Annotated in this window: 69 protein-coding genes and 2 other annotated features (1 of these 71 running past the window's edge); all 69 genes read left to right on the top strand. The window is 42.4% G+C overall.

Annotated features, from left to right (window positions below; genetic code table 11):
* The first annotated feature begins 590 nt into the window (after window positions 1–590).
* Window positions 591–1,058 carry a CtsR family transcriptional regulator gene (locus tag ACFW35_RS19005; RefSeq protein WP_379848156.1) on the top strand — a complete coding sequence of 156 codons (468 nt, stop codon included), beginning with the start codon at window positions 591–593 and terminating at the stop codon, window positions 1,056–1,058.
* 36 nt (window positions 1,059–1,094) lie between these two features.
* Complete coding sequence (locus ACFW35_RS19010; RefSeq protein ID WP_379848158.1) at window positions 1,095–1,628, top strand: UvrB/UvrC motif-containing protein; 534 nt, start codon at window positions 1,095–1,097, stop codon at window positions 1,626–1,628.
* Between the two features lie 4 nt (window positions 1,629–1,632).
* Window positions 1,633–2,703 carry a protein arginine kinase gene (locus ACFW35_RS19015; RefSeq protein ID WP_379848160.1) on the top strand — a complete coding sequence of 357 codons (1,071 nt, stop codon included), beginning with the start codon at window positions 1,633–1,635 and terminating at the stop codon, window positions 2,701–2,703.
* 14 nt (window positions 2,704–2,717) lie between these two features.
* Window positions 2,718–5,138 (top strand): ATP-dependent protease ATP-binding subunit ClpC, encoded by a 2,421-nt coding sequence (gene clpC, locus ACFW35_RS19020; protein WP_379837297.1) that lies wholly within the window; start codon window positions 2,718–2,720, stop codon window positions 5,136–5,138.
* Between the two features lie 284 nt (window positions 5,139–5,422).
* Complete coding sequence (gene radA / locus ACFW35_RS19025) at window positions 5,423–6,796, top strand: DNA repair protein RadA (RefSeq protein ID WP_379848162.1); 1,374 nt, start codon at window positions 5,423–5,425, stop codon at window positions 6,794–6,796.
* Window positions 6,797–6,804: 8 nt separating this feature from the next.
* Window positions 6,805–7,878 carry a DNA integrity scanning diadenylate cyclase DisA gene (disA, locus tag ACFW35_RS19030; RefSeq protein WP_379837293.1) on the top strand — a complete coding sequence of 358 codons (1,074 nt, stop codon included), beginning with the start codon at window positions 6,805–6,807 and terminating at the stop codon, window positions 7,876–7,878.
* 193 nt (window positions 7,879–8,071) lie between these two features.
* Window positions 8,072–9,163: a PIN/TRAM domain-containing protein gene (locus ACFW35_RS19035; protein WP_379837291.1), complete on the top strand. Its 1,092-nt coding sequence runs from the start codon at window positions 8,072–8,074 to the stop codon at window positions 9,161–9,163.
* A gap of 19 nt (window positions 9,164–9,182) precedes the next feature.
* Window positions 9,183–9,878, top strand: coding sequence for a 2-C-methyl-D-erythritol 4-phosphate cytidylyltransferase (gene ispD, locus ACFW35_RS19040; protein WP_379848163.1), 696 nt, complete (start codon window positions 9,183–9,185; stop codon window positions 9,876–9,878).
* Entirely contained in the window at window positions 9,875–10,348 is a 474-nt protein-coding gene (ispF, locus tag ACFW35_RS19045) for a 2-C-methyl-D-erythritol 2,4-cyclodiphosphate synthase (protein WP_379848165.1), read from the top strand. Before ispD ends, ispF begins: the two co-directional genes overlap by 4 nt.
* Window positions 10,349–10,382: 34 nt before the next feature.
* Window positions 10,383–11,852: a glutamate--tRNA ligase gene (gltX, locus tag ACFW35_RS19050; protein WP_379848167.1), complete on the top strand. Its 1,470-nt coding sequence runs from the start codon at window positions 10,383–10,385 to the stop codon at window positions 11,850–11,852.
* Between the two features lie 56 nt (window positions 11,853–11,908).
* Window positions 11,909–12,143 (top strand) — a binding site (T-box leader).
* A gap of 258 nt (window positions 12,144–12,401) precedes the next feature.
* Window positions 12,402–13,052 carry a serine O-acetyltransferase gene (gene cysE / locus ACFW35_RS19055; protein WP_379848169.1) on the top strand — a complete coding sequence of 217 codons (651 nt, stop codon included), beginning with the start codon at window positions 12,402–12,404 and terminating at the stop codon, window positions 13,050–13,052.
* Window positions 13,049–14,452, top strand: a complete 1,404-nt coding sequence (gene cysS / locus ACFW35_RS19060) for a cysteine--tRNA ligase (protein WP_379848171.1) — start codon at window positions 13,049–13,051, stop codon at window positions 14,450–14,452. The genes cysE and cysS overlap by 4 nt, the downstream gene beginning before the upstream one ends.
* A complete protein-coding gene (locus ACFW35_RS19065) occupies window positions 14,453–14,851 on the top strand; it encodes a Mini-ribonuclease 3 (RefSeq protein WP_379848173.1) in 399 nt (132 codons plus the stop codon). It abuts the gene before it with no gap.
* A gap of 17 nt (window positions 14,852–14,868) precedes the next feature.
* The gene (gene rlmB, locus ACFW35_RS19070; protein ID WP_379848175.1) at window positions 14,869–15,633 is read left to right on the top strand and encodes a 23S rRNA (guanosine(2251)-2'-O)-methyltransferase RlmB; all 765 of its coding nucleotides are present in this window, start codon (window positions 14,869–14,871) and stop codon (window positions 15,631–15,633) included.
* Window positions 15,630–16,148 (top strand): NYN domain-containing protein, encoded by a 519-nt coding sequence (locus ACFW35_RS19075; protein ID WP_379848177.1) that lies wholly within the window; start codon window positions 15,630–15,632, stop codon window positions 16,146–16,148. The genes rlmB and ACFW35_RS19075 overlap by 4 nt, the downstream gene beginning before the upstream one ends.
* 79 nt (window positions 16,149–16,227) lie before the next feature.
* Complete coding sequence (gene sigH / locus ACFW35_RS19080; RefSeq protein ID WP_066285495.1) at window positions 16,228–16,878, top strand: RNA polymerase sporulation sigma factor SigH; 651 nt, start codon at window positions 16,228–16,230, stop codon at window positions 16,876–16,878.
* Window positions 16,879–17,229: 351 nt separating this feature from the next.
* A complete protein-coding gene (gene rpmG, locus ACFW35_RS19085; RefSeq protein ID WP_077365486.1) occupies window positions 17,230–17,379 on the top strand; it encodes a 50S ribosomal protein L33 in 150 nt (49 codons plus the stop codon).
* A 56-nt stretch (window positions 17,380–17,435) separates the two neighbouring features.
* Window positions 17,436–17,642: a preprotein translocase subunit SecE gene (secE, locus tag ACFW35_RS19090; RefSeq protein WP_066285497.1), complete on the top strand. Its 207-nt coding sequence runs from the start codon at window positions 17,436–17,438 to the stop codon at window positions 17,640–17,642.
* A 76-nt stretch (window positions 17,643–17,718) separates the two neighbouring features.
* Complete coding sequence (gene nusG / locus ACFW35_RS19095) at window positions 17,719–18,255, top strand: transcription termination/antitermination protein NusG (RefSeq protein ID WP_066285499.1); 537 nt, start codon at window positions 17,719–17,721, stop codon at window positions 18,253–18,255.
* Window positions 18,256–18,421: 166 nt separating this feature from the next.
* Window positions 18,422–18,847 carry a 50S ribosomal protein L11 gene (gene rplK, locus ACFW35_RS19100; protein WP_066285502.1) on the top strand — a complete coding sequence of 142 codons (426 nt, stop codon included), beginning with the start codon at window positions 18,422–18,424 and terminating at the stop codon, window positions 18,845–18,847.
* A 158-nt stretch (window positions 18,848–19,005) separates the two neighbouring features.
* A complete protein-coding gene (gene rplA / locus ACFW35_RS19105) occupies window positions 19,006–19,707 on the top strand; it encodes a 50S ribosomal protein L1 (RefSeq protein ID WP_379837272.1) in 702 nt (233 codons plus the stop codon).
* Between the two features lie 45 nt (window positions 19,708–19,752).
* Window positions 19,753–19,906: a sequence feature (ribosomal protein L10 leader region), on the top strand.
* Window positions 19,907–19,946: 40 nt separating this feature from the next.
* Window positions 19,947–20,444 carry a 50S ribosomal protein L10 gene (gene rplJ, locus ACFW35_RS19110; RefSeq protein WP_379848179.1) on the top strand — a complete coding sequence of 166 codons (498 nt, stop codon included), beginning with the start codon at window positions 19,947–19,949 and terminating at the stop codon, window positions 20,442–20,444.
* Between the two features lie 47 nt (window positions 20,445–20,491).
* Window positions 20,492–20,857 carry a 50S ribosomal protein L7/L12 gene (rplL, locus tag ACFW35_RS19115; protein WP_289497530.1) on the top strand — a complete coding sequence of 122 codons (366 nt, stop codon included), beginning with the start codon at window positions 20,492–20,494 and terminating at the stop codon, window positions 20,855–20,857.
* Window positions 20,858–21,248: 391 nt separating this feature from the next.
* Window positions 21,249–21,851, top strand: coding sequence for a class I SAM-dependent methyltransferase (locus tag ACFW35_RS19120; protein WP_379848181.1), 603 nt, complete (start codon window positions 21,249–21,251; stop codon window positions 21,849–21,851).
* 291 nt (window positions 21,852–22,142) lie between these two features.
* The gene (gene rpoB, locus ACFW35_RS19125) at window positions 22,143–25,685 is read left to right on the top strand and encodes a DNA-directed RNA polymerase subunit beta (protein WP_379848183.1); all 3,543 of its coding nucleotides are present in this window, start codon (window positions 22,143–22,145) and stop codon (window positions 25,683–25,685) included.
* A gap of 29 nt (window positions 25,686–25,714) precedes the next feature.
* Window positions 25,715–29,338, top strand: a complete 3,624-nt coding sequence (gene rpoC / locus ACFW35_RS19130; protein WP_379848185.1) for a DNA-directed RNA polymerase subunit beta' — start codon at window positions 25,715–25,717, stop codon at window positions 29,336–29,338.
* Between the two features lie 84 nt (window positions 29,339–29,422).
* Window positions 29,423–29,671: a 50S ribosomal protein L7ae-like protein gene (locus tag ACFW35_RS19135; protein WP_077365502.1), complete on the top strand. Its 249-nt coding sequence runs from the start codon at window positions 29,423–29,425 to the stop codon at window positions 29,669–29,671.
* A gap of 116 nt (window positions 29,672–29,787) precedes the next feature.
* The gene (rpsL, locus tag ACFW35_RS19140; protein WP_251324206.1) at window positions 29,788–30,210 is read left to right on the top strand and encodes a 30S ribosomal protein S12; all 423 of its coding nucleotides are present in this window, start codon (window positions 29,788–29,790) and stop codon (window positions 30,208–30,210) included.
* A gap of 45 nt (window positions 30,211–30,255) precedes the next feature.
* The gene (rpsG, locus tag ACFW35_RS19145; RefSeq protein ID WP_197134190.1) at window positions 30,256–30,726 is read left to right on the top strand and encodes a 30S ribosomal protein S7; all 471 of its coding nucleotides are present in this window, start codon (window positions 30,256–30,258) and stop codon (window positions 30,724–30,726) included.
* 74 nt (window positions 30,727–30,800) lie between these two features.
* A complete protein-coding gene (gene fusA, locus ACFW35_RS19150) occupies window positions 30,801–32,879 on the top strand; it encodes an elongation factor G (protein WP_379848187.1) in 2,079 nt (692 codons plus the stop codon).
* 115 nt (window positions 32,880–32,994) lie between these two features.
* On the top strand, window positions 32,995–34,185 hold the full coding sequence (tuf, locus tag ACFW35_RS19155; RefSeq protein ID WP_379837258.1) for an elongation factor Tu: 1,191 nt from the start codon (window positions 32,995–32,997) through the stop codon (window positions 34,183–34,185).
* Window positions 34,186–35,227: 1,042 nt separating this feature from the next.
* Entirely contained in the window at window positions 35,228–35,536 is a 309-nt protein-coding gene (gene rpsJ, locus ACFW35_RS19160) for a 30S ribosomal protein S10 (protein ID WP_053356198.1), read from the top strand.
* A gap of 52 nt (window positions 35,537–35,588) precedes the next feature.
* Window positions 35,589–36,227, top strand: coding sequence for a 50S ribosomal protein L3 (gene rplC, locus ACFW35_RS19165; RefSeq protein WP_077365514.1), 639 nt, complete (start codon window positions 35,589–35,591; stop codon window positions 36,225–36,227).
* A 17-nt stretch (window positions 36,228–36,244) separates the two neighbouring features.
* Window positions 36,245–36,868 (top strand): 50S ribosomal protein L4, encoded by a 624-nt coding sequence (rplD, locus tag ACFW35_RS19170; protein WP_379837256.1) that lies wholly within the window; start codon window positions 36,245–36,247, stop codon window positions 36,866–36,868.
* Entirely contained in the window at window positions 36,868–37,155 is a 288-nt protein-coding gene (gene rplW, locus ACFW35_RS19175; protein ID WP_066237959.1) for a 50S ribosomal protein L23, read from the top strand. The genes rplD and rplW overlap by 1 nt, the downstream gene beginning before the upstream one ends.
* A gap of 28 nt (window positions 37,156–37,183) precedes the next feature.
* Complete coding sequence (rplB, locus tag ACFW35_RS19180; protein ID WP_379837254.1) at window positions 37,184–38,014, top strand: 50S ribosomal protein L2; 831 nt, start codon at window positions 37,184–37,186, stop codon at window positions 38,012–38,014.
* Between the two features lie 57 nt (window positions 38,015–38,071).
* Window positions 38,072–38,350, top strand: coding sequence for a 30S ribosomal protein S19 (gene rpsS / locus ACFW35_RS19185; protein ID WP_066285535.1), 279 nt, complete (start codon window positions 38,072–38,074; stop codon window positions 38,348–38,350).
* Window positions 38,351–38,369: 19 nt separating this feature from the next.
* Window positions 38,370–38,711, top strand: a complete 342-nt coding sequence (gene rplV / locus ACFW35_RS19190) for a 50S ribosomal protein L22 (protein WP_066237948.1) — start codon at window positions 38,370–38,372, stop codon at window positions 38,709–38,711.
* A gap of 3 nt (window positions 38,712–38,714) precedes the next feature.
* Complete coding sequence (rpsC, locus tag ACFW35_RS19195) at window positions 38,715–39,374, top strand: 30S ribosomal protein S3 (RefSeq protein WP_379837252.1); 660 nt, start codon at window positions 38,715–38,717, stop codon at window positions 39,372–39,374.
* Window positions 39,375–39,376: 2 nt separating this feature from the next.
* Complete coding sequence (gene rplP, locus ACFW35_RS19200) at window positions 39,377–39,811, top strand: 50S ribosomal protein L16 (RefSeq protein WP_066237943.1); 435 nt, start codon at window positions 39,377–39,379, stop codon at window positions 39,809–39,811.
* Window positions 39,801–40,004 (top strand): 50S ribosomal protein L29, encoded by a 204-nt coding sequence (rpmC, locus tag ACFW35_RS19205; RefSeq protein WP_066237940.1) that lies wholly within the window; start codon window positions 39,801–39,803, stop codon window positions 40,002–40,004. The genes rplP and rpmC overlap by 11 nt, the downstream gene beginning before the upstream one ends.
* Before the next feature lie 22 nt (window positions 40,005–40,026).
* Window positions 40,027–40,290, top strand: a complete 264-nt coding sequence (gene rpsQ, locus ACFW35_RS19210; RefSeq protein ID WP_077365520.1) for a 30S ribosomal protein S17 — start codon at window positions 40,027–40,029, stop codon at window positions 40,288–40,290.
* Between the two features lie 45 nt (window positions 40,291–40,335).
* Window positions 40,336–40,704 carry a 50S ribosomal protein L14 gene (gene rplN / locus ACFW35_RS19215; protein ID WP_066285543.1) on the top strand — a complete coding sequence of 123 codons (369 nt, stop codon included), beginning with the start codon at window positions 40,336–40,338 and terminating at the stop codon, window positions 40,702–40,704.
* A gap of 56 nt (window positions 40,705–40,760) precedes the next feature.
* On the top strand, window positions 40,761–41,072 hold the full coding sequence (rplX, locus tag ACFW35_RS19220; protein WP_066294477.1) for a 50S ribosomal protein L24: 312 nt from the start codon (window positions 40,761–40,763) through the stop codon (window positions 41,070–41,072).
* A gap of 26 nt (window positions 41,073–41,098) precedes the next feature.
* Window positions 41,099–41,638, top strand: coding sequence for a 50S ribosomal protein L5 (gene rplE / locus ACFW35_RS19225; RefSeq protein ID WP_066285545.1), 540 nt, complete (start codon window positions 41,099–41,101; stop codon window positions 41,636–41,638).
* A 24-nt stretch (window positions 41,639–41,662) separates the two neighbouring features.
* Window positions 41,663–41,848, top strand: a complete 186-nt coding sequence (locus ACFW35_RS19230) for a type Z 30S ribosomal protein S14 (RefSeq protein WP_066285547.1) — start codon at window positions 41,663–41,665, stop codon at window positions 41,846–41,848.
* A 32-nt stretch (window positions 41,849–41,880) separates the two neighbouring features.
* Window positions 41,881–42,279, top strand: a complete 399-nt coding sequence (rpsH, locus tag ACFW35_RS19235; protein WP_066285549.1) for a 30S ribosomal protein S8 — start codon at window positions 41,881–41,883, stop codon at window positions 42,277–42,279.
* A 24-nt stretch (window positions 42,280–42,303) separates the two neighbouring features.
* Window positions 42,304–42,843, top strand: coding sequence for a 50S ribosomal protein L6 (gene rplF / locus ACFW35_RS19240; protein ID WP_066285552.1), 540 nt, complete (start codon window positions 42,304–42,306; stop codon window positions 42,841–42,843).
* A gap of 31 nt (window positions 42,844–42,874) precedes the next feature.
* Window positions 42,875–43,237, top strand: a complete 363-nt coding sequence (rplR, locus tag ACFW35_RS19245) for a 50S ribosomal protein L18 (RefSeq protein ID WP_066285554.1) — start codon at window positions 42,875–42,877, stop codon at window positions 43,235–43,237.
* A gap of 14 nt (window positions 43,238–43,251) precedes the next feature.
* The gene (gene rpsE / locus ACFW35_RS19250; RefSeq protein WP_066285555.1) at window positions 43,252–43,752 is read left to right on the top strand and encodes a 30S ribosomal protein S5; all 501 of its coding nucleotides are present in this window, start codon (window positions 43,252–43,254) and stop codon (window positions 43,750–43,752) included.
* A 14-nt stretch (window positions 43,753–43,766) separates the two neighbouring features.
* Window positions 43,767–43,955: a 50S ribosomal protein L30 gene (gene rpmD, locus ACFW35_RS19255; protein ID WP_066285557.1), complete on the top strand. Its 189-nt coding sequence runs from the start codon at window positions 43,767–43,769 to the stop codon at window positions 43,953–43,955.
* A gap of 31 nt (window positions 43,956–43,986) precedes the next feature.
* A complete protein-coding gene (gene rplO / locus ACFW35_RS19260) occupies window positions 43,987–44,427 on the top strand; it encodes a 50S ribosomal protein L15 (protein WP_379837248.1) in 441 nt (146 codons plus the stop codon).
* The gene (gene secY, locus ACFW35_RS19265) at window positions 44,427–45,728 is read left to right on the top strand and encodes a preprotein translocase subunit SecY (RefSeq protein ID WP_379848190.1); all 1,302 of its coding nucleotides are present in this window, start codon (window positions 44,427–44,429) and stop codon (window positions 45,726–45,728) included. The genes rplO and secY overlap by 1 nt, the downstream gene beginning before the upstream one ends.
* A 71-nt stretch (window positions 45,729–45,799) precedes the next feature.
* Entirely contained in the window at window positions 45,800–46,453 is a 654-nt protein-coding gene (locus ACFW35_RS19270) for an adenylate kinase (protein WP_066285562.1), read from the top strand.
* Window positions 46,450–47,196, top strand: coding sequence for a type I methionyl aminopeptidase (gene map / locus ACFW35_RS19275; protein WP_066285564.1), 747 nt, complete (start codon window positions 46,450–46,452; stop codon window positions 47,194–47,196). Before ACFW35_RS19270 ends, map begins: the two co-directional genes overlap by 4 nt.
* 14 nt (window positions 47,197–47,210) lie before the next feature.
* Window positions 47,211–47,534, top strand: a complete 324-nt coding sequence (locus tag ACFW35_RS19280) for a KOW motif-containing protein (RefSeq protein ID WP_379848191.1) — start codon at window positions 47,211–47,213, stop codon at window positions 47,532–47,534.
* On the top strand, window positions 47,527–47,745 hold the full coding sequence (gene infA / locus ACFW35_RS19285) for a translation initiation factor IF-1 (protein WP_066237890.1): 219 nt from the start codon (window positions 47,527–47,529) through the stop codon (window positions 47,743–47,745). The genes ACFW35_RS19280 and infA overlap by 8 nt, the downstream gene beginning before the upstream one ends.
* Before the next feature lie 35 nt (window positions 47,746–47,780).
* The gene (gene rpmJ, locus ACFW35_RS19290) at window positions 47,781–47,894 is read left to right on the top strand and encodes a 50S ribosomal protein L36 (RefSeq protein WP_007203526.1); all 114 of its coding nucleotides are present in this window, start codon (window positions 47,781–47,783) and stop codon (window positions 47,892–47,894) included.
* A 21-nt stretch (window positions 47,895–47,915) separates the two neighbouring features.
* Complete coding sequence (rpsM, locus tag ACFW35_RS19295) at window positions 47,916–48,281, top strand: 30S ribosomal protein S13 (protein WP_066285569.1); 366 nt, start codon at window positions 47,916–47,918, stop codon at window positions 48,279–48,281.
* 20 nt (window positions 48,282–48,301) lie between these two features.
* The gene (rpsK, locus tag ACFW35_RS19300; protein WP_066237883.1) at window positions 48,302–48,697 is read left to right on the top strand and encodes a 30S ribosomal protein S11; all 396 of its coding nucleotides are present in this window, start codon (window positions 48,302–48,304) and stop codon (window positions 48,695–48,697) included.
* A 143-nt stretch (window positions 48,698–48,840) separates the two neighbouring features.
* On the top strand, window positions 48,841–49,785 hold the full coding sequence (locus tag ACFW35_RS19305) for a DNA-directed RNA polymerase subunit alpha (RefSeq protein WP_379837243.1): 945 nt from the start codon (window positions 48,841–48,843) through the stop codon (window positions 49,783–49,785).
* A 58-nt stretch (window positions 49,786–49,843) separates the two neighbouring features.
* A complete protein-coding gene (rplQ, locus tag ACFW35_RS19310) occupies window positions 49,844–50,206 on the top strand; it encodes a 50S ribosomal protein L17 (RefSeq protein WP_066285577.1) in 363 nt (120 codons plus the stop codon).
* A gap of 445 nt (window positions 50,207–50,651) precedes the next feature.
* Complete coding sequence (locus tag ACFW35_RS19315; protein ID WP_379848193.1) at window positions 50,652–51,482, top strand: energy-coupling factor ABC transporter ATP-binding protein; 831 nt, start codon at window positions 50,652–50,654, stop codon at window positions 51,480–51,482.
* Entirely contained in the window at window positions 51,467–52,333 is an 867-nt protein-coding gene (locus ACFW35_RS19320; RefSeq protein ID WP_379848195.1) for an energy-coupling factor ABC transporter ATP-binding protein, read from the top strand. Before ACFW35_RS19315 ends, ACFW35_RS19320 begins: the two co-directional genes overlap by 16 nt.
* A 1-nt stretch (window position 52,334) precedes the next feature.
* Window positions 52,335–53,132, top strand: a complete 798-nt coding sequence (locus ACFW35_RS19325; RefSeq protein ID WP_379848197.1) for an energy-coupling factor transporter transmembrane component T family protein — start codon at window positions 52,335–52,337, stop codon at window positions 53,130–53,132.
* Between the two features lie 14 nt (window positions 53,133–53,146).
* A complete protein-coding gene (gene truA, locus ACFW35_RS19330) occupies window positions 53,147–53,911 on the top strand; it encodes a tRNA pseudouridine(38-40) synthase TruA (RefSeq protein ID WP_379848199.1) in 765 nt (254 codons plus the stop codon).
* Window positions 53,912–54,061: 150 nt separating this feature from the next.
* On the top strand, window positions 54,062–54,499 hold the full coding sequence (gene rplM, locus ACFW35_RS19335; RefSeq protein ID WP_066237860.1) for a 50S ribosomal protein L13: 438 nt from the start codon (window positions 54,062–54,064) through the stop codon (window positions 54,497–54,499).
* A 16-nt stretch (window positions 54,500–54,515) separates the two neighbouring features.
* Entirely contained in the window at window positions 54,516–54,908 is a 393-nt protein-coding gene (gene rpsI, locus ACFW35_RS19340) for a 30S ribosomal protein S9 (protein ID WP_066237857.1), read from the top strand.
* A 343-nt stretch (window positions 54,909–55,251) separates the two neighbouring features.
* On the top strand, window positions 55,252–55,442 hold the beginning of the coding sequence (locus ACFW35_RS19345; RefSeq protein ID WP_379848201.1) for a DUF2521 family protein. Its footprint extends 250 nt past the window's final position; 191 of the gene's 441 nt are visible here — the first part of the coding sequence; its start codon is at window positions 55,252–55,254; its stop codon lies off the right edge, out of view.

A 55,442-nucleotide genomic window follows, 5' to 3' on the forward strand; every position in this document is an offset into this window, starting at 1 on the left:
CTTCAGCGCCGATGGTAGTTGGGGGTCTCCCCCTGTTAGAGTAGGACGTCGCTAGGCAATGAGGAAGATGGATGAAGATCCATCTTCTTTTTTTGTGTTTAAATTAAGGTAGAAGATGTGAACCATCTTCCTTCATAGCACTTTTGTCGAAAAGTCTATAAATAAAAATTTTCCCCTTAAAAAGTAAGATTTACAGTCTAGAAAATTTAATTACGGCTTATAAATCCAAATTACAGCCTAGAAAATAAAATTACGGCCTGAAAAGACTTTACCGCTAATAAACCTCTCAGCAGAAAACCCAACAATATCGTCAAATGCTGCGCAATCAGAAACTCACCTCCATCCATCTCCACAATATCCCCTGGCTAAACCCAACCTGCAACACACCCAATCCAATCCCATCCAAAAACCCTCACCAGCAAATCCATCAAAACGAACCTCCAAAACCACCATCGTTTCGACAGAATCATACAGGTTAAAGCATGACTCGTGAGGCAATAATGGAGACATAGAGATTTGCATTTTCGGGAAAAACCTGGCTATAATAAGGGTATAGTCAAAGTTAGTCAAAGTCAGAAGGGGGAGGGGAAATGAGGAATATTTCAGATGTGATTGAAAATTATTTAAAGCAAATTCTCTCAAGCACAAACGATTTGGCGATCGAGATTAAACGGACGGATATTGCTGAAAGGTTTCAATGCGTACCTTCTCAAATAAATTATGTAATCAACACGAGATTTACGGTTGAAAAAGGATTTGTAGTGGAAAGTAAAAGAGGTGGAGGCGGTTATATTCGGATCATGAAAGTTCGAACCGAGAGCTCCGCACATCTTATTGAGCACTTAACTACCTTGATTGGTGAAAGGATATCACAAGGTAACGCAGAAAATGTAATTAAGAGGCTATTGGAAGAAAACATTGTCCGCGAACGGGAAGCAAGGCTGATGTTAAGTGTTATGGACCGTTCCATCTTAAAGCTGAATCTTCCGGATAGAGATGAATTGCGAGCAGAACTATTAAAAGCTATGATAAAAACTTTAAAATATAGAACCACATAGCCCTTTTTTTCATTTTATATAAAGGGAGGGAGCAGAATGAATTGTGAAGAATGCCATGAACGTGAAGCGTCATTGCATTTTACTAAGATCATAAATGGCGAGAAAACAGAATTTCACATTTGTGAACATTGTGCTAAAGAAAAAGGAGAATTCCTGCCGGGGTCGAATTCCTTTTCCATTCACCAATTGCTTTCTGGTCTTCTGCATGGTGATGGACATGTTCCGAACACACCATCATCTAACTTTATTCCGCCATCGTTAGAATGTGAAAAATGCGGAATGAGTTATTATCAGTTTGCTAAAATTGGCCGCTTTGGATGTGATAATTGCTATAAAGCTTTTGAATCCAAATTAAATCCTATCTTTAAACGGGTTCATGGCGGCAATACATTGCATGCGGGGAAAATCCCATTACGGGCAGGAAGCAGCATTCAAGAAAAAAAGCAGCTTCAGCAATTAAAGCAAGCCATGCAGCAGTATATATTAAATGAGGAATTTGAAAAAGCTGCTGAAACAAGAGATGAAATAAGAGAGATTGAGCACCGCTTGCAGCAGGGGAGGGATACGTAAATTTATGTCTCTAGAGCGATTTATAAGTGATGCGATCAGTCCCTGGATGAAAAGGGAAGGACCGGAATCAGATATTGTTCTCTCAAGCCGTGTCCGACTTGCAAGAAATCTTCAGCAGTTTGTTTTTCCTATAGCAGCAGACAAAGAATCTGCTCATGAAGTGATTTCATCTATTTCTTCTTTCATAAATGAAGAAAAGGGTGTACCAGAAGCAGAAAATTTGGAAATGCTGGTAATGGAAGAGTTAAAACCGATTGAAAAACGGGTACTTGTTGAGAAACACCTCATAAGTCCAAATCTTGCTGAACAGGCAAAATACGGGGCGGTGCTTATGAATGAGGATGAGTCAGTCAGCATCATGCTAAATGAGGAAGACCATATCCGAATTCAATGCTTAGCACCAGGTTTTCAACTCGAAGAAGTGCTTCATAAAGCAAATGTAATCGATGATTTTATTGAAAGAAATGCAGATTACGCATTCGATGAAAGGCGAGGTTATTTAACGAGCTGTCCGACTAACGTAGGAACAGGACTTAGAGCCTCGGTTATGATGCATCTCCCCGCTTTGGTTCTGACAAAGAAGATGAGCCGTATTATTCCGGCGATTAATCAGCTTGGATTAGCCGTTAGAGGAATATATGGGGAAGGAACAGAAGCGCTGGGGAACATTTTTCAGATTTCAAATCAGATGACACTAGGCAAGTCAGAAGAGGATATAATGGAAGATCTAGCTGGTGTGGTCATGCAGGTTATTCAGCAAGAACGTGCTGCCAGAAAACAGCTGCAGGATGGTTTGAAACTACAGCTTGAAGATAAGTTATACCGTTCATTAGGAACGTTGGAAAACAGCCGGATTATCCAATCGAAAGAAGCTGCCAAATGCTTATCAGATGTAAGGCTTGGCATCGACTTAGAAATCTTGCCCGGTATTTCGAAAACAATCTTAAATGAACTTATGATACTTACACAACCAGGTTTTCTTCAACAATATGCAGGTGAAGTTCTAACTCCAGACGAACGTGACATTAGAAGAGCCACTTTAATCAGAGAAAGAATAAAATTGGAAAACCGATAAGGAGCGTGAAGAGTATGATGTTTGGCCGTTTTACAGAGCGAGCTCAAAAAGTATTAGCGTTAGCACAAGAAGAAGCAATTCGATTAGGTCATAACAATGTGGGAACTGAGCATATTTTGTTAGGATTGATCAGGGAAGGCGAGGGTATCGCGGCAAAGGCTCTCCAAGTACTTGGTTTAGGACCTGAAAAGATTCAAAAAGAAGTGGAAACGTTAATCGGCCGTGGACAGGAAGCTGTTCAAACGATTCATTATACACCGCGTGCTAAAAAGGTGATTGAGCTTTCAATGGACGAAGCTCGTAAATTAGGTCACTCGTATGTTGGAACAGAACATATTTTATTAGGATTAATCCGTGAAGGTGAAGGCGTAGCAGCAAGAGTATTGAACAACCTTGGTGTGAGTCTGAACAAGGCGCGTCAGCAAGTGCTTCAATTGCTAGGAAGCAATGAATCTTCTTCAAGCCATAGAGGTTCATCTGCAAGCGCAAATACACCGACTCTAGACAGCTTAGCTCGAGATCTGACAGCTATTGCCCGTGATGGTTCACTTGACCCTGTTATAGGGCGTGCGAAGGAAATACAGCGTGTTATCGAGGTATTAAGCCGCCGTACGAAAAACAACCCTGTCCTGATTGGGGAACCTGGTGTAGGTAAAACGGCAATTGCTGAAGGCTTAGCACAGCAGATCATTAATAACGAGGTGCCCGAAACACTTCGCGATAAGCGAGTTATGACGCTTGATATGGGTACTGTTGTTGCAGGTACAAAATACAGAGGTGAATTCGAGGACCGCCTGAAAAAGGTAATGGATGAAATTCGCCAGGCTGGCAATATCATTCTGTTCATTGACGAACTTCACACTTTGATTGGTGCAGGTGGAGCAGAAGGTGCGATCGATGCATCTAACATTTTAAAACCTGCTCTTGCACGCGGTGAACTTCAATGTATCGGTGCTACAACACTTGATGAATATAGAAAGTATATTGAAAAAGACGCTGCGCTTGAACGCCGCTTCCAGCCGATCACGGTTAATGAGCCGACGAAGGATGAAAGCATCCAGATTCTTCAAGGACTTCGTGACCGCTATGAGGCTCACCACCGTGTAACCATCACGGATGAGGCGATCGAAGCATCTGTTTCATTATCTGACCGCTATATCTCAGACCGTTTCTTGCCGGATAAAGCGATCGACTTAATTGACGAAGCTGCATCAAAAGTACGTCTTCGTTCTTACACAGCTCCGCCAAACTTAAAAGAACTCGAGCAAAAGCTTGAAGAAGTCCGTAAAGAAAAGGACGCAGCTGTTCAAAGTCAGGAGTTTGAAAAAGCAGCGTCATTGCGTGATTCAGAACAGCGTCTTCGTGAAGAGCTTGAAAAGACGAAGGACGTTTGGAAAGAAAAACAAGGAAAAGAAAATACAGAAGTTACGCCTGAAGATATCGCGCAAGTTGTATCTTCGTGGACGGGAGTGCCGGTTTCTAAACTTGCAGAAGAAGAAACAGAACGCCTCTTGAAGATGGAAGAAATTCTTCATGACCGCGTAATCGGCCAGTCCGAAGCGGTAACGGCTATTTCAAAAGCAATCCGGAGAGCTCGTGCAGGATTGAAGGATCCTAAGCGTCCGATCGGTTCGTTCATATTCTTAGGACCGACTGGCGTTGGTAAAACGGAGCTTGCTAGAGCTGTTGCTGAAACACTTTTTGGAGATGAAGATGCTATTATCCGCATCGACATGTCTGAGTACATGGAGAAGCATACAACGTCAAGACTTGTTGGATCTCCTCCAGGTTATGTCGGGCATGAAGAAGGCGGACAGTTAACAGAGAAAGTAAGAAGAAAACCTTACTCTGTTATCTTGCTTGACGAGATTGAAAAAGCACATCCAGAAGTATTCAACATTTTGCTTCAAGTGCTTGAAGATGGGCGTCTGACAGATTCTAAAGGACGTACAGTCGACTTCCGCAATACGGTTGTGATCATGACATCAAACGTTGGTGCGAGTACGTTGAAACGCAACCGTTCACTAGGTTTCGCTGTTCATAATGAAGGACAGAAATACAACGATATGAAGTCTAAAGTAATGGATGAATTAAAGCGCGCGTTCCGTCCAGAGTTCTTAAACCGTATCGATGAAATCATTGTCTTCCATTCTCTAGAGAAAGAGCACCTATTAAGAATTGTAGGTCTCATGGCAGATTCCTTGAAGAAGCGTCTGAGTGATCAAGGCATTGAGATCGAACTTTCACAGGCTGCATTAGAGAAGATTACAGAAGAAGGCTATGACCCTGACTATGGAGCTCGTCCGCTCAGAAGAGCACTTCAGCGCAAGATCGAGGATCGATTGTCTGAAGAGCTGCTGAAAGGAAATATCAACAAAGGGCAAACGGTTAAAATTGACGTTGAAGAGAACGACTTTGTTGTTGAAACGGTGTAATTAAACGAATGAACAGACCGGTTTTGGCCGGTGAAATAGAACAATTGAGAATATAATGCAAAAAAACCCGGAAGGCAGTCATGTCCTCCGGGTTTTTGTCGAAATATTCTTAAGTTTCGCCCTTTTTTGCAGTGCGTAAATGGAAAGAGTTGTTAGGATTTATGTTATGATATTATTGAGTAAATTTTTTTATTTATAACATTTAACTGTCGAATATATAAAAGCTTCGGATTGAAAAAATATCATGTTTTAAGGTGTGAAGTTTGGAAGAGGAGTTTTTTTAGATGGCCAAAGTAAAATCAATCTTTATGTGCCAGGATTGCGGTTATGAGTCTCCAAAATGGATGGGGAAATGTCCAGGATGCCAGGCGTGGAATACGATGGTGGAAGAAACGATACGTCCTGAAAAGAACGTAAGAGGACTTAGTTCTGGAGATTCAAATCTTAAACAGAAACCACAGTCAATCGTGGAAGTGAAAAGTGAGCAGGAACCTCGCATTCCTACAAATTATCAGGAGTTTAACCGTGTTTTAGGCGGAGGAATTGTTCCAGGCTCTTTAGTTTTAGTTGGCGGTGATCCGGGAATCGGAAAATCAACGCTTCTCCTTCAGACATCAGCACAGCTTGCTCAAAAAGGAGAACGTGTTCTCTACATATCTGGTGAAGAATCTGTTAAACAAACAAAGTTAAGAGCAGACAGACTCGAAATCTCGGCAAAGGATTTGTTTGTATTAGCTGAAACGGATTTGGAGCTTATAGAGCAGGCTATGGCTGACATTATGCCATCTGTAATGATTATTGACTCCATTCAAACCGTATATCGTTCTGAAGTAACTTCAGCACCAGGAAGTGTTTCGCAAGTAAGAGAATGTACATCGCATTTAATGAGAATGGCGAAAACAAAAGGAATTGCAATATTTATCGTTGGACATGTTACAAAAGAAGGTGCAATTGCCGGACCCCGCCTTTTGGAGCACATGGTAGACGCTGTGCTTTATTTTGAAGGTGAAAGACATCATACTTTCCGTATCTTAAGAGCAGTTAAGAACCGTTTTGGATCAACGAACGAGATTGGTGTTTTTGAGATGAAGGAAGAAGGATTGGAAGAAGTATTGAATCCTTCTGAAATTTTCTTGGAAGAACGTTCAAAAGGCGCAGCCGGCTCTACAGTTGTAGCTTCACTGGAAGGAACGCGGCCGATGCTTGTTGAGCTTCAAGCACTTATTTCGCCGACCAGTTTTGGAAATCCTAGGAGAATGGCTACCGGCATCGATCATAACCGTGTATCGCTATTGATGGCTGTTTTAGAGAAAAGAGTCGGATTGCTGCTGCAGAATCAAGATGCTTATTTAAATGTCGCAGGCGGAGTGAGACTCGATGAACCTGCGATTGATCTTGCTGTTGCGATCAGCATCGCATCAAGTTTCAGAGATGCACCGACAAAACCTACGGATGTAATGATCGGAGAAATTGGCTTAACGGGAGAAGTGCGAAGGGTTTCCCGTATTGAACAACGAGTACATGAAGCAGCAAAGCTAGGATTTACGCGTGCTATTATACCTGATAAAAATATCGGCGGCTGGACTGTACCAAAAGGAATAAAAGTCGTTGGTGTATCTACCGTTTATGAGGCATTACAAGCAGCGTTAGGAGGGTAAAGCATATTATGGATCATGCGATTAAAGAAGCGATCATTAGTCAGATGCTGCAGCTTGTTGCCCCCGGAACACCGCTTCGGGAAGGCATCGATAACGTATTGCGCGCAAATACAGGCGGCCTGATTGTTGTTGGCTATAATGATAAAATAAAAGAGATTGTCGATGGCGGTTTTTCGATAAACTGCAAGTATTCACCTGCTTCTCTATACGAGCTTGCAAAGATGGACGGAGCCATCATTTTGAATGAAGATGCAGTGAAGATATTATTCGCGAACACGCAGCTTATTCCCGATACTGTTATTCCTTCAACGGAAACGGGAATCCGGCATAGAACGGCTGAGCGGGTTGCGCGTCAGACAGGAAACCTTGTAATCTCTATTTCACAGCGCCGTAATGTAATTACGCTTTATCAAGGAATGATTCGTTATTCCTTAAAAGAAATCGGCGTTATATTAACGAAAGCGAATCAGGCGATACAGACGCTTGAAAAATATAAAGTAGTCTTTGATCAAAGTGTGACCAATCTCGGTGCACTTGAATTTGAAGAACTTGTGACTTTCCAGGAAGTTACACAAGTTATTCACAGAATTGAAATGGTTTTACGCATAAAAAATGAGATAATTAAATATGTTAATGAACTTGGAGTTGAAGGCAGGCTGATCAGAATCCAGATGGAAGAACTTGTCTCAAATATCGAAGAAGAAGCCTTGCTTTTGATTAAAGATTATATGAAGGACGATGAAAGCGATCCTTATGCGATACTTCGCCAGCTCAATAAGCTTTCAAGCGAAGAATTATTTGATGAGTCCGTTATTATGAAACTTTTAGGCTTCTCAGCCGGTATGAATATGCAGGATGAAACCATTCATCCGCGTGGATACCGTATTCTTGCGAAAATACCAAGACTGCCAACTGTTATTATCGAAAACTTAACAGATGCATTTGAAAATCTCCCGCAAATTTTGCGTGCTTCAATTGATGAGTTGGACGAGGTTGAAGGAATTGGTGAAATTCGTGCAAGAAAAGTAAAAGAAGGATTAAAACGAATTCAGGAACAGCTTTTTGTAGATCGTCATATTTAAATCGTTTAACTTAGGAGAAACGAGAAGTTTGAGGCGGCGAAGTTCTGTAGTCGCGGAGTGTATATGGATACATGAGCAACGGAAGAACAAAGACAACGAAGAAATTCGATGATTATCGTAAGTTAAAAAATATGCATTTCTACGTTTCAAATCTATTATTTTGTAAATAATGATTAGGGGAGGTGAATCAGGCATGCTAAAAAGAATTGTTCAATTGTTTTTTATTGTGATTGGGGGCATGCTGGGCTATCTGTATATTCCAGATTTAATTCGTGTTCTTAACTTCGGTGATCTGCCGACTCAAGTAACATCCCCATATGTCGGGGCAGTAATTGGTGCACTTATACTATTTTTATCCACATTTTGGCTGTCAGATTACGTAGTAGGATTGATTCGCTGGGCAGAGGAAACGGTTGTTAAAGCCCCTGCAACTGATCTTTTATCGGGTACGATGGGACTTATCATTGGATTGATTGTTGCATTCTTAATCCAGTCACCGCTAAGCAGCATGGACATCGTTGTTGTAAGTTCAATTCTGCCGATTGCTATCACTTTTTTACTTGGATACCTTGGATTCCAGGTAGGATTCAAAAAGAGAGATGAATTGATTCAGCTCTTCTCGCTGAACCGTCAGGGCAAAGAGAAGAAGAAAGAAGCAGAACCCGAAAAGGCAAGAGGGATATATAAGATTCTCGATACGAGTGTTATTATTGATGGCCGAGTTGCAGATATCTGTCAAACTGGTTTTCTGGAAGGTCCTCTGATCATTCCTCGATTCGTTTTGGAAGAGTTGCAGTATATTGCAGATTCTTCAGATGTTTTGAAACGTAACAGAGGCCGCCGCGGATTGGATATCTTAAACCGTATCCAAAAAGAGCTGTCTATGAAAGTGGAGATCTATGAAGGTGACTTTGAAGAAGTTACAGAAGTAGACAGCAAACTTGTAAAGCTTGCACAGCTTTTAACAGGTGTAGTCGTTACGAATGATTTTAATCTTAATAAAGTATGTGAGCTGCAGAATGTTGCGGTTCTTAACATTAATGATCTTGCTAACGCGGTAAAACCTGTCGTTCTTCCTGGTGAAGAGCTGGTTGTTCAAGTGATTAAAGATGGTAAAGAGCAAAATCAAGGTGTCGGCTATCTCGATGACGGAACGATGATCGTTGTTGAGGATGGACGAGACTATATCGGAAAAACGATTGATGTAGTTGTTACGTCTGTACTTCAAACGTCAGCGGGCCGAATGATTTTTGCTAAAAAAAAGCTGCTAGAAAAAGCATTGTAATGAACGGTGGGGAAAGCGCGTGAATTATTGGACAGTAATTCCTGCGGCCGGACAAGGCAAAAGAATGAATGCTGGTATTTCAAAGCAATGGATTGAGCTCTTAGGCAGCCCGGTTCTCAAGCTTACACTGGATGTTTTTGAGAAAGACCCGGCTTGTTCGGGTATCGTTCTTGTCGGCAGCGAGCGGGAATTAAAACAGATGCAAGATTTTGTACAAACATTCCAATATACAAAAGTGCGCCAAATCGTTCCAGGCGGAAGTGAACGGCAGCAAAGTGTATATGAGGGTCTGAAACAAGTTCCAGAAGATGCAGAGCTTGTCCTCATACATGATGCTGCACGACCTTTTATTACGCATCACCATATTAGCCAGCTCGTTGAAAATGCGGCTGAAACAGGCTCTGCTGTTTTAGCTGTGCCCGTAAAGGATACGGTGAAGCGGGCTGTGCAAAATCAGGTGACAGAAACGATCGACCGTTCCAGCTTGTGGGCTGTTCAAACCCCGCAAGCTTTTCGTCTTTCTATTGTAATAGAGGCGCATGAAAAAGCTGCCGCCGATCATTATCTTGGAACGGACGATGCAAGCCTGGTGGAACGAATTGGACATACAGTCGCTATTGTAATGGGAGACTATCATAATATAAAATTAACTACGTCTGATGACTTGTTGTTTGGACAAGCCATTTTGCTGGATAGACAGGGGGAAAAAGCATGATGCGCATCGGCCAGGGTTTTGATGTTCATGCATTTTGTGAAGGACGGCCTTTAATTATTGGCGGAGTTACGATACCTTATGAAAAAGGACTTTTAGGACATTCTGATGCAGACGTTCTTCTGCATGCGGTAACAGACGCATTGCTTGGAGCTGCAGGTGAAGGGGATATTGGCAAACACTTTCCTGACACAGATCCTGCCTACAAGGGTGCGGATTCAAAACGTTTATTATTAGATTCTTGGAAGCTTGTAGAGAAAAAAGGGTACCGTTTAGGAAATATAGATTGCACCATTATCGCCCAAAAGCCTAAAATGCTTCCTTACATTGAAGAGATGAGAACCGTTATTGCGGGTATTTTTGAAGTTGATGCCGATCAAGTCAATGTGAAGGCGACCACGACAGAAAAATTAGGTTTTCCGGGAAGAGAAGAAGGAATTGCCGCACAAGCGGTTGTTTTAATCGAGAAATAAAGATTGTTAAACAAAACTTTTAGAGGTGAACAGGATGGCAAACGAAGTTCGGGTACGCTATGCACCAAGTCCTACAGGACATTTACATATAGGTAATGCACGTGCGGCTCTTTTTAATTATTTATATGCACGCCACACAGGCGGGAAATTTATTATTAGAATTGAAGACACTGACCAAAAGCGAAATATTCAGGGCGGTGAGGAAAGTCAGCTGAACCATCTGAAATGGCTTGGCATGGATTGGGACGAAAGCGTGGATATCGGCGGAGATTTTGGTCCTTATCGTCAAATGGAGCGCTTAGATCTTTATCAAAAATATACGGATGAGCTTCTTTCAAAAGAACTAGCTTATAAGTGCTATTGTACCGAAGAAGAACTGGAAGCTTCCCGTGAAGAACAAATGGCAAAGGGTGATACACCTGTTTATGACGGGCGCTGCCGCAATCTTTCAGATGAAGAGCGTGCTGAATTAGAAGCGGAGGGACGCAAGCCTAGTATTCGCTTCTTAGTTCCTCAAGACCGTACCATTACGTTTGATGATATGGTAAAAGGAGAAGTTTCCTTTGAATCAAGCGGGTTTGGCGATTTTGTTATTGTAAAAAAGGACGGCATACCAACGTATAACTACGCGGTAGTAATCGATGATCACGAAATGGCGATCTCTCATGTATTAAGAGGAGATGACCATATTTCAAATACACCAAAACAGCTTTTAATCTACGATGCTTTAGGCTTTGAACAGCCTAAGTTTGGCCACACGACGCTTATCGTAAACGAAAACCGCAAAAAGTTAAGCAAACGTGACGAGTCTATCGTTCAATTCATTGAGCAGTATAAAGATCTAGGTTATCTTCCTGAAGCGCTGTTTAACTTTATCGCATTATTAGGATGGTCACCTGGCGGAGAAGAGGAAATCTTCAGCCGTGAAGAGTTTATTGAGATTTTTGATCCGAACCGCTTATCAAAGGCACCTGCCGTTTTTGATACGCAAAAGCTTGAATGGCTGAACAACCAGTATATGAAGAAGCAGGACGTTGAACGAATCGTTGACCTTTGCATGCCTCATCTTATAAAAGCAGGAAGAATCTCTGAAAACCCAAGTGCCCAAGAGCAAGAGTGGGTAACACGCCTTGTAGCTCTTCATCAGGAAAAAATGAGCTATGGTGCTGAAATCGTAGATCTTACCGAGCTTTTCTTCAAAGAAGAGATTGAATACGAAGGGGAAGCACTAGAAGTTCTTCAAGGCGAGGGTGTTCCATCTGTTATGGAAGCTTTCTTAAGCCAGGTTGAAAACAGTGAATCGTTTGAAGCAGAAGATATTAAATCGATGATGAAGGCAGTACAAAAGGAAACAGGACAAAAAGGGAAGAACTTATTCATGCCGATCCGTGTTGCGGCAACAGGACAGACGCATGGTCCAGATCTGCCGGCAGCGGTTTCTCTTTTAGGGAAAGACGTTATCGTAAAACGGCTAAATGCTGTGATCGCGAAAATTAATAAGTAATAAAAGTACACATTTTGCAAAGATTATAATATATTAAAAGAAACTTATTTTTAAAGACTAAAACGCAGATGAGGAAAGTAGGCTGGCGCCTTTTCATATTAGAGAGAACCATCACCGGCTGAAAGTGGTTCATGAAAATGCCTGCTGAAGTGCCCCTCGGAGTCCCATACTGAAACAGAAGTAGGCATGGGCGGCAGCTCCCCGTTACGGAGATTAAGGGAACAGGTAAGAAAATGTTTTTGATTTACCTGTTAAACAGAGTGGAACCGCGTCTAATTCAGCGTCTCTGTGTCATTCGGCACAGGGGCGTTTTTTATTTTATTCTAAAAGGTTGTTGCTGCTTAGGTTTTGTAAAAACTTCAAAGCAGTTGATTGGAGCGCAAGGTGCGAGACTCCTGCGGGACGAGTGGGACAGGTGAGACTCCTGAAGGCGCAAAGCGCCAGGAGGCTCACCGCCCGCCCCGCGGAAAGCGAGTACCTGGAGCGGAAATCAACCTCTCACATTCGGGGTTAGGTATTTTAATTTTTTTTGCAAGGAGGTTGGGAAGCGTGTTTTCAGCCATGAAGGAAGATATTAAGGTTGTATTTGAAAAAGATCCAGCCGCAAGAAGCTCATTGGAAGTAATCTTAACGTATTCAGGATTGCATGCTGTATGGGCACACAGACTGGCACATAAGTTATTTAAGCGCAATTTGCTGTTTTTAGCCCGTGTGATCTCTCAGATCAGCCGATTTTTCACCGGCATTGAAATCCATCCTGGAGCTCAAATCGGAAGAAGATTCTTTATCGATCACGGTATGGGAGTAGTAATCGGGGAGACATGTATCATCGGCAATGATGTGACAATCTATCAAGGTGTTACACTTGGCGGAACCGGAAAAGAAAAAGGAAAACGGCACCCGACATTAGAGGATTATGTTCTCGTTGCTACAGGTGCGAAGGTTTTAGGGAATATAACGATCGGGAAAAACTCAAAAGTCGGAGCGGGGTCAGTTGTTCTACAAAACGTACCGCCTAACGCAACAGTAGTCGGTATACCAGGGAAAGTCGTAATTAAAGACGGGATCAAAGTAGGTTGTGAACTAGACCACCGCGATCTGCCGGACCCGGTAGCTGATAAATTCAGAGAAATGCAGCTGGAAATGAAAAAGTTAAGTGAAGAATTGGAAAGAATGAAAAGAGGGAGTGAATTTAAATGAGCATTAAAATTTTTAACACGATGACCCGCCAAAAGGAACCGTTTGTACCTTTAGAAGAAGGCAAAGTAAAAATGTATGTATGCGGACCGACTGTATACAATTACATTCACATCGGCAATGCCCGTCCTGCTATCGTATTTGATACAGTCAGAAGATATCTGGAATACAGAGGGTATGATGTTCAGTTCATCTCCAATTTTACAGATGTTGATGACAAGCTGATTAGAGCAGCTAACGAAATGGGCAGCGATGTTCCGACGATTGCTGAAAAATTCATTAATGCTTATCACGAAGATACATGCGCATTAGGGGTTCAAAAAGCAGATGCACACCCACGTGTAACAGAAACGATTCCGGAGATTATTGAGTTCATCGAGAACTTGATAAATAAAGGATTTGCATATGAAGCTTCAGGTGATGTTTATTTTAAAACACGTTCGTTTGACGGCTACGGGAAGCTTTCTCATCAATCCATTGATGACCTGAAGTCTGGAGCAAGGATTGAAATCGGGGAGAAAAAAGAAGATCCGCTTGATTTTGTATTATGGAAAGCTGCGAAAGAAGGGGAGATCTCCTGGGAAAGTCCTTGGGGCAAAGGCCGCCCTGGGTGGCATATTGAATGTTCGGCTATGGCAAAAAAATATCTTGGTGATTCCATCGATATTCATGGAGGCGGACAGGACCTTGCATTCCCGCATCATGAAAACGAGATTGCACAATCAGAGGCATTAAATGAAGCTCCGATGGCTAAGTATTGGATGCATAATGGGTATATTAATATTGATAATGAAAAAATGTCCAAATCCCTGGGCAATTTCGTACTCGTTCACGACCTTGTTAAAGAACAGGATCCGCAAGTAATCCGCTTCTTTATGCTAGCTGTTCATTACCGCAACCCGATCAACTTCAGCCAGGAACTGCTGAATGTTGCAGAAACGAGCTTAAACAGAATCAGAACAGCTTATGAAAACTTGAAGCACCGTCTAACAGTTACAGCTGATTTAGCAGAAGACAATGAAAAATGGACAAAAGTAATCGAGGACACGAAAGCGAAGTTTATCACAGATATGGACGACGATTTTAATACAGCTAACGCGATCTCCATCCTGTTCGATTTTTCGAAAGAAGCTAACGTTTACTTGCAGGAAAAGAACACTTCAAAAGCTGTCATTACTAATTTTATTCATTTATTTGATGAACTTGCAGGAGTATTAGGATTGACGCTTCAAAAAGAAGAAGAGCTCTTAGACGAACAGATCGAAGCTCTTATTGAAGAAAGAAACAAGGCGCGCAAAGAAAAGAACTTTTCCCGTGCCGATGAAATTCGTGATCTGTTAAAAGAGCAGAACATCATCCTTGAAGATACCGCACAAGGTGTACGGTGGAAAAGAGATAAGTAAATGAGACTATCTGATGCAGACATCAAACAACTGAATGGGACCACGCTTGCTTATATGGGAGATGCGGTCATGGAGCAATTCGTGCGTGAGCATCTAATACGCAACGGACAGGTCAAACCGAATAAGCTTCATGTATCGGCAACAAAGTTTGTATCCGCAAAAGCCCAGGCAGGCATGGTCGTTCATTTGCTGGAAGAAAACTTTTTTACGGAAGAGGAAGTTGCAGTCATTAAACGCGGCCGCAACGCCAATCAAGGAACGGTTCCGAAAAATACGGATGTACAGACATACAGGCATGCAACAAGCTTTGAGGCGATTATCGGCTATTTATACTTACTGAACGAGCATGAACGGCTCAAATCAATAATGAAAACTGTTTTACCAGACAAACAAGATTGAGAGGGGGAAGGCTGAAGATGAGTGAAGAAAAAGAGCAAGAACTGATTATAGGCAGAAATCCGGTAATGGAGGTACTGCGCTCCGGCCGTGATATTAATAAAATTTTTGTAGGTGAAGGTTCGCAAAAAGGACCGGTTAGCACGATTGTGTCAATGGCTAAGAAACAAAATGTACTCGTTCAATATGTTCCAAAACAAAAACTCGACTCTCTTAGCGGGGGCGGAAATCACCAAGGAGTTGTCGCTGGTGTGGCTGCCTACACGTATGCAGATATCGATGATTTGTTTAAACTTGCCGAGGAACGTGGTGAAGAGCCCTTCTTTATTTTATTAGACGAGCTTGAAGATCCGCATAATTTAGGGTCGATCATGCGTACCGCTGATGCTGTTGGAGCACATGGGATCATTATTCCTAAAAGAAGATCTGTAGGTTTAACGGCAACAGTTGCAAAGGCATCTACAGGTGCGATTGAATACATTCCGGTTGTGCGTGTAACAAACCTTGTGCAGACGATGAAAGACCTGAAAGAAAGAGGCATGTGGTTTGCCGGAGCAGATATGAAAGGCAAAGATGATTACCGCCAGGCGAAATGGGACATGCCTTTAGGCCTCGTAATTGGAAGTGAAGGAAAAGGAATGGGAAGACTCGTGTCAGAAACGTGCGATTTTCTAGTCCAGCTGCCAATGAAGGGTAAGGTTACATCTCTTAATGCATCTGTTGCTGCCAGTCTGTTAATGTATGAGGTCTACCGCAACCGCTATCCGCTAGAATTGAAAAAATGAGAACACGCCAATATTTGATTGTTGACGGATACAACATCATTGGCGCATGGCCCGAACTTCGGGGCTTAAAAACTTCTGATTTTGCAAAAGCTAGAGATCTTCTGATTGAAAATATGGCAGAATACCAGGGTTCGACAGGGCATCAAGTAATCGTAGTATTTGATGCCCATCTCTCGCCTGGCACAGAAAAAAAGACAAAAAATTATCGGGTGGAAGTTATTTTCACACGGGAAAATGAAACAGCGGATGAGCGGATTGAACGGCTGGTCGGGGAGTTGAAATCGATAGACACACGTATATACGTTGCGACTTCTGACTCCACCGAACAATGGCAGATATTTGGCAAAGGTGCTCTCAGAAAATCTGCTAGAGAGTTAAAGAACGAAATGGATGAGATTCAGAAAGAGATTCATGTCTCCGTAAGCGAGAGAAAACGACGACAAAGCTCTTCCTCTATACATCTTTCGGATGAAATTGCCGAAATATTCGAAAGATGGAGAAGAGGGCAAAAATAAGGAATGTTGACGCTTTTGTGAACTATGAAGTATAATATTGCTATATTTTGCCGGTAAAAACCTGGTCGGGGGGATTGTCGTGAACATAGATCTCAAGGAACTGTCAGTAAGCGATTACGAGCTAATGGAAGATGAAAGCCTTGTGGAACTGGTTCATGAGGGAGACAGCGCAGCGTTAGAATATTTAATCAATAAATATAAAAACTTTGTTCGTGCCAAAGCGAGATCATACTTTTTAATCGGAGCAGACCGCGAAGATATTATCCAAGAAGGTATGATTGGACTTTATAAAGCAATTCGTGATTTTAAAGAGGACAAGCTGTCATCCTTTAAAGCTTTTGCCGAACTCTGTATTACAAGGCAAATGATTACTGCTATCAAAACAGCAACAAGACAAAAGCATATTCCGTTGAATTCATATGTATCATTGGACAAGCCCATCTACGATGAAGAGTCCGATCGTACACTAATGGATGTTATTTGTGGTACTAAAGTCACTGACCCGGAAGAACTCATTATCAATCAGGAAGAATTTGATGATATTGAGGTGAAGATGGGTGAGATCTTAAGTGACCTGGAACGCAAGGTTCTTATGCTGTACCTTGACGGAAGATCATATCAGGAAATCTCAGTGGATCTCGACAGACATGTGAAATCAATTGATAACGCACTGCAGAGAGTGAAGCGTAAATTAGAGCGGTATTTAGAACTAAGGGAAATTACATCGTAAGAGCGGGGAAGTGGCCCTGCTCTTTTTTTTAGATTTTTGTCTTAAGATCGGGCTAATGGCTGTGTGTTTAATTGCTCCACTTGCAAGTTGATTGGAGTGGAAGATGCGAGACTCCTGGGGAACGAGTGTGACAGGTGAGACTCCTAACAGCGCAAAGCGCTAGGAGGCTCACCGCACGCCCCCCGGAAAGCGAAGCATCTGTAACGGAAATCAACTACTTTCAAGACCTACAGTGTTAACCTAAACCGCTTTTTCCCTTTATTGACAAGCTTATACCCCTATGTTAATGTTTTAAAAGTAACATTGTAACGTGGATGAGTGGGTTTGTCGCACGAAAGGTGTTTATTTAGCATGAGAAAAAAAGTATTTTTAGCCTGTAAACAATGCTCAAAACGGAATTATACAACGATGAAGAACCAGCAAAACAATCCTGAACGAGTCGAGGTTAAGAAGTTTTGCAGCTACTGCAACGCTCATACCATTCACCAGGAAACGAAGTAAGCGAGCAAGCTTTTTTATAAATGTTTGAATGATTAAAGGCATGGGGGTTTATGAAGATGGCGGATGTTGCAGAAAAGACAAAGAAATCACCAGCAAAGTTTCTTTCTGATGTTAATAAGGAAATGAAGCGCGTCAGCTGGCCTAAGCGAAAAGAACTGTTTCGCTATACGGGGATTGTACTGTCAACTGTTGTAATTATGGCTTTGTTCTTCTGGGTTGTGGATCTAGGGATTTCACAAATCGTAGAGCTTATTTTAGGGTAGATTAGATACATCTTCTTTTGGATAGAATGCTAGAGTATTATCCATTTTAGGAGGGAAAGGACACGGGTCCCATCGTATGGAAAAAAATTGGTACGTAGTTCATACCTATTCAGGTTATGAAAACAAGGTAAAAGCAAACTTGGAAAAACGTTTAGAATCTATGGGGATGACAGATAAAATTTTCCGTGTACTTGTACCTGTAGAAGAAGAGACCGAAACAAAGAACGGCAAGACAAAAACAAGCATGAAAAAAGTTTTCCCTGGTTATGTACTGACAGAAATGATCATGACTGATGATTCATGGTACGTTGTACGTAATACACCAGGTGTAACTGGATTTGTCGGTTCTGCTGGTGCGGGTTCAAAACCAACGGCGCTATTGCCTGAGGAAGTAGAACATATTCTTAAAGGTATGGGTATGGAAGCGCCGCGCGTTGAAGTGGATTTCGAAATTAAGGAATCTGTAAAAGTGAAAGAAGGTCCTTTTGCTGACTTTGTTGGAACGATTGAAGAGATCGATGCAACAAAACGCAAGCTGAAGGTTCACGTAAATATGTTCGGCCGTGAAACACCTGTTGAACTCGAGTTTAACCAAGTCAGCAAGTTAAGTTAACAGTAATAATGGAAAAAGACTTGTAATCACCACTAAAAGGTGATAAAATTTTTTATGTTTGATATTTCTAATCAACTGCTTCTTCTCGTTTAGGAGGGGAAGCGTATTTTGAGTGGGAGGGTTTCGGCCCATAATACCACATCACGGACTTAAGGAGGTGTGTCGCGTGGCTAAAAAGGTTATTAAGATGGTAAAGCTTCAAATCCCTGCTGGTAAAGCAAACCCGGCACCGCCAGTTGGACCTGCACTAGGACAAGCTGGGGTAAACATCATGGGATTCTGTAAAGAATTCAACGCTCGTACTGCTGATCAAGCTGGTTTAATCATTCCGGTTGAAATCACGGTTTTCGAAGACCGTTCATTTACATTTATCACTAAAACTCCTCCAGCTGCTGTTCTTTTAAAGAAAGCTGCGGGAATCGAGTCAGGTTCAGGTGAGCCAAACAAGAAAAAAGTTGCGACTGTAAAGCGTGATAAAGTTCGCGAAATCGCAGAATCAAAAATGCCCGACCTAAACGCTGCTAGTGTTGAAGCTGCAATGCGTATGGTTGAAGGTACAGCGCGTAGCATGGGAATCGTTATCGAAGACTAATTCCATGCCTGATGTTTATTAGGTTGCGAGTAAATGGATGGGATCCTGCCGTTAACGGTTCGCAACCTTTATTCATGGAAAGCGTTTGAGTTGTGCTTTGAAAAGAGTGCAATAAGTGGGAGGAATATCCGCTAAACCACATAAGGAGGACAAAACAAATGGCAAACAAAGGTAAGAAGTACCAAGAAGCGGCTAAATTAGTAGACCGCACAAAAGCATATGAGCCTGCAGAGGCTATTGAGTTAGTTAAGAAAGCTGCTCCTGCTAAGTTTGACGAGTCTGTAGAAGTTGCAATTCGTTTAGGAGTAGACACTAAGAAAGCTGACCAGCAAGTTCGTGGAGCAGTAGTGCTTCCGAACGGAACTGGTAAAACTCAGCGTGTATTAGTTTTCGCTAAAGGCGAAAAAGCGAAGGAAGCGGAAGCTGCTGGAGCAGATCACGTTGGAGATTCTGACTACATCAACAAAATCCAACAAGGCTGGTTCGAGTTCGACGTAATCGTTGCAACTCCAGACATGATGGCTGAAGTTGGTAAACTTGGACGTGTTTTAGGACCTAAAGGCTTAATGCCAAACCCTAAAACAGGAACAGTTACATTTGAAGTTGAAAAAGCGATTAATGAAATCAAAGCTGGTAAAGTAGAATACCGTGTTGATAAAACTGGTAACGTACACGTTCCAATCGGTAAAGTATCTTTCGAAGCTGATAAGCTTGCAGAAAACCTTTCAACAATCATCGAAACATTGTTAAAAGTTAAGCCTGCAGCTGCAAAGGGAACTTACATGAAGAATGTAGCTATCTCTTCTACTATGGGACCTGGGATCAAAGTTAATCCAACTTCTTTCTCTGTAAAACGATAGTTGACAAACGGGTTTTAACCCGTTATATTATATACTGTTAAACACAAATGCATCAGATGAATGCCGTAGACAGCAGGAGCCATCAGGCTTAAAACTTTCCTGCCGAGGTGAAGCATCGATAAGCTCATTAGTATGTTACTTATGACTTTTAGATACTCACGCCTCCATGTCTCGACATGGAGGCTTTGTTTTTGAAACAAAACCTGCGGTGATGCAATCATTTTACAGGAGGTGTAATAATGAGCAGCATTTTAGAATCAAAAAAGCAAGTAGTATCTACGATCTCTGAAAAGTTACAAAAGAGCCAATCAACTATTCTTGTTGATTATCGTGGACTTACTGTTGCTGAGGTTACTGAACTTCGTAAGTCATTGCGTGATGCGGGAATCGAGTTTAAGGTATACAAAAACTCTATGGTCGTTCGCGCTGCTGAAGAAAATGACCTTAACCTATCAGAACACTTAACTGGTCCTACAGCGATCGCATTCTCTAATGAAGATGTTGTAGCTCCTGCTAAGATCCTTAACGACTTCGCTAAGAAACATGAAGCGCTTGAGATCAAAGCTGGTGTAATCGAAGGACGTATCGCGTCACTAGAAGAAGTGAAAGCTCTTGCTGAACTTCCGTCAAGAGAAGGACTTCTTTCTATGGTACTCAGCGTGCTTCAAGCACCTATCCGCAACTTTGCGTTGGCTACTAAAGCCGTTGCAGAACAAAAAGAAGAACAAGGCGCATAAGCTTTATCTTCAACCAATAACTTACATTCCATAAGGAGGAAATTATAATGTCTAAAGAGCAAATCATTGAAAGCTTAAAAACAATGACTGTTTTAGAGCTTAACGATCTAGTAAAAGCAATCGAAGAAGAGTTTGGTGTAACTGCTGCTGCTCCTGTAGCTGTAGCTGGTGGAGCTGCTGGTGGAGACGCTGCTGCTGAACAAACTGAATTCGACGTAATTCTTGCAAGCGGTGGAGCTTCAAAAATTAAAGTTATCAAAGTTGTTCGTGAACTTACAGGTCTTGGACTTAAAGAAGCGAAAGAACTTGTTGACGGTGCTCCAAAGCCAGTTAAAGAAGGCGTATCTAAAGAAGAAGCTGAAGAAATTAAAGCTAAGCTTGAAGAAGTTGGAGCTTCTGTTGAAGTTAAGTAATTCAAAAGAAAAGGTTCGCCCGATGGCGGACCTTTTTGTTTGTTTCACTTAATTTTTAGTAGATTTTTTTCTGGAAGGCTGTTGCTTTCAGTTTTATTATTCTCATCTTGCAAGTTGATTGGAATGCAAGGTGTGAGATCCTTGAAAATGAAAAACACATTTTCTTCGTGCGATGTCACGCTGTTGTAGCCTTCCTTGTCCTACGGGACGAGCGGTCAGGTGGAGACTCCTAATGGCGCAAAGCGGCAGGAGGCTCACCGTACGCCGCGTGGAAAGCGAGCAACCTGGAGTGGAAATCAACTACTAACAAAAGCATCTTTGTAGATAGGCTGTTAAAGAATTTTGGATCGGGAATACTGTCTTTATCAGATGGTAAGGAGAGTTGTTTAAAATGAAAAACCATTACTATTCAGAAACACCTGGGACAGAGAGCAAAAGGGAAACATGGGAATTTGAACTAAAAGGCGGAAAATTTAAATTCACGACTGATTCTGGAGTTTTTTCAAAAAAAGAAGTAGATTTCGGAAGCCGTGTTTTAATAGATTCTTTTATTTCTCCAGAAGTACCGGGTGATTATATAGATGTAGGCTGCGGATATGGTCCGATCGGACTTTCGCTTGCAAAAGCAGAACCCGGCCGAACTGTACAAATGATTGATATCAACGAACGTGCAATAGAACTTGCGAAAATAAATGCACAGCAAAACAAAATAGAAAATGTAAAGATTAAAAAAAGCTATTTGTTTGCTGAAGTTGCAGATGCCGACTTTGCTGCCGTTATTACAAACCCGCCGATCAGGGCAGGGAAGGCAGTTGTTCATCAGATTTTTGAAGAAGCTCATAAAAAACTCCGCACTGGAGGCGAGTTATGGGTAGTTATTCAAAAAAAGCAAGGTGCACTTTCTGCAATGGATAAAATAGAAGAATTATTCGGGCAAGTTGAAACGGCCGCAAAGAAAAAAGGTTATTATATTTTGCGCACAATAAAAGTTTGACTTGATAAAACCCGTATGATAGTATTATAAAATGCCAATGGATTCGCATTTTCCTGCTTATTTTTCGTGGTAAGCGAAAAAACGTTGATATATCAACGTTTTTTACTCATGTTTAGACGTATAGAATGTGAAAAAGTTGGACAAAATTATATAATCAGCTTTTGTCAAAATAGGAAAACTGCGGTTTTAAATTATGAAACCCTTTTTCTTTTTGTTTTCTAATGTTCTTAATAGAATGTTAGATAGAAATAAAAAACACGAAAAAAACGCTGGATTTGAGGGGTGAAGCAGTTGACAGGTCAACTAGTTCAGTTTGGACGCCACCGCCAACGAAGAAGTTATGCAAGAATTAGCGAAGTGCTTGAATTACCAAACTTAATTGAAATTCAAACCGCTTCCTATCAATGGTTTCTTGATGAGGGGTTACGTGAAATGTTCCGAGACATTTCGCCGATTGAAGATTTTACAGGGAACCTCGTTTTAGAGTTTATTGACTATAACTTAGGTGAGCCGAAGTATCCTGTAGATGAATCAAAAGAGCGCGATGTTACTTACGCTGCTCCGCTTCGTGTGAAAGTGCGTCTGATCAATAAAGAGACGGGCGAAGTAAAAGAGCAAGAAGTATTTATGGGAGATTTCCCGTTAATGACAGATACGGGAACCTTTGTGATCAACGGGGCAGAGCGTGTAATTGTATCACAGCTCGTTCGTTCACCAAGTGTTTACTATAGCGAGAAAATAGACAAAAACGGTAAAAAAGGTTTTACCGCTACTGTCATTCCAAACCGCGGTGCTTGGCTGGAGTTTGAAACCGATGCTAAGGACGTAGTTTATGTGCGTATTGACCGCACAAGAAAAATCCCGATTACCGTATTGCTTCGTGCTTTAGGGTTTGGGTCTGATCAAGAAATCATTGATTTGCTTGGAGAAGACGAGTATCTGCGTAACACGCTTGATAAGGATAATACAGAAGGAACTGAAAAGGCCCTTCTCGAAATCTATGAGCGTCTTCGTCCGGGAGAGCCGCCAACAGTAGATAATGCCAAAAGTTTATTAGATTCTCGTTTCTTTGATCCGAAACGCTATGACTTGGCGAATGTTGGACGCTACAAAATCAATAAGAAGCTTCATATAAAAAATAGATTGTTCAACCAGAAACTAGCTGAAACACTTGTTGATGCTGAAACTGGTGAAGTGATCGCAGAAGAGGGTACAGTGCTTGACCGCAGAACGCTTGATAAGATTATTCCTGCGTTAGAAAGCGGAGTAGGCTTCAAAACTGTTACACCTGCAGGCGGAGTTGCTGAAGATCAGGACATCGCTTTGCAATCTATTAAAATCTATGCGCCTGATGATCAAGAAGGCGAAAGAATCATTAATGTTATCGGGAACGGTCTTGTTGATAAGGAAATTAAAAACATAACTGTTTCAGACATTATTGCTTCAATTAACTATTTCTTTAACTTACTGCATCAAGTAGGTAATACAGATGATATTGACCATCTTGGAAACCGCCGTCTTCGTTCAGTTGGTGAGCTATTGCAGAACCAATTCAGAATCGGACTTTCCAGAATGGAGCGTGTTGTTCGTGAACGTATGTCCATTCAGGACACGAACGCGATCACACCTCAAGCTTTAATCAATATTCGTCCTGTAATTGCTTCAATTAAAGAATTCTTCGGAAGCTCACAGCTTTCACAGTTCATGGATCAAACGAACCCGCTTGCTGAATTGACGCATAAACGACGTCTATCTGCACTAGGGCCAGGTGGTCTTACACGTGAACGTGCAGGCTTCGAAGTTCGTGACGTTCACTACTCTCACTATGGTCGTATGTGTCCGATTGAGACGCCGGAAGGTCCGAACATCGGGTTGATTAACTCGCTTTCTTCTTATGCGAAAGTAAATCAGTATGGTTTCATTGAAACTCCATATCGACGAGTTGATCCTGAAACTGGCCGTGTAACGAGCCGTATCGATTACCTGACTGCCGACGAAGAAGATCTTTACGTTGTGGCACAGGCGAACTCATTGCTTGGCGAAGATGGAGAATTCCTAAACGAAGACGTAATTGCACGTTTCCGTGGCGATAACACAGTTGTTAAACGCGAACGCATCGACTACATGGATGTATCGCCGAAACAGGTTGTATCAGCTGCGACAGCATGTATTCCGTTCTTGGAAAACGATGACTCCAACCGTGCCCTAATGGGAGCGAACATGCAGCGTCAGGCTGTACCATTGCTTGTTCCTGAGTCACCGGTCGTCGGTACAGGAATGGAGCACGTATCAGCGAAAGACTCCGGAGCTGCAGTTATATGTAAGCACGAAGGAATTGTTGAACGTGTTACAGCTAAACAAGTACAAGTACGCCGCATTAAAGAAGTAGATGGCAAGGAAGTTTCTGGCGACCTTGACACTTACAACATGCTTAAATTTATTCGTTCCAACCAAGGAACTTGTTATAACCAGCGTCCGATCGTGAGCACTGGTGACCGAGTAACCAAAGGGGAGATCCTAGCGGATGGACCTTCAATGGAGAAAGGTGAACTTGCTTTAGGACGCAACGTACTTGTTGCCTTCATGACTTGGGAAGGTTACAACTACGAGGATGCTGTTATCATGAGCGAGCGTCTTGTAAAAGACGATGTTTACACTTCTATTCATATTGAAGAATATGAATCAGAAGCACGTGATACGAAGCTTGGACCGGAAGAAATCACTCGTGATATTCCAAACGTCGGAGAAGATGCATTACGCAACCTGGATGAGCGCGGAATTATCCGTGTTGGTGCAGAAGTGAAAGACGGGGACATCTTAGTTGGTAAAGTAACACCTAAAGGGGTTACGGAATTGACTGCGGAAGAACGTCTATTGCATGCAATCTTCGGAGAAAAAGCTCGTGAAGTTCGTGATACTTCATTGCGTGTGCCTCATGGCGGCGATGGAATTATCCTGGATGTTAAAGTATTCAACCGTGAAGACGGCGATGAACTTCCTCCTGGTGTGAATCAGCTCGTTCGTGCATACATCGTGCAAAAACGTAAGATTCATGAAGGGGATAAAATGGCCGGCCGACATGGTAACAAAGGTGTAATTTCAAAAATTATGCCTGAAGAAGATATGCCATATCTTCCTGATGGAACACCAGTTGACATCATGTTGAACCCATTAGGGGTACCTTCCCGTATGAACATCGGTCAGGTATTGGAGCTTCATCTTGGAATGGCTGCACGCCAGCTAGGAATTCATGTTGCAACACCGGTATTCGATGGTGCGCGTGAGGAAGATGTATGGTCTACGATCGAAGAAGCCGGAATGGCTCGCGATGGTAAAACGGTACTTTATGACGGACGTACAGGTGCTGCGTTTGATAACCGTGTATCAGTTGGTGTCATGTATATGATCAAACTGGCTCACATGGTTGACGATAAGCTTCATGCCCGTTCAACTGGACCTTACTCACTTGTTACACAGCAGCCTCTTGGCGGTAAAGCGCAATTTGGAGGCCAGCGTTTCGGGGAGATGGAAGTATGGGCGCTTGAAGCATATGGGGCTGCTTACACACTTCAGGAAATTCTTACGGTTAAGTCCGATGATGTTGTCGGCCGTGTGAAAACGTATGAAGCCATCGTTAAAGGTGAAAACGTTCCTGAACCAGGTGTTCCAGAATCATTTAAAGTATTGATCAAAGAACTTCAATCTCTAGGAATGGATGTTAAGATCTGTTCTGGAGATGACAAGGAAATTGAAATGAGAGAGCTTGATGATGAAGACGATCAGGCAAGCGAAAAATTAAATCTAAATCTTGAGTCTTACACTGCGAATGACTAAACCAGGATATCAAAAGGGAGGTACGCTCCTTGATAGACGTAAATAATTTTGAGTATATGAAAATTGGTCTTGCTTCGCCGGACAAAATCCGGTCGTGGTCAAGAGGGGAAGTAAAGAAACCTGAAACAATCAACTACCGTACACTTAAGCCTGAGAAAGACGGCTTGTTCTGCGAAAGAATTTTTGGTCCTACTAAAGACTGGGAATGTCATTGTGGAAAATACAAGCGCGTCCGTTATAAAGGTGTCGTTTGTGACCGTTGTGGTGTTGAAGTAACAAGAGCTAAAGTTCGACGTGACCGTATGGGTCACATCGAGCTTGCTGCTCCTGTTTCCCACATCTGGTATTTCAAAGGAATTCCAAGCCGTATGGGTCTTGTTTTGGATATGTCTCCAAGAGCATTAGAGGAAGTTATCTATTTTGCATCTTACGTTGTTACAGAAACAGGGGATACTCCGCTTGAGAAGAAACAATTGCTCTCTGAAAAGGAATACCGCACATACCGTGAAAAGTATGGAAAAGGATTTACTGCCCAAATGGGTGCAGAGGCAATTAAACGTCTTTTAGAAGATATCGACGCTGAAAAAGAAGTTGATATGCTGAAAGAAGAGCTTAAAACTGCACAAGGGCAACGCCGTACACGTGCAATTAAGCGTTTGGAAGTATTAGAAGCATTCCGTCACTCGGGTAACCATGCTGACTGGATGATTCTTGAAGTACTTCCGGTTATCCCACCGGAATTGCGTCCGATGGTTCAGCTTGATGGCGGACGTTTCGCTACTTCTGACCTTAACGACCTTTACCGTCGTGTTATCAACCGTAACAACCGTTTGAAGCGTCTATTAGATCTAGGTGCTCCTAACATTATCGTTCAAAATGAAAAACGTATGCTTCAAGAAGCAGTTGATGCTTTAATCGATAATGGCCGTCGCGGCCGTCCGGTTACAGGACCAGGAAACCGTCCGCTTAAATCACTTTCACACATGCTGAAAGGGAAACAAGGGCGTTTCCGTCAAAACTTACTTGGTAAGCGTGTTGACTACTCTGGTCGTTCGGTTATCGTTGTAGGACCGAACTTAAAGATGTATCAATGCGGTCTGCCGAAAGAAATGGCACTTGAATTGTTTAAGCCGTTTGTTATGAAAGAACTCGTATCAAAAGGTCTTGCTCATAACATCAAGAGTGCTAAACGCAAGGTAGAACGTGTTCAGCCTGAAGTCTGGGATGTTTTAGAAGAAGTTATTCGCGAACACCCTGTACTTCTAAACCGTGCACCTACACTTCACAGACTTGGTATTCAAGCATTTGAACCAACTCTGGTTGAAGGACGCGCGATCCGTCTTCACCCGCTTGTTTGTACAGCTTACAACGCTGACTTCGATGGTGACCAAATGGCGGTTCACGTACCTTTATCTGCTGAAGCACAAGCAGAAGCTCGCATCTTAATGCTTGCTGCCCAAAACATCTTGAACCCGAAAGATGGTAAGCCAGTAGTAACACCTTCACAGGATATGGTATTAGGTAACTACTACCTGACTCTAGAGCGTGCAGGAGCTATTGGTGAAGGTTCAGTATTTAAAGACATTAATGAGGCGATTATCGCTTACGAAAACGGATATGTTCACCTGCATACAAGAATTGCAGTGCCGGTATCGAGTCTTAACAAAGAATCGTTTACGGAAGAACAACAATCAAAGCTTCTTATGACAACAGTAGGTAAATTGTTATTTAACGAGATCCTGCCGCCGTCATTCCCGTACATTAACGAGCCAACAACTACGAACCTTCAAGTGGAAACACCTGAAAAGTATTTCTTAGATCCGGCTTCTAATGTAAAAGAAGAGATTCAAAAGCATGAAGAGATTGTTCCTTTCAAGAAAGGTATTCTTGGTAAGGTCATCGCTGAAGTCTTTAAACGATTCAAAATCACTGAAACGTCTAAAATGCTTGACCGGATGAAGGACTTAGGATTCAAATATTCGACGCGCGCTGGTATCACGATCGGTGTTTCTGACATCGTAGTATTACCTGAAAAGCAAGATATCCTTAAGATTGCCGAAGAAAAAGTAGTGAACGTTACGAAGCAATTCAGACGTGGTTTAATCACAGAAGAAGAGCGTTACGAGCGTGTAATTAACATTTGGAGTTTGGCGAAAGACGAAATCCAAAATAAATTGATGGGTACACTTGATAAGCGCAACCCGATCTTTATGATGAGTGATTCCGGTGCCCGTGGTAACGCATCTAACTTTACGCAGCTGGCGGGTATGCGTGGATTGATGGCTAACCCGGCTGGTAAAATCATCGAGCTTCCAATCAAATCAAGTTTCCGTGAAGGACTAACAGTACTCGAGTACTTTATCTCTACTCACGGAGCGCGTAAAGGTCTTGCCGATACAGCCCTTAAAACGGCTGACTCAGGTTACCTTACTCGCCGTCTTGTTGACGTTGCTCAAGATGTTATTGTACGTGAAGATGACTGCGGAACTGACCGCGGCTTAGAAGTTGCCGCTATTAAAGAAGGCAACGAAGTGATCGAGCCGCTTCATGAACGTTTAATCGGACGTACAGCTTATAAAAAGGTATTCCATCCAGAAACAAAAGAAGTACTTGCGGATGTTAACGAATTGATTACAGAAGATATGGCTGCTTACATTGAGGAAGTAGGCGTACAAGCTGTAACAATCCGATCTGTATTTACTTGTGACACTCGTCATGGCGTATGTAAAAAATGTTATGGACGCAACCTTGCAACAGGCTCTGACGTTGAAGTCGGGGAAGCTGTTGGAATCATCGCTGCACAATCAATCGGTGAGCCGGGTACACAGCTTACAATGCGTACCTTCCATACAGGTGGGGTAGCAGGAGACGATATTACACAAGGTCTTCCGCGTATCCAGGAATTGTTCGAAGCGCGTAATCCGAAAGGTCAAGCTGTTATTTCCGAGCTTGAAGGTACGGTTGTCGGCGTGAACGACAATAAGGATAAGCGTGAAGTTGTTGTCCAAGGTGAAATCGAATCTAGATCTTACACAATTCCATTCGGTGCCCGTATTAAGGCAGTTGAAGGAGATAAAGTAGTCGCAGGTCAAGTATTGACTGAAGGTTCGATTGACCCGAAAGAATTAATTAAAGTCCGCGGTGCGGAAGGCGTACAGGAATACCTTCTGCGTGAGGTACAGAAAGTTTACCGTATGCAAGGGGTAGAAATCGGAGATAAGCACGTTGAAGTAATGGTTCGCCAAATGCTTCGTAAAGTGCGCATCATCGATTCTGGTGATTCTCAAGTACTTCCAGGAGCTCTTATGGACATCCATGCATTTACGGATGTTAACCGCAGTGTGCTTCTTGAAGGCGGAACTCCTGCTACAGGACGTCCGGTGCTTCTTGGTATTACAAAAGCATCACTTGAAACTGAATCGTTCCTTTCTGCTGCATCGTTCCAAGAGACTACTCGAGTTCTTACAGACGCTGCTATCAAAGGAAAGCGTGATGAATTGCTCGGACTTAAAGAAAACGTTATTATCGGTAAGCTGATTCCGGCTGGAACGGGTATGAATCGTTACAGAAACATCGGAATTAATTCTCCGGTAGTTGAAGAAGAGAACAGCGAAGAGGCAGAACTGCCTACAGAACTTGTTTCTCAAGATTAATAAATGAGATGTTGACATTGGGAGTGCATCGGTGATATTATTACGGATGTGCTCCTAAGAATTGTTACTTTGGAGGATATTTGTATGTCTTATGAAAAAGTGACACAGGCTTCTGAAATTATCGTAGGTACTAAGCAAACAATCAAGGCTTTACAAAACGGCGAAGTCAAAGAACTGGTCGTTGCGGAAGATGCTGATTTTCGGGTAACAAGCAAAGTATTGCAGATTGCCGAAGAAAAGCAAGTGCCGATCGTAAAGGTTGATTCCATGAAAAAGCTTGGAAAAGCATGCGGTATAGATGTCGGGGCCGCAACTGTTGCGATAAAAGGATAAAATTACTGTTTTTGCGATGAGCAAAGATTAACGCTCCGCTCGCAAAAACTTTCTTTTGTCCCAAAATGAACCACCTGGGTCGGTGGCATTACAAAACAAGAGAGGAGGAAATTCAAATGCCTACAATTAACCAATTAGTACGCAATGGTCGTGTTTCTAAAACAAAGAAATCTGACTCTCCTGCGTTAAATAAAGGTTATAACAGCTTCAAGAAGTCCCAAACTAACGTTTCATCTCCGCAAAAGCGTGGAGTTTGTACGCGTGTTGGTACTATGACTCCTAAGAAGCCGAACTCGGCGCTTCGTAAATATGCCCGTGTTCGTCTAACAAACGGAATCGAAGTTACAGCTTACATTCCTGGTATCGGTCACAACCTTCAAGAGCACAGTGTTGTTCTTATCCGTGGAGGACGTGTAAAAGATTTACCAGGGGTACGTTACCACATCGTTCGTGGTGCACTTGATACGGCTGGTGTTACTAACCGTATGCAAGGTCGTTCTAAGTACGGAACGAAGCGTCCAAAGGAAGCTAAGAAATAATATTTTTAACAAAAATAAAACAACTATAAGAAAGGAGGGGACCACATGCCACGTAAAGGACCTGTTGCTCGTCGTGATGTGTTACCTGATCCAATTTACAAGTCCAAGCTTGTAACTCGTCTAATCAATAAAATTATGATTGACGGTAAGAGAGGGGTAGCTCAAACAATCTTGTATAATGCGTTTGAACTTATTAAAGAACGTACAAACCAAGATCCTATGGAAGTGTTTGAACAAGCTCTTAAAAATATCATGCCTGTTCTTGAAGTTCGTGCTCGTCGTGTTGGTGGTGCTAACTACCAAGTACCGGTTGAAGTTCGCCCAGAGCGTCGTACAACTTTAGGACTTCGTTATTTAACGAACTACTCTCGTCTACGCGGAGAAAAGACAATGGAAGAACGTCTTGCTTACGAGATTATGGATGCTGCTAACAATACTGGTGCTTCAGTTAAGAAGCGCGAAGATATGCACAAAATGGCAGAAGCAAACAAAGCGTTTGCTCACTACCGCTGGTAAAATCATAGAGACAGTTTTCGGACTGTCTCTAAAACACTATAAAAATTCCTTTGCATAAGGAAGGAGAGAAATTCATGGCTAGAGAATTCTCCTTAAAAAATACTCGTAATATCGGTATCATGGCTCACATCGATGCTGGTAAAACAACGACTACTGAACGTGTACTTTATTATACTGGCCGTATCCACAAAATTGGTGAAACTCATGAAGGAGCTTCACAAATGGACTGGATGGAGCAGGAACAAGAGCGTGGAATCACGATTACTTCCGCTGCTACAACTGCTCAATGGAAAGGTCACCGTGTCAACATCATTGATACACCAGGTCACGTAGACTTTACAGTTGAAGTAGAACGTTCATTACGTGTATTAGACGGAGCGGTTGCTTTACTTGATGCTCAATCAGGTGTAGAACCACAAACAGAAACTGTATGGCGTCAGGCTACTACTTACGGAGTACCTCGTGTAGTATTCGTAAACAAAATGGACAAGATTGGTGCGGATTTCTTATACTCCGTAAAAACCATTCATGACCGCCTTGGTGCTAACGCTCATCCGATCCAATTACCGATCGGTGCGGAAGACCAATTCGAAGCAATCATCGACTTAGTTGAAATGAACGCTGTATTCTACGGAAACGATCTTGGTACTGATATCGAAGTTCGTGAAATTCCTGAAGAGCACATGCCTTTAGCTGAAGAATACCGCAACAAATTAGTTGAAGCGGTAGCTGAGCTAGATGAAGAAATGATGATGAAGTACTTAGAAGGCGAAGAGATTACGAAAGAAGAACTTAAAGCAGGTATCCGTCAAGGTACTTGTGACGTTGAGTTCTACCCAGTAATGTGTGGATCAGCATTTAAGAACAAAGGTGTTCAGCTTATGCTTGACGCTGTTCTTGATTATCTTCCATCGCCGGTTGATGTACCAGCTATTAAAGGTGTTCTTCCAGATTCAGAAGAAGAAGTAACTCGCGAATCAAGTGACGAAGCTCCGTTCTCAGCACTTGCATTTAAAGTTATGACTGATCCTTATGTTGGTAAGTTAACATTCTTCCGAGTGTACTCTGGTACATTAAACTCTGGATCATACGTACAGAACTCTACTAAAGGAAAGCGCGAGCGTGTTGGACGTATACTTCAAATGCACGCAAACTCCCGTGAAGAGATCTCTGTCGTGTACGCTGGAGATATCGCAGCTGCTGTAGGTCTTAAAGATACTACAACTGGTGATACACTTTGTGATGAAAAGAACCTTGTTATCTTAGAATCCATGGTATTCCCAGAGCCGGTAATCTCACTATCTATCGAGCCGAAGTCTAAAGCAGACCAAGACAAGATGGGTATGGCGCTTGCTAAGCTTGCTGAAGAAGATCCAACATTCCGTACTGAAACAAACGAAGAAACTGGACAAACGATCATCGCAGGTATGGGTGAACTTCACCTTGATATCCTAGTTGACCGTATGCGCCGCGAATTCAAGGTTGAAGCTAACGTGGGTGCTCCTCAGGTTGCTTACCGTGAAACAATTCGCCAAGCTGCTAAAGTTGAAGGTAAATTCGTTCGTCAGTCTGGTGGTCGTGGACAATACGGTCACGTTTGGATTGAATTCGAGCCAGGTGAAGAAGGATCTGGATTCGTATTTGAAAACAAAATCGTTGGTGGGGCAGTTCCTCGTGAATACATCCCTGCAGTACAAAATGGTATCGAAGAATCAATGAAAAACGGTATGCTTGCTGGTTTCCCATTACTTGACCTTAAAGCTCGTATCGTTGATGGATCTTACCATGATGTTGACTCCAACGAAATGGCGTTTAAGATTGCCGGTTCAATGGCACTTAAGAACGCAAAAGCAAAATGTGATCCTGCTATTCTTGAGCCGATCATGAAAGTTGAAGTAACGGTTCCTGAAGAGTATATGGGAGACATCATGGGTGACGTAACTTCCCGTCGTGGACGTGTTGAAGGTATGGAAGCTCGTGGTAATGCACAAATCGTTAAAGCGATGGTTCCACTTGCTGAAATGTTCGGTTATGCAACTAGCTTGCGTTCTCGTACACAAGGCCGTGGTACTTACTCAATGCACTTCGATCACTACGAAGAAGTACCTAAGTCAATTTCTGAAGAAATCATCAAAAAAGCAACTGGAGCTTAATCTCCCCGGTTGTAAGAATCAACATTTTCATGTAATCTAAAATGGGCAGCATAACCTGTCTGTTTTAAATAAAAAAACTACTATATGTAACCATATTTAAGGAGGAATCTTTCTCATGGGTAAAGAGAAATTTGATCGTTCCAAAACGCATGCTAATATTGGTACTATTGGTCACGTTGACCATGGTAAAACAACTTTAACAGCTGCTATCTCTACTGTTCTTGCTAAGAAAAACGGTAAAGGTGTAGCAATGGCTTATGACCAAATCGACGGTGCTCCAGAAGAGCGCGAGCGCGGAATCACAATCTCAACTGCACACGTTGAGTATGAAACTGATTCTCGTCACTATGCACACGTTGACTGCCCAGGACATGCTGACTATGTTAAGAACATGATCACTGGTGCAGCACAAATGGATGGTGGGATCCTAGTAGTATCTGCTGCTGACGGCCCAATGCCACAAACTCGTGAGCACATCCTTCTTTCTCGTCAAGTAGGTGTACCTTACCTTGTTGTATTCATGAACAAGTGTGACATGGTTGACGACGAAGAACTTCTTGAGCTAGTTGAAATGGAAGTACGTGACCTTCTTTCTGATTACGACTTCCCTGGAGATGACATCCCTGTAATTAAAGGCTCAGCTCTTAAAGCTCTTGAAGGAGACGCTGAGTGGGAAGCTAAAATTCTAGAACTAATGGACGCGGTGGATTCTTATATCCCAACTCCTCCACGTGACGTTGATAAGCCATTCATGATGCCAGTTGAGGATGTATTCTCAATCACTGGTCGTGGTACAGTTGCTACTGGACGTGTTGAGCGTGGACAAGTTAAAATTGGTGACGTAGTTGAGATCCTTGGTCTTACTGAAGAGCCAAAATCAACTACTGTAACTGGTGTTGAAATGTTCCGTAAGCTTCTTGACTATGCTGAAGCTGGTGACAACATTGGTGCACTTCTTCGTGGGGTTTCTCGTGAAGATGTTGAGCGTGGACAAGTTCTTGCTAAGCCAGGTACTGTTAAAGCTCACACTAAGTTCAAATCAGAAGTTTATGTTCTTTCAAAAGAAGAGGGTGGACGTCACACTCCATTCTTCTCTAACTACCGTCCTCAGTTCTACTTCCGTACAACTGACGTAACTGGTATCATCCAACTTCCTGAAGGCGTAGAAATGGTAATGCCTGGAGATAACGTTGAGATGACTGTAGAACTAATCGCTCCAATCGCTATCGAAGAAGGAACTAAGTTCTCTATTCGTGAAGGTGGACGTACAGTTGGTGCAGGCGTAGTTGCAACAATCACTGAGTAATCTTATTACTCTTTAATAAAGCACTCTCCATTTGGAGGGTGCTTTTTTGTATGTTTTGACTTGTCTTTTCTTTGTTGCTCTTGGGAGTGGTTGACTTCTGTTCCAGGATGCTCGCTTTCCGCGGGGCGGGCGGTGAGCCTCCTTGCGCTTTGCGCCATTAGGAGTCTCACCTGTCCTCTTCAGGGGTGTATTCTTGCTCCTGCGTCTACAAGTAAATGCTACCGATGTGAGCTTCCTCGTCGCATGCCTAGCGAGAAGCTTCTCATGTGGTAGGCACGCACCTTGCACTCCAGTCAACTTGTCTAAGGAGAGAAATGGACAAAGTAACGCTAAAACAACTATCTATTATAAGAGAGCATTCAATATGAAGAAAAAGGATCGAATAAGATCGGTAAAAACAATTTGGTACCAATTATTAAAGAAAACATGTTTATTGATAGATAAAAGAAGGAAAAAATATTTTTCTCCTGGTTCGCTATGTTTAAGGGTATAGAAACATAACGTAAGCAGTTTTTACTTCTTGATTTCATTGATATCAACAATAATTCCACGGTTATCAGTAATAATCCCACGAAAAGCAATATAATCCCACGAAAAATCTCAGTAATCCCACGTAAAACTTGAAAAAACCACGAGTCGACAAATCGCTACTTTCAAAGCCGAAGGAGATAAACCTATATTTAAATCTGGTTCACCAACCCACCAACCCTGCGTATCCAAATAGACCAGCTCATTATTCTCCACAGCAAAACCTCTTATATATAGAAGAAACACATTCAAACGTGTAAAAGAAGAAAAAGGAAGTTGAAATCCTGGCATAAAGTCTCTATAATAGAAAAAGTGCGATTAACAATAAATAAATGCAAATAAAACTTGCATTAGGCATTGATTTTCTCTATAATGAGTAATGTTGGTCATTCACTGCGATGATTCGGAAGGTTGCTGACACACCAGGCCCCTTTGCCATGGCTGGTGACATCAGGTTGAATTTCCGTGGAGCAATGTCTGTTTATCAAAATAGGCGAATAAAGGAGGGAAAATAATGGCAAAGCAAAAGATTCGTATCCGTTTAAAGGCGTATGATCACAGAATTCTTGATCAATCAGCTGAAAAAATCGTTGAAACTGCTAAGCGTTCAGGAGCAAAGGTATCAGGTCCAATCCCGCTACCTACTGAGAAAGCGATCTATACGATCCTTCGTGCAGTTCATAAGTACAAGGACTCTCGTGAGCAGTTCGAAATGCGTACTCATAAGCGCTTGATCGACATTATCGAGCCAACACCACAAACTGTTGATTCATTAATGCGTTTGGATCTGCCGTCTGGTGTAGACATCGAAATTAAACTATAATTTCACGTTTGCTTTATATAATTATTTTACTTACAAATAGGAGGTGTGACGAATGACCAAAGGAATCTTAGGTAAAAAAATTGGTATGACTCAAGTTTTCGCTGAAAACGGAGATCTTATCCCAGTTACTGTAGTAGAAGTAACTCCTAACGTTGTTCTTCAAAAGAAATCCGTAGAGAACGATGGCTACGAAGCTATCCAGCTTGGATTTGACGATAGAAAAGAATCTCGTACTATTAAGCCGCAAGCAGGTCATGCTGCTAAAGCTAGCACGAGCCCTAAGCGCTACGTTAAGGAATTCCGCAATGTTGATGCTGCGGGATACGAAGTTGGTCAGGAAGTCAAGGTTGATATTTTTGCAGAAGGTGACGCTGTAGACGTTACTGGTACATCTAAAGGAAAAGGATTCCAAGGTGTTATCAAACGTCACGGGCAATCACGCGGGCCAATGAGCCACGGTTCCCGTTACCACCGTCGTCCTGGTTCAATGGGTGCAGTTGACCCTAACCGTGTTTTCAAAGGGAAAGCATTGCCTGGACGTACTGGCGGAGATACAGTAACTGTACAAAACTTAGAAGTTGTAAGAGTTGATACAGAACGTAATCTTCTATTAATTAAAGGTAACGTGCCTGGAGCGAAAAAGAGCTACGTTACAATTAACTCTGCTGTTAAAGCAAAGGATGCTAAATAAGGAAGGAGGACAATCTGATGCCAAAAGTAGCATTATTTAAACAAGATGGTACTCAAGCTGGCGATATCGAATTAAACGAATCCGTTTTCGGTATTGAACCAAATAAAAGCGTGCTTTTCGACGCTGTTATTATGCAGCAAGCATCACAGCGCCAAGGAACACATGATGTAAAGAACCGTTCCGAAGTTGCTGGTGGTGGACGCAAGCCATGGAAACAGAAAGGTACTGGACGTGCTCGTCAAGGATCTATCCGTTCTCCGCAATGGGTTGGCGGTGGAGTGGTTTTCGGACCAACACCAAGAAGCTATTCTTACAAATTACCTAAGAAGGTTCGTCGCTTAGCTATTAAATCAGCGCTATCTTCTAAGGTTCTAGATAATGACTTGATCGTTTTAGAAGGACTTGCATTCGATGCTCCTAAAACAAAGGAAATGAAGCAAGTGCTTGCAAATCTATCCGCAGATCGTAAAGCTTTAGTTGTAACGGCTGATTACAATGACGCTGTTGCATTATCTGCACGTAACATCCCTGGCGTAACAGTTGTTACGGCTAACGGCGTTAGTGTTCTTGACGTGTTAAACCACGACAAGCTTCTTATGACTAAAGACGCTGTGGAAAAAGTAGGGGAGGTGCTCGCATAATGGAAGCTCGTGATGTGATTAAGCGCCCCGTTATTACAGAGCGTTCTACTGAAATAATGGCTGACAAAAAATACACGTTCGAAGTAAATCCTCGTGCTACTAAGACTCAAATCAAAGGCGCACTAGAAGAAATCTTTGGCGTAAAAGTACAAACAGTAAACACTGCTAACTACAAAGGTAAGTTCAAGCGTGTAGGCCGTCATACTGGTTATACATCAAAACGTAAAAAAGCAGTAGTTACACTAACTCCAGAAAGCAAAGAACTCGACTTTTTTGAAGGAGTTTAAAAAGAACTCGTAAAGGAGGGAAAATACAATGGGTATCAAAAAGTTTAAACCGACAACTAACGGTCGTCGTAACATGTCTCAGCTTGACTTTGCTGAAATCACGACTGACCAGCCAGAAAAATCCTTGCTTGCTCCTCTTAGCAAAAAAGCTGGGCGTAACAACCAAGGTAAACTAACTGTTCGTCACCAAGGTGGAGGACACAAGCGTAAGTATCGTATCATCGATTTCAAACGTAACAAAGATGGAATACCAGGTCGCGTTGCTACAATCGAGTACGATCCAAACCGTACAGCAAACATCGCTCTAATCCATTACGCAGATGGTGAGAAGCGTTATATCCTAGCTCCTAAAGGAATTAAGGTTGGACAAGAAATCATGTCTGGTACTGAAGCTGACATCAAAGTAGGTAATGCTTTACCGTTAGCTAACATTCCTGTAGGTTCTACAATTCACAACATCGAACTTAAGCCTGGTAAAGGTGGACAATTAGCTCGTTCAGCTGGTGCTGAAGCTCAACTTCTTGGTAAAGAAGAAAGATATGCGCTAGTTCGTCTTGGTTCTGGTGAAGTTCGTATGATCCTTCTTACTTGCCGTGCAACAATCGGTCAAGTTGGTAACTTAGAACATGAACTTGTAAACGTTGGTAAAGCAGGTCGTTCTCGCTGGAAGGGTATCCGCCCAACAGTTCGTGGTTCTGTAATGAACCCTAACGATCACCCGCACGGTGGTGGTGAAGGACGCGCTCCAATCGGACGTAAATCACCAATGTCTCCATGGGGCAAACCAACTCTTGGATATAAAACTCGTAAGAAAAACAGCCAAACTGACAAGTACATTGTACGTCGTCGCAAAAAATAATGTGATTGTCCTACGGTTCAATCGAGCCGTAGCGCAAACACAAAGGGAGGTTCTCAAATGGGTCGCAGTTTGAAAAAAGGGCCTTTTGTAGATGACCACTTGATGAAAAAGGTCGAGGCACTTAATGAATCTAACGACAAGAAAGTAGTTAAAACTTGGTCTCGTCGTTCTACGATTTTCCCTGACTTCATCGGTCACACAATCGCTGTTTATGATGGTCGTAAGCACGTGCCGGTATATGTAACAGAAGATATGGTCGGTCACAAGCTAGGTGAATTCGCACCTACTCGTACTTACAAAGGCCATGCAGCTGATGATAAGAAAACTAGACGTTAATTGAGGGGAGGTACACAAAATGGAAGCAAAAGCAATTGCTAAACAAGTGCGTATTGCTCCTCGTAAAGCTCGTATCGTTATCGACTTGATTCGAGGCAAGCAAGTAGGTGAAGCACTTGCGATTCTACGTTTGACGCCTAAAGCAGCTTCTCCTGTAATCGAAAAGGTGCTTAAGTCTGCTATTGCAAACGCAGAACACAACTATGAAATGGAACCGAACAACTTAGTGATTAAGCAAGCGTTCGTTGATGAAGGAATTACTCTTAAGAGATTCCGTCCACGTGCCATGGGTCGTGCGAGCCGTATCAACAAACGTACTAGCCACATCACAATCGTTGTTTCTGAAAAGAAGGAGGGTTAAGACGTGGGTCAAAAAGTAAATCCAACAGGTCTACGTATTGGCGTCATCCGTGACTGGGATTCTAAATGGTACGCAGAAAAGGATTACGCTAATCTTTTACATGAAGACATTAAGATCCGTTCTTATATTGAAAAGCGTCTAAAAGATGCTGCTGTATCAGGTGTCGAGATCGAACGTGCAGCTAATCGTGTAAATATCACAATCAAAACTGCTAAGCCAGGAATGGTAATCGGTAAAGGTGGATCTGAAGTAGAATCACTTCGTAAAGCTCTTAACGATATGACTGGCAAGCGAGTTCATGTTAACATCTTTGAAATCAAACAAGCAGACGTTGATGCTAAGCTAGTTGCTGAAAACATCGCTCGTCAACTTGAAAACCGTGTATCTTTCCGTCGTGCAATGAAGCAGGCGATCCAACGTGCAATGCGTATGGGTGCGAAAGGTATCAAAACTCAAGTATCAGGCCGTCTTGGCGGAGCTGATATCGCTCGTTCTGAACATTATAGTGAAGGTACTGTTCCTCTTCACACACTTCGTGCAGATATCGATTATGGTACTGCTGAAGCAGACACAACTTACGGTAAGCTTGGAATTAAAATCTGGATTTATCGTGGTGAGGTCCTTCCAACAAGAGGAACGAAAAAAGAGGAAGGAGGCAAATAATTATGTTATTGCCAAAACGTGTTAAATATCGTCGTGAACACCGCGGTAAAATGCGTGGGAACGCTAAAGGCGGTACAGAAGTTCATTTCGGAGAATTCGGTTTGCAAGCTCTAGAAGCTAGCTGGATTACTAACCGTCAGATCGAAGCTGCTCGTATTGCGATGACTCGTTATATGAAGCGTGGCGGTAAAGTATGGATCAAAATTTTCCCTTCTAAGCCTTACACTGCAAAGCCTCTAGAAGTCCGAATGGGTTCCGGTAAAGGTGCTCCTGAAGGATGGGTGGCAGTTGTTAAGCCAGGAAAAGTTATGTTTGAAATCGCTGGTGTCTCTGAAGAAGTGGCACGCGAAGCGTTGCGTCTTGCAGCACACAAACTTCCTGTAAAATGTAAGTTTGTTAAACGCGAAGAAGTGGGTGGTGACACAAATGAAGGCTAATGATATTCGTAACCTGACCACTGCAGAAGTTGAACAAAAAGCAAAAGCACTTAAAGAAGAGCTTTTTAACCTTCGTTTCCAACTAGCGACAGGTCAATTAGAAAACCCGGCCCGCATTCGTGAAGTTCGTAAAGCAATTGCCCGTGCAAAAACGGTTTTACGTGAAAGAGAGCTTGGGATTACTAACGGTTAATTCTTGAGAGGAGGTTCGCACAATGAGTGAACGTAACCAGCGCAAGGTGTACACTGGTCGTGTTGTTTCTGACAAGATGGACAAAACGATTACAGTACTTGTTGAAACATACAAGACACACTCTTTATATAACAAGCGCGTTAAATACTCTAAAAAGTTAAAAGCGCATGATGAAAACAACACTGCTAAGATCGGTGATATCGTTAAGGTTATGGAAACGCGTCCGCTTTCCAAAGACAAGCGATTCCGTTTGGTAGAAGTTGTTCAAGAAGCAGTAATTATTTAATAAATTGTTCGGATTATACTCATATCCGAAAGGAGGTCCATTCGCATGATTCAACAAGAATCCCGTTTAAGAGTAGCTGATAACTCTGGTGCGAAAGAGCTACTTTGCATTAAAGTTCTTGGTGGTTCTGGTCGTAAGTACGCTAACATTGGTGATATTATCGTTTGTTCGGTTAAGTCCGCAACACCAGGTGGCGTTGTTAAGAAAGGTGACGTTGTTAAAGCGGTAGTGGTACGTTCTAAGCGTGGTATGCGCCGTAACGACGGATCTTACATCCGCTTTGATGAAAACGCGGCTGTAATCGTAAAGGATGACAAAGGTCCTCGAGGAACTCGTATCTTCGGACCTGTAGCACGTGAACTTCGTGACAAGCAATTTATGAAAATCGTATCTCTTGCTCCAGAAGTTCTTTAATATATTTACTAGCAAGGCTCTTATTGTCTTGTAAGGAGGTGCAGCTCACAATGCCATTGCATGTGAAAAAAGGCGATAAAGTTCAAGTAATTTCAGGCAAGGATAAAGGCAAACAAGGTGTGATCCTTGAAGCTTATCCGAAGCTTAATAGAGTGCTTGTTGAAGGCGTAAACGTTGTTAAAAAACACGCAAAACCTTCTCAGGCTAATCCGCAAGGCGGAATTCTTAGCCAAGAAGCACCAATTCATGCTTCTAACGTAATGCCTCTTGACCCTAAAACTGGTGCTCCTACTCGTGTAGGCTACAATGTAGTTGATGGGAAAAAAGTTCGTGTGGCCAAAAAATCTGGTGAAACCCTAGATAAATAAGTCTCAGAGTGAAAGGAGGACACATAATGAACCGTCTACAAGAGCGATATAAATCAGAGATCTTACCATCTCTTATGGAAAAGTTTAATTACACTTCAGTAATGCAAGCGCCAAAGATTGAAAAAATCGTTATCAACATGGGTGTTGGTGAAGCAGTTACCAACTCTAAAGTGTTAGATACAGCAGTAGAGGAACTTACAGCAATCGCTGGTCAAAAGCCTGTGATTACTCGTGCTAAAAAGTCCATCGCTGGATTTAAGCTTCGTGAAGGTATGCCGATCGGATCAAAAGTTACACTTCGCGGAGAGCGCATGTATGACTTCCTTGATAAGCTGATCAGCGTTTCACTTCCACGTGTTCGTGACTTCCGCGGGGTTTCTAAGAAATCTTTCGACGGTCGCGGTAACTACACGCTAGGTGTTAAAGAACAATTGATTTTCCCTGAGATCGATTATGATAAAGTAAACAAAGTTCGCGGAATGGACATCGTTATTGTAACGACTGCGAACACTGACGAAGAAGCTCGTGAGCTTCTAACACAAGTCGGAATGCCATTCCAAAAATAACCTTTAGCCAAAGGAGGTTTACCCGTGGCAAAGAAGTCAATGATTGCTAAGCAACAACGCAAGCAAAAGTTCCAAGTGCAAGAGTACACGCGCTGTGAACGTTGCGGGCGTCCTCATTCAGTAATCCGCAAGTTCAAATTATGTCGTATTTGTTTCAGAGAACTTGCTCACAAAGGTCAAATTCCTGGCGTTAGAAAAGCCAGCTGGTAATACCCTGAAAAAAGGGAAGGAGGTAACTAGTAATGGTTATGACAGATCCAATTGCAGATATGCTTACTCGTATCCGCAACGCAAACACTGTTCGTCACGATAAGTTGGAGCTTCCTGCTTCTAATATGAAAAAAGAAATAGCTGAAATCCTTAAGCGTGAAGGTTTTGTACGCGATGTGGAATATGTAGAGGACAGCAAACAAGGAATGATTCGCATCTTCCTTAAGTACGGTTCTAACAATGAGCGTGTAATCTCAGGTCTTAAGCGTATCTCAAAGCCTGGTTTACGTGTTTATGCAAAATCAAGTGAACTTCCACGTGTTCTTGGAGGACTTGGAATTGCGATCGTATCTACTTCAAAAGGCATTATGACTGATAAAGAAGCTCGCCAATCACAAATGGGCGGCGAAGTACTAGCGTACGTTTGGTAATAAAAAGCGAATGGAGGTGTCATCATGTCTCGCGTAGGTAACAAACCGATAGAAGTTCCAGGCGGCGTTACGATCACTGTTGCATCTGACAACACTGTATCTGTAAAAGGCCCTAAAGGTGAACTTTCTCGCAAATTTAATGCTGACATTAAAATTAATCAACAAGATAACTTAATTACAGTGGAACGCCCGAGCGACCACAAAGAGCACCGTGCATTGCATGGTACTACTCGCAGCGTATTGAACAACATGGTAATCGGCGTAACAAACGGCTATGAAAGAGCTCTTGAAATTATCGGGGTTGGATATCGTGCTTCCAAAGCTGGTAACAAGCTTGTACTTAACGTTGGTTACTCTCACCCAGTTGAAATCGTACCTGAACAAGGAATCGACATCGAAGTACCTTCAAACACAAAGGTAATCGTTAAGGGTATTGACAAGCAACGTGTTGGTGAAGTTGCTGCAAACATCCGTTCAGTTCGTTCACCTGAGCCTTACAAAGGTAAAGGTATTCGTTACGAAGGTGAATTCGTACGCCGTAAAGAAGGTAAAACAGGTAAATAAAGCCGTTAGGTAGCGGAAAGGAGTGCAAAGGATGATCACGAAAGCAGATAAGAATGTCGCTCGTAAGAAAAGACATGCTCGTGTTCGCCGCGTTGTAAGCGGAACAGCACAACGTCCTCGTTTGAACGTATTCCGTTCTACAAAGCACATCTATGCTCAATTGATCGATGATCAAGCAGGTGTAACAATTGTATCTGCATCTTCCCTTGATAAAGGTGTAAGTGTAGAAAACGGTGGAAACGTAGATGCTGCTAAGGCGATTGGTGAAGAAATCGCAAAGCGCGCAGTCGAAAAAGGAATCAAATCGGTTGTATTTGACCGAGGCGGATATTTATATCACGGACGTATTAAAGCATTAGCAGACGCAGCTCGTGAAGCTGGGTTAGAATTTTAATCGAAGGAGGGAACCTGATGCGTATCGACCCTAACAAACTTGAACTTGAAGAACGCGTCGTTACGGTTAACCGTGTAGCTAAGGTAGTAAAAGGTGGACGTCGTTTCCGCTTTGCTGCAGTGGTTGTCGTAGGTGACAAAAATGGTCACGTTGGATTCGGTACTGGTAAAGCCCAAGAGGTACCAGAAGCGATCCGTAAGGCGATTGAAGATGCTAAGAAAAACTTAGTAACTGTACCGATTGTAAAAACAACAATTCCTCACCAAGTAGTTGGACGTTTTGGAGCAGGTAACGTATTCTTAAAACCTGCATCTGAAGGTACTGGGGTAATTGCTGGTGGACCTGTACGTGCGGTATTGGAGCTTGCTGGTGTAGGTGATATCCTTTCTAAGTCACTTGGATCTAACAACCCAATCAACATGGTTCGTGCAACAATTGAAGGATTGAAAAATTTAAAGCGTGCTGAAGACGTTGCGAAGCTTCGTGGCAAATCAGTACAAGAGCTTTTAGGTTAAGGAGGGAACTTTAGATGGCTAAGAAATTAGAAATCACCCTCACTCGCAGTGTTATCGGCCGTCCGGAAAACCAGCGTGTTGTTGTTAAGACACTAGGTTTGCGCAAAATGCACCAGACAGTTGTGCACGAAGATAACGCGGCTATCCGCGGTATGGTTAACAAGGTATCTCACCTTTTAACAGTGAAAGAATTAGAAGCTTAATAAGATAAATAAATCATGAGGAGGTGCTCAGATGAAACTTCATGAGTTGAAGCCATCAGAAGGATCCCGTAAAGTTCGCAACCGTGTTGGTCGCGGTATCGGATCAGGAAATGGTAAAACAAGTGGTCGAGGACATAAAGGTCAAAACTCACGTTCAGGCGGTGGAGTAAGACCAGGATTCGAAGGTGGACAAAATCCACTGGCACGTCGTTTACCGAAGCGCGGATTCACAAACCCTACTCGTAAAGAGTATGCAGTTGTAAATCTTGAGAAGCTTGTACGTTTTGAAGAGGGCACAGAGGTAACTCCTGAACTTCTTCTTGAAACAGGAGTAGTAAGCAATCTTAAAAACGGTATTAAAGTATTAGGTAATGGCAAGTTGGAAGTTAAGCTTACAGTTAAGGCGCACAAATTCTCTGTTTCTGCTAAAGAAGCAATTGAAGCAGCGGGCGGAACTACTGAGGTGATCTAATGTTCCAGACAATCTCCAACATTATGCGTGTGGGTGATCTGAGAAACAAAATATTGTTTACACTAGCAATGCTCGTAGTGTTCCGCTTAGGGACATTCATTCCAGTACCTGGTGTAAATCGCGATGTACTGAAATTCAGTACAGGCGACAGTGCTAACATTTTTGGTTTTTTAAATACGTTTGGCGGTGGAGCGTTACAAAACTTCTCCATTTTCGCTATGGGTATCATGCCGTACATTACAGCATCGATCATTGTGCAGCTTCTGCAGATGGACGTTGTGCCTAAGTTTACGGAATGGAGTAAGCAAGGTGAAGTCGGGCGAAAGAAATTAGCTCAGTTCACACGCTATGGAACGATCGTTCTTGGTTTTATCCAGGCAATCGGTATGTCTATCGGTTTTAACAATCTTTTTCCAGGACTTATTCAAAACCCTAGCCCGACTACGTATCTATTTATCGCGTTAGTTTTAACTGCAGGTACTGCATTCTTAATGTGGTTAGGTGAGCAGATTACCCTTAAGGGGATTGGAAACGGAATTTCAGTTCTAATTTTTGCGGGGATTGCCGCAGCTATTCCTACAGCAGTTAATCAGCTTTTCACAACTCAATTCGAAGGCGGCAACGATCAGATGTTTATGCACATCGTTACGGTCGTACTCCTTGCACTTGCGATTGTACTCATCATTATGGGTGTTATCTTTATTCAACAAGGTGTTCGGAAAATCCCGATTCAGTATGCAAAACGGGTCGTTGGAACAAAGCCAGTTGGCGGCCAGTCTACTCATCTTCCGATAAAAGTTAACGCAGCAGGTGTTATCCCGGTTATCTTTGCGATTTCCTTGATTATCACACCAAGAACTGTTGCAGGCTTCTTTGGACAGAATGATGTTACGGCTTGGATTATCAACACGTTTGACTACACGAAGCCAGTCGGAATGATTATATATGCGCTCCTAATTATCGGATTCTCGTATTTCTATACGTTCATCCAGGTAAATCCGGAGCAAATGGCGGAAAACTTAAAAAAGCAGGGTGGATACATTCCTGGCATTCGTCCAGGGGCTAACACTCAAACTTATATAACAAGAATTCTGTATCGATTAACGTTTGTTGGATCTCTATTCCTGGCTGCAATTGCAGTCCTGCCAGTTGTCTTTACAGCAATTCCAGGTTTGAACCTTCCGCCAGCCATTCAAATTGGTGGAACAAGCTTGCTGATTGTTGTAGGTGTGGCACTAGACACCATGAAGCAAATTGAGAGCCAGCTGATCAAGCGGCACTACAAAGGCTTCATTAAATAAGGGCGTGGGAAGATTATTCTTCCCGGCATGCTCTGTTTAAAAAAGACGATTGTGATTTATGGAGGGATTAGATGTATCTAGTCTTAATGGGATTACCCGGAGCAGGTAAGGGTACTCAAGCAGAAAGAATTGTTGAGAAGTACGGAATTCCACATATCTCTACTGGAGATATGTTCCGAGCAGCAATTAAAGAGGAGACTCCTCTTGGACTTGAGGCAAAATCGTACATGGATGCGGGTAACCTCGTTCCTGACGAAGTTACAATCGGCATCGTACGTGACCGACTTTCTAAAAAGGACTGTGAAAAAGGATTTTTACTAGATGGATTCCCTCGGACAGTTGCCCAAGCGGAAGCCCTGGAAGAGATCACACAAGAGCTTTCCCGAAAGATTGATTATGTTCTAAACATTTCAGTTGATTCGGATAAGCTTATGCAGCGATTAACGGGTCGTCGGATTTGCCAAACATGCGGTAGCACGTATCATGTAATATTCAACCCGCCAAAGGTTGAAGGAGTATGTGATAAAGACGGCGGTACGCTTATCCAACGTCAAGATGATAATGAAGAGACCGTTCGAAACCGTTTAGATGTAAACATGAAGCAGGCTAAACCACTGCTTGATTTTTATGGTGATAAAGGTTACCTGAAAAACATTAATGGTGATCAGGATATCGACAAAGTCTTTCAAGACATTGACCAACTTATTGGGGGATTGGCGAAATGATTATCTGCAAAACACCGCGAGAGATTGAAATCATGCGGGAGGCAGGTCGCATCGTTGCCTTAACTCATCAAGAGTTAAAAAAACACATTAAGCCTGGCATAACTACTAAGGAACTGGACAAAATTGCTGATAAGTTTATCCGCAGCCAAGGTGCAATTCCTTCATTTAAAAACTATAATGGTTTTAGCGGAAGCATCTGTGCTTCTGTTAATGAAGAACTTGTACATGGGATTCCAGGTAAACGCGTACTGAACCATGGCGACATTATCTCTATAGATATTGGGGCGAAGTACAACGGATATCATGGTGATTCCGCTTGGACGTATGGAGTTGGAGAGATTTCTGAGGAAGCTCAAAAACTACTGGATGTAACCGAAGAGTCTTTATATAGAGGACTTGAAAAAGCAAAAGCCGGTGCCCGGTTAACTGATATTTCTCATGAGATACAAAAGTATGCTGAGGAAGAAGGTTTTTCTGTTGTCCGCGAATATGTCGGACACGGGATAGGCCAGGACTTGCATGAGGACCCGCAAATTCCTCATTACGGACCGCCTGGTAAAGGGCCGGTACTGAAAAAGGGCATGGTTCTAGCAATTGAACCGATGATTAATGCGGGAACTCGCTATGTTCGAACATTATCCGATAACTGGACGGTTGTCACAACGGATGGCAAATGGTGTGCTCACTTTGAACACACAGTTGTCATTACGGAGGAAGGCTTTGAAATCTTAACAAAGATCTAGGTGAAGGTGATGAGATGGTAAGCGAATCTGATTCGGTACCGAATTTAGGACAGCTGGTTCGGATACTAAAAGGAAGAGACGCAGATCGGTTGGGTGTTATAGTCGGCATTCTCGATGGACGTTTTGTTCTCGTAGCCGATGGCGACAAGCGCAAGTTCGATCGCGCCAAACGAAAAAACCTGAACCATTTAGAGCTGCTGGATTTTATTTCTCCGGAAGTTGTTAAAAGCATTCTTGAAACAGGTCGTGTAACCAATGGCAAATTGCGTTATGCAGTAGCGAAGTTTTCCAACGAGAAAGTCATTGCTCTGAAGAAGGGAGATCAAGTCGATGGCTAAAGATGATGTTATCGAGGTAGAAGGTACAGTTATTGAACCTTTGCCGAACGCCATGTTTCGTGTTGAACTAGAAAACGGACACAAAGTTCTAGCGCACGTTTCTGGAAAGATTCGCATGCACTACATTCGAATTCTTCCAGGAGATAAAGTAACCGTAGAATTGTCTCCGTATGACTTATCACGTGGTCGTATAACGTATCGTTTTAAATAATCAATGTACTCCGTGACATAAGGAGGTTATAAAAAATGAAGGTAAGACCATCAGTCAAGCCAATATGTGAAAAGTGTAAAGTGATTCGCCGCAGAGGCACTGTAATGGTGATCTGTGAAAATCCGAAACATAAACAAAAACAAGGTTAATATACAGGAGGTGCAAAAATTATGGCACGTGTTGCAGGTGTAGATATTCCTCGTGATAAGCGAGTAGTAATCTCATTAACATACATCTTCGGTATCGGTAAAACAAAAGCACAGCAAATTCTTGCTCAAGCTGGCGTTTCTGAAGATACACGAGTTCGTGATCTTACTGAAGATGAATTAAATAAAATCCGCGAAGTCATCGATGGACACAAAGTGGAGGGTGACCTTCGCCGTGAAGTTTCATTAAACATCAAGCGTCTAATCGAGATCGGAGCATATCGTGGTGTTCGTCATCGTCGTGGATTACCAGTACGTGGTCAAAACACGAAGAACAACTCCCGTACTCGTAAAGGACCTCGTCGTACTGTAGCGAATAAGAAAAAGTAAGTAAAGGAGGTAAACTCTAAATGGCAAAAGCACGTAAGACTAATACACGTAAGCGTCGTGTCAAAAAGAATGTTGAAGTCGGCGTAGCACATATCCGTTCTACATTTAACAACACGATCATTACGATTACTGACACGCACGGGAACGCTATCTCTTGGGCGACTGCTGGTCACCTAGGATTTAAAGGTTCTCGTAAGTCTACTCCGTTCGCAGCACAAATGGCAGCTGAAACAGCTGGTAAAACTGCAATGGAACATGGTATGAAGACGTTGGAAGTATCCGTTAAAGGACCTGGAGCTGGACGTGAAGCAGCAATCCGTGCCCTTCAAGCGGTAGGCTTAGAAGTAACAGCTATTCGTGATGTTACTCCTGTACCTCACAACGGTTGCCGTCCGCCAAAACGCCGTCGTGTGTAACAATATACACGGTATATAATTCCTTAACTTGTCTATAATGGTTATAGTAAAAGTTTTGGTAAAAGATAAGTCGGAATGCCTATGGGGAATTTCGGCTGGAACAATCCAGCCGAGATTCGACGTTTGAAGGAGGGTTCAGTTGAATGATCGAAATCGAAAAGCCAAGAATTGAGACGGTTGAAATCAGCGACGATGCCACATATGGAAAGTTTGTTGTTGAACCACTTGAACGTGGATACGGGACTACACTAGGCAACTCCTTGCGTCGTATATTGTTGTCCTCACTACCTGGTGCAGCAGTTACATCTATTCAGATTAATGGCGTATTGCATGAGTTCTCAACAGTTGAAGGTGTGGTTGAAGATGTTACTACAATCATCTTGAACTTAAAGAAGCTTGCAATGAAGATTTACTCTGATGAAGAAAAGACACTTGAAATCGACATCCAAGGTGAAGGCGTCGTAACAGCTGGTGACATTACTCATGACAGCGATGTAGAAATCCTTAATCCGGATCTTCATATCGCAACACTTGCAAAGGGAGCTCATTTCCAAATGAAGCTTCACGCAAGACGTGGTCGTGGTTATGTACAGGCAGAAGGCAATAAACGCGAGGACCTGCCGATCGGGGTTATTCCTGTTGATTCAATTTACACACCTGTTTCTCGTGTGAATTATCAAGTGGAAAACACTCGTGTAGGACAAGTAACAAACTATGATAAGCTGACGCTTGATGTATGGACTGATGGGAGCATTCGTCCAGAGGAAGCAGTTTCTCTTGGTGCGAAGATCATTAGCGAACATTTAAACATTTTTGTTGGCTTAACAGATCAGGCTCAGAACGCTGAGATTATGGTAGAAAAAGAAGAAGACCAAAAGGAAAAAGTTCTTGAAATGACTATTGAAGAACTTGATCTTTCTGTTCGTTCTTACAACTGCCTAAAGCGTGCTGGCATTAATACAGTACAAGAACTTGCGAATAAGTCTGAAGAAGACATGATGAAAGTACGCAACCTTGGCAAGAAGTCTCTTGAAGAAGTTCAAGAGAAGCTTGATGAGCTCGGTCTTTCATTACGCGCTGACGATTAATTCGTAATACGCGCTTTTTCAAGACGAGAGAGAAACGCGCAGAGGAGGGAATACAAGCATGGGATACCAAAAGTTAGGTCGTGTATCTGCGGTTCGTAAAGCAATGCTTCGTGATTTAGCTACTGATTTAATCATCAACGAGCGTATTGAAACTACAGAAGCACGTGCAAAAGAAGTTCGTAAATTTGCTGAAAAAATGATTACGCTTGGTAAGCGTGGAGACCTTCATGCTCGCCGTCAAGCCGCATCGTTCCTTCGTAACGAAGTAGCAGACAGTGAGTCTGGCCAAAGATCTCTTCAAAAACTTTTCAGTGATCTTGCACCTCGCTATGCTGAGCGTAACGGTGGTTACACTCGCATCGCAAAAATCGGCCCTCGCCGTGGTGATGGTGCACCAATGGTTATCATTGAATTAGTATAATAAACGTTACTTAAAGGGCGGGATCAAGTCTTCGATGACAATCTTGCCCTTTTTTATTTGTTAGAAAAACCACTGGGTTTGAGGGTATAGGTTAGTTGATATTCGTCGATTTATGTCGACTCGCGGATATATGAGCAAAACTCGCGGAATTATAGCCAAAACTCGCGGGATTAACTAAGAAATTTCTAGGATTATTCCAAATTTTTCTCGAAAAACTTTCATTTATACCCCACTCAGTATAAGACCAGTATTGACGGCTGAAAAGGGGCTCATTCTGCTAAAAAAGGCAGTAAGTGAGAAAATTGTGATGAACGGTCGCTTTTCGTTCGCTGAAAAAGACGTTTTTTTGAGAAATCAACGGTAAAAGTAACAAAGTAACAGAGTTTTTATCAAATTATGAGCAGAGTGCAGCTTAGATTAGCAGCAGCTAAGAGGAGGATGTCACATGGAAAACATCATTTCGGTTAAAGATGTGACCTTTTTTTATCCGGGAGAAGAGACAGCTACATTAATGAATGTCAGTTTAGACGTATATAAAGGCGAATGGCTGTCCATTGTCGGCCATAACGGCTCTGGGAAGTCTACTTTGGCCAAGTTGCTGAATGGTCTGCTGCTGCCGAATGAGGGTACTGTAAATATTTCTGAGTACGTAACAGCGCGTGAGGATGATATTTGGGAAATCCGCAGACAGGTAGGAATGGTTTTTCAGAATCCTGATAATCAATTTGTAGGGACAAGCGTTCAAGATGATATTGCATTTGGTCTTGAAAACTTCGGTGTACCCCGTGAAGAGATGATTAAGCGGATCAATGAAAGTGTTCAGCGGGTCGGCATGGAAGCTTTCTTAAATCAAGAACCGCATCAATTATCTGGCGGTCAAAAACAGAGAGTAGCGATTGCAGGTATTCTTGCACAAAAGCCTTCTGTCATTGTATTAGATGAAGCCACTTCAATGCTCGATCCAATCGGCAGGATTGAAGTGATGGAAACAGTTCGTGAACTCAATCAAAATGAAGGCATCACTGTAATTTCAATCACTCATGATTTAGAGGAAGCGCTAAGTGCAGACAGAGTTGTCGTCATGAAAATGGGGGAAAAAGCAGCAGAAGGGAAACCTGATTCTATCTTTCAGCAGCGTGAATTACTGAAATCTGCTGGTCTGGATTTACCGTTTTCACTAAAATTAAGCGAAGCTCTTCGCCGGCAGGGAGTCGAGCTTGATAGAGGCTATTTAACGCAGGAAGAGCTGGTGAATGCATTATGGAAATTAGCATAAAGCAACTCGAACATCGTTATATGCAAGGAACACCATTTGAAAGAAGGGCTCTTCATGATGTGAATCTGGACATCTCTGATGAAACGTTCTTCGCTCTCATCGGTCATACGGGGTCTGGAAAATCGACACTTATTCAGCATTTGAATGGCCTGTTGAAACCTTCGGCTGGTTCTATAAAAATGGGTGACATCCTTTTAGAGGCTGGCGGAAAAAAGCAAGATTTAAAGCCGCTTCGCAAGAAGGCAGGAATCGTATTTCAATATCCGGAACATCAGCTGTTTGAAGAAACAGTTGAAAAGGACATCATGTTTGGTCCCCGCAACTTTGGGATGCCGGAGGAAGAAGCGAAAAATATAGCATCAAGAGTGATCGAAATGGTAGGACTGCCGCAAACGGTTTTAAGTAAATCTCCGTTCGACCTAAGCGGCGGTCAGATGAGAAGAGTAGCAATCGCCGGTGTGCTTGCTATGAATCCAGAAGTCCTTATTCTTGATGAACCGACTGCAGGACTGGATCCATCGGGCCGTGTAGAAATCATGGATCTATTTTACGATCTTCATCAAAAAAACAAGTTAACAACTGTGCTTGTAACTCACAGCATGGAGGATGCTTCCAAATATGCGGATGAGATTGCTGTGATGCATAAGGGTGAACTTTATCTGCACGGGAAGCCAAGCGAAATTTTTAATGAGAGAAAAGCACTCCAAGAGGCAGGATTGGATGTACCTGAAACGGTTCAATTTCTTTTGAAATGGAACGAGAAGTCAGGACAGAATCTGTCACTGTCGGATTTTACGATAGAAGAACTGGCTAAAAGTCTTGGACAAGCTCTCAAGAAGAGGGGGAGCTAGCATGCTGCAAAACGTAATTATCGGTCAGTATTACCCGGCATCGTCTCCTCTCCACAGGATGGATTCACGCTCAAAGCTGATCGCTGCATTCTTTTATTTGTTCATTGTCTTTCTAGCTAACAACTGGATCACATACGGGCTGCTGATTGCTTTTACGGCTATCACCATCTCAGCCTCCAAAGTTCCGCTGCGCTTTTTATATAAAGGACTAAAGCCCATCCTTATTCTCGTTGTATTTACGATGCTACTGCACATCTTTTTAACAAAAGAAGGAGACGTGCTATATAAAGCAGGCTGGCTTGAAATATATGAAGGCGGAGTGATTCAGGGTATTTTTATCGCGATGAGACTTTTATTGCTTGTGTTAATGACCTCATTGCTCACCCTGACTACAACACCGATTGATATTACAGACGGACTTGAACATCTGCTTGGTCCGTTGAAAAAATGGAAGCTGCCTGTCCATGAGTTTGCTTTGATGATGTCGATATCACTGCGTTTTATTCCGACACTTTTACAAGAGACAGAGAAGATCATGAAAGCACAAATGGCTCGAGGTGCAGACTTCACAAGCGGTCCGATTAAAGAACGGGCAAAAGCCTTTGTTCCGCTTCTTGTTCCTTTGTTTGTATCTTCGTTTAAACGTGCAGAAGAGCTTGCACTTGCTATGGAAGCAAGAGGCTACCGCGGTGGTGAAGGTAGAACAAGATTAAGGGCCCTGGTGTGGCATAAACGGGATACATTTGCTTTAGTTCTGCTGATCTTGCTCACATTATCGCTAGCTCTATTACGCAGTTAAAAGGAGAAGGAACAATGGCTCGTATGAAAGTAACCGTAGCTTATGACGGAATAGATTTTGCCGGATACCAAATACAGCCTAGCGGAAGAACGGTTCAAGGCACGATTCAGTCTGTTCTTCAAAAGATGCATAAAGGAGAGGATGTACAGATTTCAGCCTCTGGCCGCACTGATGCCGGTGTGCATGCGGTCGGCCAAGTGTTTCATTTTGATACAGAAATGAACATAACAAGTGATGCCTGGGGTAAAGCTTTAAACGCGATGCTGCCTAATGACATTTTTATAAAAGATGTAGTGGAAGTAAGTGAAGCGTTTCATTCCCGGTTTTCTGCAAAAAGCAAAGAGTACCATTACAAACTGCTCGTAAGTAAACAGCCTGATGTTTTTAGAAGGAACCATATGTTTCATTATCCGTACCCATTGATCATTAGAGATATCCAAAAAGCGTGCAGCTATTTTTTAGGCACTCATGATTTTACTTCTTTTTCATCTGCACGTACAGAAGTAGCGGATAAGGTAAGAACGATCTTTGCATTGGAATTGATTGAAGAAGGTGAGACCCTGACTTTTAAAATCAAAGGCAGCGGCTTTTTGTATAACATGGTGAGGATTATCATCGGAACTCTTTTAGAGGTCGGACAAGGCAAAAGAAAGCCTGATGAGATTATGACGATCATCGCAGGTAAAAACCGTGCATTGGCTGGCAAGACAGCACCTGCTCACGGACTTTATTTATATCAAGTAAATTACCAAGAGAATTACCTAGAGAATCATGAATAATATTTAGGATACGCTTGACATCGTTGTTTATATATTATAAGATATTATTTGGTATTTCTAAAGATATCGTCCACATGCCCCGGAGATATTTTGGGAAATGTTCACATTGAATATAATTGAATTTGATTGAAGATACAGGAGGGAAAACACATGCGTACGACTTTCATGGCGAAAGCTTCTGAAGTAGAACGTAAATGGTTTGTGATCGACGCTGAAGGCAAGACTCTTGGACGTCTATCCAGTGAAGTTGCTTCTATCCTTCGCGGTAAGCATAAGCCTATTTATACACCACACGTTGACACTGGTGATCACGTGATCATCATCAACGCAGAAAAGATTGAATTAACAGGTAAGAAATTGACAGACAAAATTTATTACCGCCACACGGGTCACCCAGGTGGACTTCGTACGAGAACTGCATTAGAAATGCGTACAACTCGTCCGGTCCAAATGCTTGAGCTAGCAATCAAAGGTATGCTTCCAAAAAACAGCCTTGGTCGCCAAATGTTCAAAAAGCTTCACGTATATGCTGGAGCTGAGCACAATAATCAAGCACAAAAACCTGAAAACTACGAGTTACGCGGATAAAAAGGAGGGTATTTACGTGGCACAAGTACAATATTATGGCACTGGACGTCGTAAGCACTCCGTAGCGCGTGTACGATTAGTTCCTGGTGAAGGCCGTATCGTTATCAACGGACGTGACATTGACGAATTTTTCGGATTAGAAACATTAAAGCTTATCGTTAAGCAACCACTTAACACAACTGAAACAACTGATAAGTATGACGTATTAGTAACTGTTCATGGCGGTGGATACACTGGACAAGCAGGAGCTATCCGTCACGGTATCTCTCGTGCGCTTCTAGAAGCAGATCCTGAGTACCGCGGTTCTCTTAAAGCAGCTGGATTCCTTACTCGTGACGCTCGTATGAAAGAGCGTAAGAAGTACGGACTTAAAGGCGCTCGTCGTGCACCTCAGTTCTCAAAACGTTAATCTTTATACGTTTATCAAAACCCTGTTCTCTTTGGAGAGCGGGGTTTTTTGTGTTTTTATGCTTTATGTTCCGAATTTATTTAGTAAAGGTGCACATTTTGTCGAGGATTGTAAACTATTGGATTCAAGGGCCGAACTTCTGATTTAAGGCCAAAACTTTTGGATCCATGATTTAAACGCTGTGAAATGAACGAATCTTCTTGTTCCAGCCGGTATTCTTTTTTAACGCAATGCCAGCTTTTCCCTTACCATCTTTTATGCAGTGTCGATAATCCTTCCTTTGAGAAAAATAAAGGTAAGGAAAAACAATGCGTAAAGTAAAAACGCAGGAAGGGGAGAAAGAATGGCTATCGTTTTAAACAACTTCAGAGAAAAACAGCGCTATAAAAAAGAAAATTTCGAGCGGAAGGTTCTTCGCGATTTATCGCTTGCTAATATAAAAAAGGAATTTCAGCGGTTGTTCCAGCCATTTTTCCAATACTCGCTTCTTTATCAAAATGATATTGAGGACGCATGCATTGATTTGGCTATCGA

Origin of the sequence: Fictibacillus sp. NPDC058756, assembly GCF_042746035.1 — a bacterium.
Lineage (GTDB): Bacteria > Bacillota > Bacilli > Bacillales > Fictibacillaceae > Fictibacillus.

What these genes read in the sequence shown, in the direction of transcription:
- ACFW35_RS19005 (WP_379848156.1), top strand. Translation starts at nt 591, where the DNA reads ATGAGGAATATTTCAGATGTGATTGAAAATTATTTAAAGCAAATTCTC.
- ACFW35_RS19010 (WP_379848158.1), top strand. Translation starts at nt 1,095, where the DNA reads ATGAATTGTGAAGAATGCCATGAACGTGAAGCGTCATTGCATTTTACT.
- ACFW35_RS19015 (WP_379848160.1), top strand. Translation starts at nt 1,633, where the DNA reads ATGTCTCTAGAGCGATTTATAAGTGATGCGATCAGTCCCTGGATGAAA.
- clpC (WP_379837297.1), top strand. Translation starts at nt 2,718, where the DNA reads ATGATGTTTGGCCGTTTTACAGAGCGAGCTCAAAAAGTATTAGCGTTA.
- radA (WP_379848162.1), top strand. Translation starts at nt 5,423, where the DNA reads ATGGCCAAAGTAAAATCAATCTTTATGTGCCAGGATTGCGGTTATGAG.
- disA (WP_379837293.1), top strand. Translation starts at nt 6,805, where the DNA reads ATGGATCATGCGATTAAAGAAGCGATCATTAGTCAGATGCTGCAGCTT.
- ACFW35_RS19035 (WP_379837291.1), top strand. Translation starts at nt 8,072, where the DNA reads ATGCTAAAAAGAATTGTTCAATTGTTTTTTATTGTGATTGGGGGCATG.
- ispF (WP_379848165.1), top strand. Translation starts at nt 9,875, where the DNA reads ATGATGCGCATCGGCCAGGGTTTTGATGTTCATGCATTTTGTGAAGGA.
- gltX (WP_379848167.1), top strand. Translation starts at nt 10,383, where the DNA reads ATGGCAAACGAAGTTCGGGTACGCTATGCACCAAGTCCTACAGGACAT.
- cysS (WP_379848171.1), top strand. Translation starts at nt 13,049, where the DNA reads ATGAGCATTAAAATTTTTAACACGATGACCCGCCAAAAGGAACCGTTT.
- ACFW35_RS19065 (WP_379848173.1), top strand. Translation starts at nt 14,453, where the DNA reads ATGAGACTATCTGATGCAGACATCAAACAACTGAATGGGACCACGCTT.
- rlmB (WP_379848175.1), top strand. Translation starts at nt 14,869, where the DNA reads ATGAGTGAAGAAAAAGAGCAAGAACTGATTATAGGCAGAAATCCGGTA.
- ACFW35_RS19075 (WP_379848177.1), top strand. Translation starts at nt 15,630, where the DNA reads ATGAGAACACGCCAATATTTGATTGTTGACGGATACAACATCATTGGC.
- rpmG (WP_077365486.1), top strand. Translation starts at nt 17,230, where the DNA reads ATGAGAAAAAAAGTATTTTTAGCCTGTAAACAATGCTCAAAACGGAAT.
- secE (WP_066285497.1), top strand. Translation starts at nt 17,436, where the DNA reads ATGGCGGATGTTGCAGAAAAGACAAAGAAATCACCAGCAAAGTTTCTT.
- nusG (WP_066285499.1), top strand. Translation starts at nt 17,719, where the DNA reads ATGGAAAAAAATTGGTACGTAGTTCATACCTATTCAGGTTATGAAAAC.
- rplA (WP_379837272.1), top strand. Translation starts at nt 19,006, where the DNA reads ATGGCAAACAAAGGTAAGAAGTACCAAGAAGCGGCTAAATTAGTAGAC.
- rplJ (WP_379848179.1), top strand. Translation starts at nt 19,947, where the DNA reads ATGAGCAGCATTTTAGAATCAAAAAAGCAAGTAGTATCTACGATCTCT.
- rplL (WP_289497530.1), top strand. Translation starts at nt 20,492, where the DNA reads ATGTCTAAAGAGCAAATCATTGAAAGCTTAAAAACAATGACTGTTTTA.
- ACFW35_RS19120 (WP_379848181.1), top strand. Translation starts at nt 21,249, where the DNA reads ATGAAAAACCATTACTATTCAGAAACACCTGGGACAGAGAGCAAAAGG.
- ACFW35_RS19135 (WP_077365502.1), top strand. Translation starts at nt 29,423, where the DNA reads ATGTCTTATGAAAAAGTGACACAGGCTTCTGAAATTATCGTAGGTACT.
- rpsL (WP_251324206.1), top strand. Translation starts at nt 29,788, where the DNA reads ATGCCTACAATTAACCAATTAGTACGCAATGGTCGTGTTTCTAAAACA.
- rpsG (WP_197134190.1), top strand. Translation starts at nt 30,256, where the DNA reads ATGCCACGTAAAGGACCTGTTGCTCGTCGTGATGTGTTACCTGATCCA.
- fusA (WP_379848187.1), top strand. Translation starts at nt 30,801, where the DNA reads ATGGCTAGAGAATTCTCCTTAAAAAATACTCGTAATATCGGTATCATG.
- tuf (WP_379837258.1), top strand. Translation starts at nt 32,995, where the DNA reads ATGGGTAAAGAGAAATTTGATCGTTCCAAAACGCATGCTAATATTGGT.
- rpsJ (WP_053356198.1), top strand. Translation starts at nt 35,228, where the DNA reads ATGGCAAAGCAAAAGATTCGTATCCGTTTAAAGGCGTATGATCACAGA.
- rplC (WP_077365514.1), top strand. Translation starts at nt 35,589, where the DNA reads ATGACCAAAGGAATCTTAGGTAAAAAAATTGGTATGACTCAAGTTTTC.
- rplD (WP_379837256.1), top strand. Translation starts at nt 36,245, where the DNA reads ATGCCAAAAGTAGCATTATTTAAACAAGATGGTACTCAAGCTGGCGAT.
- rplW (WP_066237959.1), top strand. Translation starts at nt 36,868, where the DNA reads ATGGAAGCTCGTGATGTGATTAAGCGCCCCGTTATTACAGAGCGTTCT.
- rplB (WP_379837254.1), top strand. Translation starts at nt 37,184, where the DNA reads ATGGGTATCAAAAAGTTTAAACCGACAACTAACGGTCGTCGTAACATG.
- rpsS (WP_066285535.1), top strand. Translation starts at nt 38,072, where the DNA reads ATGGGTCGCAGTTTGAAAAAAGGGCCTTTTGTAGATGACCACTTGATG.
- rplV (WP_066237948.1), top strand. Translation starts at nt 38,370, where the DNA reads ATGGAAGCAAAAGCAATTGCTAAACAAGTGCGTATTGCTCCTCGTAAA.
- rplP (WP_066237943.1), top strand. Translation starts at nt 39,377, where the DNA reads ATGTTATTGCCAAAACGTGTTAAATATCGTCGTGAACACCGCGGTAAA.
- rpmC (WP_066237940.1), top strand. Translation starts at nt 39,801, where the DNA reads ATGAAGGCTAATGATATTCGTAACCTGACCACTGCAGAAGTTGAACAA.
- rpsQ (WP_077365520.1), top strand. Translation starts at nt 40,027, where the DNA reads ATGAGTGAACGTAACCAGCGCAAGGTGTACACTGGTCGTGTTGTTTCT.
- rplN (WP_066285543.1), top strand. Translation starts at nt 40,336, where the DNA reads ATGATTCAACAAGAATCCCGTTTAAGAGTAGCTGATAACTCTGGTGCG.
- rplE (WP_066285545.1), top strand. Translation starts at nt 41,099, where the DNA reads ATGAACCGTCTACAAGAGCGATATAAATCAGAGATCTTACCATCTCTT.
- rpsH (WP_066285549.1), top strand. Translation starts at nt 41,881, where the DNA reads ATGGTTATGACAGATCCAATTGCAGATATGCTTACTCGTATCCGCAAC.
- rplF (WP_066285552.1), top strand. Translation starts at nt 42,304, where the DNA reads ATGTCTCGCGTAGGTAACAAACCGATAGAAGTTCCAGGCGGCGTTACG.
- rplR (WP_066285554.1), top strand. Translation starts at nt 42,875, where the DNA reads ATGATCACGAAAGCAGATAAGAATGTCGCTCGTAAGAAAAGACATGCT.
- rpmD (WP_066285557.1), top strand. Translation starts at nt 43,767, where the DNA reads ATGGCTAAGAAATTAGAAATCACCCTCACTCGCAGTGTTATCGGCCGT.
- rplO (WP_379837248.1), top strand. Translation starts at nt 43,987, where the DNA reads ATGAAACTTCATGAGTTGAAGCCATCAGAAGGATCCCGTAAAGTTCGC.
- secY (WP_379848190.1), top strand. Translation starts at nt 44,427, where the DNA reads ATGTTCCAGACAATCTCCAACATTATGCGTGTGGGTGATCTGAGAAAC.
- ACFW35_RS19270 (WP_066285562.1), top strand. Translation starts at nt 45,800, where the DNA reads ATGTATCTAGTCTTAATGGGATTACCCGGAGCAGGTAAGGGTACTCAA.
- map (WP_066285564.1), top strand. Translation starts at nt 46,450, where the DNA reads ATGATTATCTGCAAAACACCGCGAGAGATTGAAATCATGCGGGAGGCA.
- ACFW35_RS19280 (WP_379848191.1), top strand. Translation starts at nt 47,211, where the DNA reads ATGGTAAGCGAATCTGATTCGGTACCGAATTTAGGACAGCTGGTTCGG.
- infA (WP_066237890.1), top strand. Translation starts at nt 47,527, where the DNA reads ATGGCTAAAGATGATGTTATCGAGGTAGAAGGTACAGTTATTGAACCT.
- rpmJ (WP_007203526.1), top strand. Translation starts at nt 47,781, where the DNA reads ATGAAGGTAAGACCATCAGTCAAGCCAATATGTGAAAAGTGTAAAGTG.
- rpsM (WP_066285569.1), top strand. Translation starts at nt 47,916, where the DNA reads ATGGCACGTGTTGCAGGTGTAGATATTCCTCGTGATAAGCGAGTAGTA.
- rpsK (WP_066237883.1), top strand. Translation starts at nt 48,302, where the DNA reads ATGGCAAAAGCACGTAAGACTAATACACGTAAGCGTCGTGTCAAAAAG.
- ACFW35_RS19305 (WP_379837243.1), top strand. Translation starts at nt 48,841, where the DNA reads ATGATCGAAATCGAAAAGCCAAGAATTGAGACGGTTGAAATCAGCGAC.
- rplQ (WP_066285577.1), top strand. Translation starts at nt 49,844, where the DNA reads ATGGGATACCAAAAGTTAGGTCGTGTATCTGCGGTTCGTAAAGCAATG.
- ACFW35_RS19315 (WP_379848193.1), top strand. Translation starts at nt 50,652, where the DNA reads ATGGAAAACATCATTTCGGTTAAAGATGTGACCTTTTTTTATCCGGGA.
- ACFW35_RS19320 (WP_379848195.1), top strand. Translation starts at nt 51,467, where the DNA reads ATGGAAATTAGCATAAAGCAACTCGAACATCGTTATATGCAAGGAACA.
- ACFW35_RS19325 (WP_379848197.1), top strand. Translation starts at nt 52,335, where the DNA reads ATGCTGCAAAACGTAATTATCGGTCAGTATTACCCGGCATCGTCTCCT.
- truA (WP_379848199.1), top strand. Translation starts at nt 53,147, where the DNA reads ATGGCTCGTATGAAAGTAACCGTAGCTTATGACGGAATAGATTTTGCC.
- rplM (WP_066237860.1), top strand. Translation starts at nt 54,062, where the DNA reads ATGCGTACGACTTTCATGGCGAAAGCTTCTGAAGTAGAACGTAAATGG.